At 66.2% G+C, this 55505-nt stretch carries 56 protein-coding genes (2 of these 56 cut by a window edge); 22 read left to right on the top strand and 34 right to left on the bottom strand.

What is annotated here, in order from left to right:
- The 3 genes in view from QHG62_RS14145 to QHG62_RS14135 are tightly spaced (each overlapping or abutting the next) and all read right to left on the bottom strand, a layout consistent with a single transcriptional unit that may run on beyond the window.
- Positions 1–509, bottom strand: partial view of a threonine/serine dehydratase gene (locus tag QHG62_RS14145; RefSeq protein ID WP_281151454.1) — the 5' portion only. Its footprint begins 454 nt before the window's first position; only the first 509 of its 963 coding nucleotides appear in the window; the start codon lies at positions 507–509; the stop codon falls past the left edge of the window.
- The gene (gene ispH, locus QHG62_RS14140; protein ID WP_281151453.1) at positions 506–1474 is read right to left on the bottom strand and encodes a 4-hydroxy-3-methylbut-2-enyl diphosphate reductase; all 969 of its coding nucleotides are present in this window, start codon (positions 1472–1474) and stop codon (positions 506–508) included. The genes QHG62_RS14145 and ispH overlap by 4 nt, the downstream gene beginning before the upstream one ends.
- A complete protein-coding gene (locus QHG62_RS14135) occupies positions 1471–1914 on the bottom strand; it encodes an FKBP-type peptidyl-prolyl cis-trans isomerase (RefSeq protein ID WP_258501960.1) in 444 nt (147 codons plus the stop codon). Before QHG62_RS14135 ends, ispH begins: the two co-directional genes overlap by 4 nt.
- 109 nt (positions 1915–2023) lie before the next feature.
- On the opposite strand from QHG62_RS14135, the gene radC reads away from it, so the two are divergent.
- Together radC and QHG62_RS14125 are read left to right on the top strand one after the other, a co-directional pair.
- Entirely contained in the window at positions 2024–2701 is a 678-nt protein-coding gene (gene radC, locus QHG62_RS14130) for a RadC family protein (protein ID WP_281151451.1), read from the top strand.
- The gene (locus tag QHG62_RS14125; RefSeq protein WP_258501962.1) at positions 2701–3360 is read left to right on the top strand and encodes a Smr/MutS family protein; all 660 of its coding nucleotides are present in this window, start codon (positions 2701–2703) and stop codon (positions 3358–3360) included. Before radC ends, QHG62_RS14125 begins: the two co-directional genes overlap by 1 nt.
- Before the next feature lie 19 nt (positions 3361–3379).
- Here QHG62_RS14125 and QHG62_RS14120 read toward each other — a convergent pair whose 3' ends face one another.
- Both QHG62_RS14120 and QHG62_RS14115 read right to left on the bottom strand, forming a co-directional pair.
- A complete protein-coding gene (locus QHG62_RS14120) occupies positions 3380–4603 on the bottom strand; it encodes an NAD(P)/FAD-dependent oxidoreductase (RefSeq protein ID WP_281151450.1) in 1224 nt (407 codons plus the stop codon).
- Between the two features lie 33 nt (positions 4604–4636).
- Positions 4637–5059: a group II truncated hemoglobin gene (locus QHG62_RS14115; RefSeq protein ID WP_281151449.1), complete on the bottom strand. Its 423-nt coding sequence runs from the start codon at positions 5057–5059 to the stop codon at positions 4637–4639.
- A 174-nt stretch (positions 5060–5233) separates the two neighbouring features.
- On the opposite strand from QHG62_RS14115, the gene QHG62_RS14110 reads away from it, so the two are divergent.
- The 5 genes from QHG62_RS14110 to QHG62_RS14090 all read left to right on the top strand — a co-directional run bounded on the left by QHG62_RS14110 (position 5234) and on the right by QHG62_RS14090 (position 9413).
- Complete coding sequence (locus QHG62_RS14110) at positions 5234–6061, top strand: ABC transporter substrate-binding protein (protein ID WP_281151448.1); 828 nt, start codon at positions 5234–5236, stop codon at positions 6059–6061.
- A 159-nt stretch (positions 6062–6220) separates the two neighbouring features.
- Positions 6221–6916 carry an amino acid ABC transporter permease gene (locus tag QHG62_RS14105; RefSeq protein ID WP_281151447.1) on the top strand — a complete coding sequence of 232 codons (696 nt, stop codon included), beginning with the start codon at positions 6221–6223 and terminating at the stop codon, positions 6914–6916.
- A 13-nt stretch (positions 6917–6929) separates the two neighbouring features.
- A complete protein-coding gene (locus QHG62_RS14100; protein ID WP_281151446.1) occupies positions 6930–7652 on the top strand; it encodes an amino acid ABC transporter permease in 723 nt (240 codons plus the stop codon).
- Positions 7649–8392 (top strand): amino acid ABC transporter ATP-binding protein, encoded by a 744-nt coding sequence (locus tag QHG62_RS14095; protein WP_281151445.1) that lies wholly within the window; start codon positions 7649–7651, stop codon positions 8390–8392. The genes QHG62_RS14100 and QHG62_RS14095 overlap by 4 nt, the downstream gene beginning before the upstream one ends.
- A gap of 16 nt (positions 8393–8408) precedes the next feature.
- Positions 8409–9413 (top strand): isopenicillin N synthase family dioxygenase, encoded by a 1005-nt coding sequence (locus tag QHG62_RS14090; RefSeq protein ID WP_281151444.1) that lies wholly within the window; start codon positions 8409–8411, stop codon positions 9411–9413.
- 8 nt (positions 9414–9421) lie between these two features.
- On the opposite strand, the gene QHG62_RS14085 is transcribed toward QHG62_RS14090, so the two are convergent.
- Together QHG62_RS14085 and QHG62_RS14080 are read right to left on the bottom strand one after the other, a co-directional pair.
- The gene (locus QHG62_RS14085; RefSeq protein ID WP_281151443.1) at positions 9422–10111 is read right to left on the bottom strand and encodes an HAD family hydrolase; all 690 of its coding nucleotides are present in this window, start codon (positions 10109–10111) and stop codon (positions 9422–9424) included.
- A 90-nt stretch (positions 10112–10201) separates the two neighbouring features.
- Entirely contained in the window at positions 10202–11542 is a 1341-nt protein-coding gene (locus tag QHG62_RS14080; RefSeq protein WP_281151442.1) for an MFS transporter, read from the bottom strand.
- Between the two features lie 178 nt (positions 11543–11720).
- On the opposite strand from QHG62_RS14080, the gene cyoA reads away from it, so the two are divergent.
- From cyoA to trhA, 8 genes are read left to right on the top strand one after another with little or no spacing between them, the layout of a single operon-like run.
- Positions 11721–12752, top strand: coding sequence for a ubiquinol oxidase subunit II (gene cyoA / locus QHG62_RS14075; RefSeq protein ID WP_281151441.1), 1032 nt, complete (start codon positions 11721–11723; stop codon positions 12750–12752).
- Positions 12749–14764: a cytochrome o ubiquinol oxidase subunit I gene (gene cyoB / locus QHG62_RS14070; protein WP_432445601.1), complete on the top strand. Its 2016-nt coding sequence runs from the start codon at positions 12749–12751 to the stop codon at positions 14762–14764. Before cyoA ends, cyoB begins: the two co-directional genes overlap by 4 nt.
- Positions 14757–15422, top strand: a complete 666-nt coding sequence (cyoC, locus tag QHG62_RS14065) for a cytochrome o ubiquinol oxidase subunit III (RefSeq protein ID WP_281151439.1) — start codon at positions 14757–14759, stop codon at positions 15420–15422. Before cyoB ends, cyoC begins: the two co-directional genes overlap by 8 nt.
- Positions 15419–15817 (top strand): cytochrome o ubiquinol oxidase subunit IV, encoded by a 399-nt coding sequence (cyoD, locus tag QHG62_RS14060; protein ID WP_281151438.1) that lies wholly within the window; start codon positions 15419–15421, stop codon positions 15815–15817. Before cyoC ends, cyoD begins: the two co-directional genes overlap by 4 nt.
- A 59-nt stretch (positions 15818–15876) precedes the next feature.
- Positions 15877–16680, top strand: a complete 804-nt coding sequence (locus QHG62_RS14055) for an SURF1 family protein (RefSeq protein WP_281151638.1) — start codon at positions 15877–15879, stop codon at positions 16678–16680.
- Positions 16637–18055, top strand: coding sequence for an ATP-binding protein (locus QHG62_RS14050; protein ID WP_281151437.1), 1419 nt, complete (start codon positions 16637–16639; stop codon positions 18053–18055). Before QHG62_RS14055 ends, QHG62_RS14050 begins: the two co-directional genes overlap by 44 nt.
- Positions 18052–18603 carry a response regulator transcription factor gene (locus tag QHG62_RS14045; protein ID WP_281151436.1) on the top strand — a complete coding sequence of 184 codons (552 nt, stop codon included), beginning with the start codon at positions 18052–18054 and terminating at the stop codon, positions 18601–18603. Before QHG62_RS14050 ends, QHG62_RS14045 begins: the two co-directional genes overlap by 4 nt.
- An 18-nt stretch (positions 18604–18621) precedes the next feature.
- The gene (gene trhA, locus QHG62_RS14040) at positions 18622–19284 is read left to right on the top strand and encodes a PAQR family membrane homeostasis protein TrhA (RefSeq protein ID WP_281151435.1); all 663 of its coding nucleotides are present in this window, start codon (positions 18622–18624) and stop codon (positions 19282–19284) included.
- Positions 19285–19562: 278 nt separating this feature from the next.
- Here trhA and QHG62_RS14035 read toward each other — a convergent pair whose 3' ends face one another.
- The 22 genes from QHG62_RS14035 to apbC all read right to left on the bottom strand — a co-directional run bounded on the left by QHG62_RS14035 (position 19563) and on the right by apbC (position 44516).
- On the bottom strand, positions 19563–19787 hold the full coding sequence (locus QHG62_RS14035; protein ID WP_281151434.1) for a SlyX family protein: 225 nt from the start codon (positions 19785–19787) through the stop codon (positions 19563–19565).
- A gap of 4 nt (positions 19788–19791) precedes the next feature.
- Positions 19792–21243, bottom strand: coding sequence for an AAA family ATPase (locus QHG62_RS14030; RefSeq protein ID WP_281151433.1), 1452 nt, complete (start codon positions 21241–21243; stop codon positions 19792–19794).
- A 99-nt stretch (positions 21244–21342) separates the two neighbouring features.
- Entirely contained in the window at positions 21343–23859 is a 2517-nt protein-coding gene (locus QHG62_RS14025) for an ABC transporter permease (protein ID WP_281151432.1), read from the bottom strand.
- 70 nt (positions 23860–23929) lie between these two features.
- Positions 23930–24802, bottom strand: a complete 873-nt coding sequence (locus tag QHG62_RS14020; RefSeq protein WP_281151430.1) for a formate dehydrogenase accessory sulfurtransferase FdhD — start codon at positions 24800–24802, stop codon at positions 23930–23932.
- On the bottom strand, positions 24799–25212 hold the full coding sequence (locus QHG62_RS14015; protein ID WP_281151428.1) for a hypothetical protein: 414 nt from the start codon (positions 25210–25212) through the stop codon (positions 24799–24801). The genes QHG62_RS14020 and QHG62_RS14015 overlap by 4 nt, the downstream gene beginning before the upstream one ends.
- On the bottom strand, positions 25209–26432 hold the full coding sequence (locus QHG62_RS14010) for a formate dehydrogenase subunit gamma (protein ID WP_281151427.1): 1224 nt from the start codon (positions 26430–26432) through the stop codon (positions 25209–25211). The genes QHG62_RS14015 and QHG62_RS14010 overlap by 4 nt, the downstream gene beginning before the upstream one ends.
- Positions 26433–26443: 11 nt before the next feature.
- The gene (locus QHG62_RS14005; RefSeq protein WP_281151426.1) at positions 26444–26698 is read right to left on the bottom strand and encodes a hypothetical protein; all 255 of its coding nucleotides are present in this window, start codon (positions 26696–26698) and stop codon (positions 26444–26446) included.
- Positions 26695–27318, bottom strand: coding sequence for a formate dehydrogenase FDH3 subunit beta (gene fdh3B / locus QHG62_RS14000; protein ID WP_281151424.1), 624 nt, complete (start codon positions 27316–27318; stop codon positions 26695–26697). The genes QHG62_RS14005 and fdh3B overlap by 4 nt, the downstream gene beginning before the upstream one ends.
- Positions 27319–27327: 9 nt before the next feature.
- On the bottom strand, positions 27328–30315 hold the full coding sequence (locus QHG62_RS13995; protein ID WP_281151422.1) for a formate dehydrogenase subunit alpha: 2988 nt from the start codon (positions 30313–30315) through the stop codon (positions 27328–27330).
- 14 nt (positions 30316–30329) lie between these two features.
- Positions 30330–30560, bottom strand: coding sequence for a formate dehydrogenase (locus QHG62_RS13990; protein WP_281151421.1), 231 nt, complete (start codon positions 30558–30560; stop codon positions 30330–30332).
- A 112-nt stretch (positions 30561–30672) separates the two neighbouring features.
- Positions 30673–31356 (bottom strand): TorD/DmsD family molecular chaperone, encoded by a 684-nt coding sequence (locus QHG62_RS13985; RefSeq protein ID WP_281151420.1) that lies wholly within the window; start codon positions 31354–31356, stop codon positions 30673–30675.
- Positions 31353–33503, bottom strand: coding sequence for a 4Fe-4S dicluster domain-containing protein (locus QHG62_RS13980; protein WP_281151418.1), 2151 nt, complete (start codon positions 33501–33503; stop codon positions 31353–31355). Before QHG62_RS13980 ends, QHG62_RS13985 begins: the two co-directional genes overlap by 4 nt.
- Positions 33427–34086 (bottom strand): DUF3306 domain-containing protein, encoded by a 660-nt coding sequence (locus QHG62_RS13975; RefSeq protein WP_281151417.1) that lies wholly within the window; start codon positions 34084–34086, stop codon positions 33427–33429. Before QHG62_RS13975 ends, QHG62_RS13980 begins: the two co-directional genes overlap by 77 nt.
- A complete protein-coding gene (locus QHG62_RS13970; protein ID WP_281151416.1) occupies positions 34079–34624 on the bottom strand; it encodes a DUF3305 domain-containing protein in 546 nt (181 codons plus the stop codon). The genes QHG62_RS13975 and QHG62_RS13970 overlap by 8 nt, the downstream gene beginning before the upstream one ends.
- Positions 34625–34699: 75 nt before the next feature.
- Positions 34700–35491, bottom strand: a complete 792-nt coding sequence (locus QHG62_RS13965) for an ABC transporter ATP-binding protein (protein WP_281151415.1) — start codon at positions 35489–35491, stop codon at positions 34700–34702.
- Entirely contained in the window at positions 35488–36237 is a 750-nt protein-coding gene (modA, locus tag QHG62_RS13960; RefSeq protein WP_281151414.1) for a molybdate ABC transporter substrate-binding protein, read from the bottom strand. Before modA ends, QHG62_RS13965 begins: the two co-directional genes overlap by 4 nt.
- A gap of 27 nt (positions 36238–36264) precedes the next feature.
- Complete coding sequence (gene modB / locus QHG62_RS13955; protein WP_281151413.1) at positions 36265–36948, bottom strand: molybdate ABC transporter permease subunit; 684 nt, start codon at positions 36946–36948, stop codon at positions 36265–36267.
- Between the two features lie 111 nt (positions 36949–37059).
- On the bottom strand, positions 37060–37407 hold the full coding sequence (locus QHG62_RS13950; RefSeq protein WP_157615313.1) for a winged helix-turn-helix domain-containing protein: 348 nt from the start codon (positions 37405–37407) through the stop codon (positions 37060–37062).
- Between the two features lie 75 nt (positions 37408–37482).
- The gene (gene fdhF / locus QHG62_RS13945) at positions 37483–40356 is read right to left on the bottom strand and encodes a formate dehydrogenase subunit alpha (RefSeq protein WP_281151412.1); all 2874 of its coding nucleotides are present in this window, start codon (positions 40354–40356) and stop codon (positions 37483–37485) included.
- An 84-nt stretch (positions 40357–40440) separates the two neighbouring features.
- Positions 40441–42186, bottom strand: coding sequence for an NAD(P)H-dependent oxidoreductase subunit E (locus tag QHG62_RS13940; protein ID WP_281151637.1), 1746 nt, complete (start codon positions 42184–42186; stop codon positions 40441–40443).
- Between the two features lie 243 nt (positions 42187–42429).
- Complete coding sequence (locus QHG62_RS13935; RefSeq protein WP_157615319.1) at positions 42430–43374, bottom strand: LysR substrate-binding domain-containing protein; 945 nt, start codon at positions 43372–43374, stop codon at positions 42430–42432.
- A 50-nt stretch (positions 43375–43424) separates the two neighbouring features.
- The gene (gene apbC, locus QHG62_RS13930; RefSeq protein WP_157615321.1) at positions 43425–44516 is read right to left on the bottom strand and encodes an iron-sulfur cluster carrier protein ApbC; all 1092 of its coding nucleotides are present in this window, start codon (positions 44514–44516) and stop codon (positions 43425–43427) included.
- A 135-nt stretch (positions 44517–44651) separates the two neighbouring features.
- Here apbC and QHG62_RS13925 point away from each other — a divergent pair, with 135 nt between their 5' ends.
- Positions 44652–45845 (top strand): patatin-like phospholipase family protein, encoded by a 1194-nt coding sequence (locus QHG62_RS13925; protein ID WP_281151411.1) that lies wholly within the window; start codon positions 44652–44654, stop codon positions 45843–45845.
- 42 nt (positions 45846–45887) lie between these two features.
- On the opposite strand, the gene QHG62_RS13920 is transcribed toward QHG62_RS13925, so the two are convergent.
- From QHG62_RS13920 to QHG62_RS13905, 4 genes are all read right to left on the bottom strand, one after another.
- Complete coding sequence (locus QHG62_RS13920) at positions 45888–46649, bottom strand: phytanoyl-CoA dioxygenase family protein (RefSeq protein ID WP_281151410.1); 762 nt, start codon at positions 46647–46649, stop codon at positions 45888–45890.
- Between the two features lie 96 nt (positions 46650–46745).
- Positions 46746–47432 (bottom strand): YceH family protein, encoded by a 687-nt coding sequence (locus QHG62_RS13915; protein WP_281151409.1) that lies wholly within the window; start codon positions 47430–47432, stop codon positions 46746–46748.
- Between the two features lie 43 nt (positions 47433–47475).
- Positions 47476–48210, bottom strand: a complete 735-nt coding sequence (locus QHG62_RS13910; RefSeq protein WP_281151408.1) for a phosphodiester glycosidase family protein — start codon at positions 48208–48210, stop codon at positions 47476–47478.
- Between the two features lie 25 nt (positions 48211–48235).
- Positions 48236–49267, bottom strand: coding sequence for an isocitrate/isopropylmalate dehydrogenase family protein (locus tag QHG62_RS13905; protein ID WP_126748415.1), 1032 nt, complete (start codon positions 49265–49267; stop codon positions 48236–48238).
- A 301-nt stretch (positions 49268–49568) separates the two neighbouring features.
- Here QHG62_RS13905 and metG point away from each other — a divergent pair, with 301 nt between their 5' ends.
- Genes metG through QHG62_RS13890 form a run of 3 tightly spaced genes read left to right on the top strand, consistent with a single transcriptional unit; the run spans position 49569 to position 53616 of the window.
- Positions 49569–51665 (top strand): methionine--tRNA ligase, encoded by a 2097-nt coding sequence (metG, locus tag QHG62_RS13900; protein ID WP_281151407.1) that lies wholly within the window; start codon positions 49569–49571, stop codon positions 51663–51665.
- 19 nt (positions 51666–51684) lie between these two features.
- The gene (locus QHG62_RS13895; protein ID WP_281151406.1) at positions 51685–51882 is read left to right on the top strand and encodes a hypothetical protein; all 198 of its coding nucleotides are present in this window, start codon (positions 51685–51687) and stop codon (positions 51880–51882) included.
- A gap of 57 nt (positions 51883–51939) precedes the next feature.
- Positions 51940–53616, top strand: a complete 1677-nt coding sequence (locus tag QHG62_RS13890; RefSeq protein WP_281151405.1) for a SulP family inorganic anion transporter — start codon at positions 51940–51942, stop codon at positions 53614–53616.
- 3 nt (positions 53617–53619) lie between these two features.
- Here QHG62_RS13890 and QHG62_RS13885 read toward each other — a convergent pair whose 3' ends face one another.
- A complete protein-coding gene (locus QHG62_RS13885) occupies positions 53620–54123 on the bottom strand; it encodes an outer membrane protein assembly factor BamE (RefSeq protein ID WP_281151404.1) in 504 nt (167 codons plus the stop codon).
- 39 nt (positions 54124–54162) lie between these two features.
- On the opposite strand from QHG62_RS13885, the gene QHG62_RS13880 reads away from it, so the two are divergent.
- The 3 genes from QHG62_RS13880 to nadB form a co-directional block, all read left to right on the top strand.
- Entirely contained in the window at positions 54163–54369 is a 207-nt protein-coding gene (locus tag QHG62_RS13880; protein WP_126748409.1) for a DUF3460 family protein, read from the top strand.
- A 70-nt stretch (positions 54370–54439) separates the two neighbouring features.
- The gene (locus QHG62_RS13875) at positions 54440–55276 is read left to right on the top strand and encodes a segregation and condensation protein A (RefSeq protein WP_281151403.1); all 837 of its coding nucleotides are present in this window, start codon (positions 54440–54442) and stop codon (positions 55274–55276) included.
- A 32-nt stretch (positions 55277–55308) separates the two neighbouring features.
- Positions 55309–55505: the beginning of an L-aspartate oxidase gene (gene nadB, locus QHG62_RS13870; protein ID WP_281151635.1), read on the top strand. Its footprint extends 1387 nt past the window's final position; the window shows 197 of its 1584 coding nt (coding positions 1–197); the start codon lies at positions 55309–55311; its stop codon lies beyond the right edge, outside the window.

The following is a 55505-nucleotide window of genomic DNA, read 5'->3' as shown; positions in this document are numbered from 1 at the left end:
ACGCCCAGCGTGCCCGCGCCCGCGACCACCTCCGGCTGGTCGTAGGCATGGGTGAGCAAGGCGCCGCTTTCCTTCTGGCGCACGAGGCAGGCGGCCAGCGCGTCTGGGTACAACTCGCCGACGACGACCACCTCGGCACCCAGCGCACGCAGCCGCGCGCGCTTGGCTTCGGGTGAGACGCCGGGCAGGAACACCTGGCAGCGCACGCCCAGCGCCTTGGCCGCCGCCGCGGTGGCAATGCCGGCATTGCCGCCCGAGGCCACGACCACGCCGCTCTCGGGAATGTCGTTGGCCAGCAGGCGGTTCATCATGCCGCGCGCCTTGAAACTGCCGCTCACCTGCATGTGTTCGAGCTTGAGCCACAGTTCCACGCCCGGCACCTCGATGCCGAAAGTGGAGGCCGGCAGCTTCCAGAGCGGGGTTTCGCGCAGGAAATGAGCGGCCCCCTCGCGCAGCCTGCGGGAGGCGCTCTCGGTTTCAAGGCGCCAGTTGGTCGTTTGATTGTTCAAGAGATGTGTCCCGGGGGAGGAATGTCGTCGAGCTTGAGGCCCTTGGGGAGCGGAAACTTGATGGTTTCCTCGATGCCGTCCATCTTGCGGACCGACACCGCGCCAAGCGCCCTCACGCGTTCGATCACCTCGCGCACCAGCACTTCGGGGGCCGAGGCGCCGGCCGTGAGGCCTACCCGGGTCTTGCCCTCGAACCATTCCGGCTTGAGCTCTTCGGCCGAATCGACCATGTAGCTTTCGGTGCCCAGGCGCTGTGCCAGTTCGCGCAGCCGGTTGCTGTTGGAGCTGGTGGGGCTGCCGACCACGATCACCAGGTCGACCTGGGGGCTCAGTATCTTCACCGCGTCCTGGCGGTTCTGGGTGGCGTAGCAGATGTCCTGCTGCTTGGGCTCGCGCACCATCGGAAAGCGCGCACGCACGGCGGCCGCGATTTCGGCGGCATCATCCACGCTGAGCGTGGTTTGCGTTACCACGGCAAGTTTTTCTGTCTGCGCAGGCGAGACCGTTGCCACGTCTTGCACGTCTTCCACCAGGTGAATGCCACTGGAGAGCTGGCCCATGGTGCCCTCGACCTCGGGGTGCCCCTTGTGGCCGATCATGATGAACTCGTAGCCTTCCTTGGCGAGCTTGGCCACCTCGACGTGCACCTTGGTCACCAGCGGGCAGGTGGCGTCGAAAACGTCGAAGCCGCGGTCGCGCGCCTCTTGCTGCACCGCCTTGCTCACGCCATGGGCGCTGAACACCAGCGTGGCACCGGGCGGCACGTCGGCCAGGTCTTCGATGAAGATCGCGCCCTTGGCCTTGAGTTCGTTCACCACATAGGTGTTGTGCACGATCTCGTGGCGCACGTAGATGGGCGCGCCAAACTTGGCCAGCGCGCGCTCGACGATTTCGATGGCGCGGTCCACCCCCGCGCAAAAGCCGCGCGGCTCGGCAAGAACGACTTCTTCGAGGCCCTTGTTCATAGAACTCCGATCAGCCGCACCTCGAAGGTCACGGGCTGCCCGGCCAAGGGGTGGTTGAAGTCGAATCGCACCGCGGTTTCGTTCGATTCGACCACCGCGCCGGCGTAGCTGCCCGAGCCGTCTGGCGTGGGGAATTGCACCACGTCGCCCACTGCATATTGCTCGTCGGGGTCGCCCATCTGGGCCAGCAGCTTCCTGGCCACCCATTGCTGCATTTCGGGGTTGCGCTCGCCAAAAGCCTCGCCGGCGGGCAGCTCGAAGGTGGCGTGCGTGCCCTCTTCCAGGCCCATGAGCCGCTGCTCCATGGCCGGCGAAAGCTCGCCGGTGCCCAGCGACAGGGTCGCGGGCTTGTCGGCGAAAGTGTTGATGATGTCGCCCGCCGGACCGGCCAGCCGGTAATGCAGGGTAAGGAACGAGCCGGAAGTCACGACGTGGGACATGGGTGCAGCGGAGGTAGGCAAAGACAAGGTGGGTGTCCCGATAAACTGGACTGCATTTTAAGGAGCCGGGGCTTCCACTCGCTCTTTCAAGGTTTCACCCAGGTTTTCGATGGCATTCAAGGATCTCCCCGCCCACGCCCGCCCGCGCGAAAAGCTCATCGCGCGAGGCGCCGCCGCGCTGGCCGACGCCGAGCTGCTGGCGTTGCTGCTGCGCACGGGCGTTGCCGGAAAAAACGTGCTCCAGCTCGCCCAGGAGCTGCTCGACCACTTCGGCGGCCTTTCGGGCCTGCTGCAGGCGGGCGCCGAGGACCTGAAGGTGATCAAGGGCATGGGCGGCGACGCCAAGCGCGCCGAGCTCATCGCGGTGCTCGAACTGGCACGCCGCGCCATGGCCGAGCGGCTGAAGGAGCGCGCGGTCTTCGATTCGCCCGGGGCCGTGAAGGAGTATCTGCAGATGCACATCGGCTCGCGCCCGTACGAGGTATTTGCGGTGCTGTTTCTCGATGCGCAGCACCGGCTGATCGTGCTCGAAGAACTGTTTCGCGGAACGCTCGCACAAACGAGCGTCTACCCGCGCGAGGTGGTCATGCGCGCACTGCACCACAACGCCGCGGCCGTGGTGCTTTCGCACAACCACCCGAGCGGCAGCATCGAGCCCTCGCGCGCCGACGAATCGCTGACGCAAACGCTCAGGGCGGCGCTTTCGCTGATCGACGTGCGCGTGCTCGACCACGTGATCGTCAGCGCCGGCCAGAGTTTTTCAATGGCCGAGAAAGGGTTGCTCTGATGGCTTCGCGCACACCCCCCATCAAGAACCTGGCCGACTTGAAGCAGGTGCAGCGCGCGCTGGCCGAAACCCGCGAACGCGAAGCGGCCGCCGCAGCCGCCAAGGCTGCCGCCGAGCGCAAGCGCGCCGCCGAAAAAGACTTGTTCACGCGCGCCATCGGTGCCACTGAGCCGCTTCGCCGCAAGGCGGCCGTGGTGCCGCTCGCGCCGGAACCGCCTGCGCCCATCCCGGTGCAGCACCAGCTCGACGAACAGCGCGTGCTGCGCGAATCGCTTTCCGACGAGTTCGACGTGACGACCTTGCTCGACGTCGACGACGCCATGAGCTTTCGCCGCCCGGGCATCGGCACCGACGTGACCGCGCGGCTGCGCAAGGGCGACTGGAGCATCCAGGCGCAAATCGACCTGCACGGGCTGCGCAGCGATGAAGCGCGCGAGGCGCTCGGCGGGTTCATTCGCAACGCCTACAAGCAGGGCCTGCGCTGCGTGCGCGTGGTGCACGGCAAGGGGCTGGGGTCGCCCGGCAAGCAGCCGGTGCTCAAGACCAAGGCGCAGCGCTGGCTCATCCAGAAGAACGAGGTGCTGGCCTTCGTGCAGGCCAAGCCCGCGGAGGGCGGCGCAGGCGCGCTGGTGGTGCTTTTGGCGCCAGCGCGGCGCTGAGGCTGAATTGCCCGGCGGCTTACGCCAGGTGATTCTTCAGCGGAATGGACGCATCCGCCACCGCCGCTACATCCGGACTGCGCCCCGCTTCGAGCAGCTTGCGGCACATCATGTGATCGACCGGCGCATTGATTGATTCGACGCACACCAGCTGTCCATCCACATAGTGGAACAGCGAGAACGCATCAAGCTTGGGCCCGGCGCGCAGCACGCTTGCCAGCCCCGGCGTGCCTTCGGCCGGCATCAGGCCGACCATCTGCAGCCGCAAGCCGCCCTGGTCCGACCAGAACCACGGCACCACGTCGTGCGGCCGCGCGGCGCCGGTCAGCGTGGCGACGGCCGTGCGCGCCTGGTCGTTCGCGTTCTGCACGGACTCGAGCCGCAACGGGCGGCCCGCACGCCGATCAGGGAAGCGCGTGCAATCGCCGACGGCGAGCACGTCGGCCGCGCTGGTCTGCATGTGGCTGTCGACCACAATGCCGTCCGCGCATTCGATGCCCGCAGCCTGCGCCAACGCGGTTTCAGGAACGGCGCCAATGCCGAGCAGCAGCAGGTCCACCGGCTGCTTCGCGCCGTTGACCTGAATGGACAGCAGCCGGTCGCCTTCGACCTCTAACGCACCGGTGCGCGCACCAAGCACGATCTCGATGCCCGCCGCGCGATGCGTCGCGAGCACATGCGCCGACAGCTCGGGCGACACGGCGCGGCCCAGAAGGCGCGGCGCGCTTTCGATCACCTGCACACGCTTGCCGAGGGCATTGGCGGTGGCCGCCACTTCGAGCCCGATGAAGCCGCCGCCCAGCACTGTGACCTGCTGCGCATCGGCCAGCCGCTCGCGCAGGCGATGCGCCTCGTCGGCGGCGCGCAGGGTTGCGACGTTTTCAAGGCCCGGCTTCAGGTCGGGCATCTGGCGTGCACGCGTGCCGGTGGCCAGCACCAGCCGCTCCCATGGCAGGACAGCGCCCGAACGCAGCGTGACCGTGTGCGCCTCGCGGTCGATGGCCACGGCCGCATCGCCCAGGTGCAGCGTGATGCCGGCTTCGCGGTACCAGTCGGCGGCCTTGTGTGGTTGCCTGGTTTCCTCGGCACTCTTCAGAAAAGCCTTGGAAAGCGGCGGCCGGTGGTATGGCTCGCAGGCCTCCTCGCAAACCAGGTGCACGCGCGCGCCCTGCCCGGCTTCCACCAGGCCCGCGCAAAGCTGGGCCGCGGCATGGCCGCCGCCGATGATGACGATTGAATTCATTGAAGAGAGTCTCTTTCGGAGTCGTTGTCTGTCTTATTGCTCGCCGCGGTTTCGCATCCAGTCAGCTGTCTGGAAGAACGAATCGCGCAACCTGGCGCGCAACCCCTCGGGCACACCCGTTTCACCCATCGCCTGGTCCATGCAGGCCAGCCACTGGTCGCGCTCCTTGATGCCGATGCTGTGCCCGCCAATGCTCTGCGGCAAATGGCGCGCGCGCAGCATCGGATGCCCGAAGCGGTCGGTGTAGTGCTGCGGGCCGCCGAGCCAGCCGCACAGGAACCAGAAGAGGCGCTGGCGCGCGTTGTCCAGGCTGGTGCCGTGCACCGCGCGCAGTTGCGCATAGACGGGCTCGAGCTCCATCAGGTCGTAGAACCGGTCGACCAGCGCCTGAACCTTGGGTTCGCCGCCGATCCATTCGAAGGGGGTGTCGACGGGGGGCTTTTCGTGAATCTGCATGGCGGGAGTATCCCTCCAGCAGCCTCCCCGGCCCGCACGCCGGCTGAATTCTCGCGATTCCAGTACCGGCATCAGGACCATTCGGGCACCCATATGTATATGTCGATTGAGGATTTAATAATCCACGGTTTTATTGATATGGTCCGGTCCTTGTTTTCCAAGAAGGAGAAGAACATGCGCTTGAACTTCATCGCCGCGGCCCTCGCCGCTTCCGCCCTCTTCACGGGCATTGCGGCCCAGGCGGACCAGCTTGCCGACATCAAGAAAAAAGGGGAGCTCGTGGTGGGCGTGCTCGGCACCGACGAGCCTGCGACCTTCATCGACCCGAAGACGCGCCAGATCGTCGGTTATGAAGTCGACCTGGTGAACGCAATTGCCAGGAAGATCGGCGTGAAGCCGGTGCTCAAGCAGATTGCCGTGGCCGCGCGCATTCCTGAACTGCAGCAGGGCCACGTCGACCTGGTGGCTGCGGGCCTCACGCACAACAAGGAGCGCGAGGCGCAGATCGACTTTTCTCTGACCACCTTCGTCACCGGCCAGAAGGCCATCGTGAAGAAGGACAGCGGCATTACCGACGTGCCGCAGTTGGCCGGCAAGAAGGTGCTGACCATTCGTGGCGGCACGCAGGAGCCGAACATCCGCAAGGCCGTGCCCACCGCTGAGGTGGTGACCTTCGACACCAGCCAGCAGGCCTTCCAGGCGCTGCAGCAGGGCAAGGGCGTGGGCTATGTGGACGACGAGGCCGCTCTGCTGCGCAGCTATGCCAAGCTCGGCCCGCAGAAGGCCAAATACGTGGTGCTCAAGCAGAACCTGAGCACCGAGGCGCTGGCCATCGGCATCAAGAAGGGCGAGAGCGGCCTGAAAGCGGTGGTGGACGAGACGCTGCGCGAGCTCGAGAAGTCCGGCGAGGCGCAGAAGATCTTCGTCAAGTGGTACGGGCCGAATACGGCATCGGGCTTCCAGACGCGGGACTTCAAGCTCGAGAGCGACAAGATCGACTGAGTCCGCGTTTCTCCTTCCCCTTCCGGGGGAAGGCAGGGATGGGGGCTGACAGCTTTCGCACAAGCGCGACGCATTCTGCGCCGTCGCGCCCCCATCCCAACCCTCCCCCAGCGGGGGAGGGAGCCAATCCCTCCCGCGGCGGTGATACTGTCGCCCCTCATGCCCCTGTTCGACTATTCGCTGCTGCTCACCGGCCAGTACCACGACATGCTGGTCGCGGGCCTGCTGCTCTCGCTGCAGCTGCTGGCGGCCTCTTTGCTGCTCGCCTTGCCCATCGCGCTGGTGGTGGCGCTGCTGCGCCTTTCGCCCGTCGCACCGCTGCGCTGGCTCGGCTTTGCGTACGTGGAGTCGATCCGCAACATTCCGCTGCTCGCGCACATGCTGTTCTGGTACTTCGGTGCGCCCGAGCTGCTGCCCGAGGGCATCAAGCAATGGCTGTATGCGGGCCACATCGAGGCCTACAGCGCCATCATTGCGCTGGCGCTCTACACGGCCGCCTTCATGGCGGAAGACATCCGCAGCGGCATCCGCGCGATTCCCACTGTGCAGTTCGAGGCCGGCCGCGCGCTGGGCTTCGGCTTCATGGGCACCATGCGCCGCGTGGTGCTGCCGCAGGCGCTGCGCGTGACGGTGCCGCCGCTCATCTCGCAGACGCTGAGCCTCTGGAAGAACACTTCGATCGCCACAGTGATCGGCGTGGCCGAGCTGATGTACCAGGCCGGGCAGGTCGAGAGCGCAACCTTCCGCAGCTTCGAGTCGTTCGCGTTTGCAAGCGCGGCGTACCTGACGGTGTCGCTCGCCATCACCGGGCTGGCCACTTGGTACCACCACCGCTTTCCGGTAAGAACCATCTAGAGCGGCCGGCCAGATGCTCGAGATCATCAACGACTACTGGGTGTACTTCCTCATCGGGCAGTACCCGAACGGGCCGCTCGGTGGGCTGGTGCTCACGCTGCTGCTCGCGTCCTGCGGGCTGGTGCTCGCGCTGCCGCTGGGCATTGTGCTCGGCCTGGCACGCGTGAGCCCTTGGCGCTGGCTGCGCTGGCCGGTGACGGGCTTCGTCTTCGTGGTGCGCGGCTTGCCGTTGCTGATGGTTATCTTCTGGGCCTACTTCTTCCTGCCCAGCGTCACGGGCGTGAAGACCGACCAGTTCATCACCATGCTGATCGCGCTCGTGATTTTCGATGCGGCCTACCTGGCCGAGATCGTGCGCGCCGGCATCCAGGGCCTGCCGCGCGGGCAGATGGAAACGGCGCGCGCGCTGGGCCTGGGCTACGGCAGGGCGATGCGGCTGGTGGTGCTGCCGCAGGCTCTGCGCAGCATGCTGCCCTCGCTGGTGAACCAGTTCGTCTCGACCATCAAGGAAACTTCGCTCGGCTACATCATCGGCCTGGCCGAGGTGTCGTTCATCGCGACGCAGATCAACACGCAGGTGTTCACCAAGCCGGCCCAGATCTACCTGATCCTGGGCGGGACCTATTTCATTCTCTGCTTCGGGCTTTCGCGCTTCGCCTACTGGCTGGAGCGCCGCCTCGCGCGGCGCGGCATGTCCGTGGCCGACCCCGCCACGGCTCCCAAGGTGTCCGCATGATCGAACTCCAGAACGTCAACAAGTGGTATGGCAGCTACCAAGCCCTGGTCGACATCAACGAAACCATCCACAAGGGCGAAGTGGTCGTCGTCTGCGGCCCCTCGGGGTCGGGCAAGTCGACGCTGATCCGCACTTTCAACCGGCTGGAGCCGATCCAGTCGGGCCGCATCCTCATCGAGGGCAAGGACATCCATGCGCCCGGCACCGATGTGAATGCGTTCCGCTCGCGCATCGGCTTCGTGTTCCAGCAGTTCAACCTGTTTCCGCATCTCACGGTGCTGCAGAACTGCACGATGGCGCCGATGCAACTTCGCGGGCTTACGCGCAAGGAAGCCGACGAGCGCGCGATGGCGCTGCTGCAGCGCGTAGGCCTGGCGCACAAGGCGAATGCTTGGCCCGGCGAACTCTCGGGCGGCCAGCAGCAGCGCGTGGCCATTGCACGTGCGCTCGCCATGCAGCCGCCGCTGATGCTGTTCGACGAGCCCACCAGCGCACTCGACCCCGAGATGGTGGGCGAAGTGCTGCTGGTGATGCGCGACCTCACGCGTGACGGCATGACCATGGTCTGCGTCACGCACGAGATGGGCTTTGCCCGCGAGGTGGCCGACCGCGTGCTGTTCATGGACGAAGGCAAGGTGCTCGAGCGCGCCACGCCCGACGACTTTTTCAACCGGCCGCAGCACCCCCGCGCGCAGCAGTTTCTTTCGGACATCCGCTCGCCCTTCGCGCGCGGCGCGTGACACGCTCCCTTCGACCATGACCGACTCACAAGAACTTCCGGTAATCGATGTCACCCCGCTCGTGTCCGGCACGCCCGAACGCAGCGGCGTGGCCGCGCAGATCGGCGCCGCGTGCCGTGCGCACGGCTTCTTCTATGTCACAGGCCATGGCGTCGACCCTGCATTGGTGCAGCAGCTCGAAGTGCTGAGCCACCGCTTTTTCGAGTTGCCCGAAGAAACCAAGATGCAATGGCGCATGGCCCTGGGCGGGCGCGCCTGGCGCGGCTTCTTTCCGCTGGGCGGTGAGCTGACCTCCGGCCGGCCCGACTGGAAGGAAGGCCTCTACCTGGGCACCGAGTTGCCCGCCACACACCCGCTGGTGTTGGCGAAAACGCCGGTGCACGGGCCGAACCTCTTTCCCGACGTGCCGGGATTTCGCGAAACCATCCTCGACTACATGGCGGCCGTCACGCAGCTGGGCCATCGGTTGATGGAAGGCATCGCGCTGAGCCTGGGCCTGCCGGCCACGTATTTCGCCGAGCGCTACACCGCTGACCCACTGATCCTGTTCCGCCTGTTCAACTACCCCTCGCAGCCCGTGCCCGAAGGCCTGGACGTGCAATGGGGCGTGGGCGAGCACACCGACTACGGCCTGCTCACCATCCTGCACCAGGACAACGTCGGCGGCCTCGCGGTGCATACGCCGGGCGGCTGGATCGATGCGCCGCCGATTCCCGGCTCGTTCGTCTGCAACATCGGCGACATGCTCGACCGCATGACGGGCGGGCTCTACAAATCGACCCCGCACCGGGTGAAGCGCAACACCTCGGGGCGCGACCGGCTTTCGTTTCCGCTGTTCTTCGATCCGAACTTCGAGGCCCGCGTGCAGCGCATCGAAGGGCTGCAGGGTGCCGAGGCGCGCGACGACAGTGCCGAGCGCTGGGACCGCGCCAACGTGCACGCCTTCAGCGGCCGCTATGGCGACTACCTGCTCGCGAAGGTGTCGAAGGTGTTCCCGCAGCTGCGCGACGAAGTGCTCTGACCCCCGGGTCAGGCAAGCTTCTGTGCCGGGGCGGGAAACCACAGCGGCACATGCGCCATGGCGTCGTGCAGCGAATCGAGCACATGAAACGCCTGCCCGATGATCGGCTCCGGCGGGTGCTTGAGGTCCGGCACGATGACGACCCTGAGGCCCGCAGCCAGCGCCGCCTTCGCGCCGTTCTCGCTGTCTTCGAAGGCCACGCACTCCGCCGGGTCTACACCCAGGCGCTCCGCCGCAAGCAGGTACAGCGCCGGGTCGGGCTTGGCGCGTGTCACCTCATCGCCGCCCGCGAAGGCCTCGAAGTGATGAAGCACGTCGAGGCTACCCAGGCAGGCCGCGATCTGGCCGCGCGTGGACGAAGAGGCAACCGCGCAGCGTGTGCCGCGTCCGCGCAAGGCGGTGAGCAACTCGGCCGCGCCGGGCTTGATGGGGAAGAGCGGCCGGATGTCGCCGTCGGCGCGCTGCAACTGCAGCGCGGCGGTCACTTGCGATGCCGCATGCTGGTAAGCGGCTGCGCCACCGAGCAGCGCAGCAAGGATCTGCTTCGACTCAGCCATGGCCAGCCCCACGCATTGCAGGTACTGGGCGTGCGAAAGCTCGATGTCGAGCGTGCGGGCTGCTTCGATCCAGGCGGCCATGATGGGCCGCTCCGAATCGATGAGCAGCCCGTCCATGTCGAAAATTGCGGCGGCGAACATGCGCCGAATCCTAAGCCAGCCGGCGCCGCGGCGTCTGAAACGGAAAAGGGGCCGACCGGCCCCTTCTTCGAACACCCGCTTCGGCGCTGATCAGTCCCGCACCAGCGCCCGGTTGAGGCCCAGCGCCGCCAGCGTGCCGACTGCACCGGACAGCAGATAGACGCTGACATACGCCAGCCCGAAATTCGCCGACAAGCCGAGCGCCACCAGCGGCGCAAAAGCCGCACCGATGAGCCAGGCCAAGTCAGCCGTGAGCGCGGCGCCGGTGTAGCGGTACTTGGGTTCGAAGTTCGAGGTCACCGCCCCGGCGGCCTGGCCGTAGGAGAGGCCAAGCAGCACGAAGCCCAGCAAGATGAAGATGTCCTGCCCGATGCGGCCACCGTCGAGCAGCGTGGGCGCGAAGCCGCTGAAAACAGCAATCATCGCCGCCAGCCCGCCCAGCGTAAACCGTCGCCCCACGCGGTCGGCAATGAGTCCCGAGGCCACGATGCCGCCGGCGCAGAATGCCGCGCCGATCATCTGCACCACCAGGAATTCGGTAATCGACTGGTCCGAGTACAGCGTGATCCACGACAGCGGGAACACCGTGATCAGGTGGAACAGCGCATAGCTGGCCAGCGCGGCGAACGCGCCGATGAGCAGGTTGGCGCCCTGCGAGCGGGTCAGCTCGACCACGCTGGTGGGCTGCAGTTCGCGCTCTTCGAGCAGGCGCGAATACTCTTCGGTGGCCACCAGCCGCAGGCGCGCGAAGAGCGCCACCACGTTGATTGCGAACGCGACGTAGAAGGTATAGCGCCAGCCCCAATCGAGAAAGTCCTTGAGCGCCAGGCTGCCATAGAGGTAGGCGAAAAGTGCGCTGGCTACAAAAAAACCGAGCGGTGCGCCCAGCTGGCCGAGCATGGCGTACCAGCCGCGGCGGTTCTGCGGCGCATTGAGCGCCAGCAGCGAAGGCAGCCCGTCCCACGAGCCGCCGAGCGCCAAGCCCTGTGCAAAGCGGAACACCGACAGCAGCACGATGGACGTGAACCCGATGCTCGCGTACCCCGGCAAGAAGGCGATGCCCGCGGTGGAGGTTCCCAGCAGGAACAGCGCAATGGTCAGCTTGGCCTCTCGCCCGAACCGCCTCTGGATGGCCATTGAAATGACGGTGCCGAACGGCCGCGCAATGAAGGCGAACGAAAAAACCACGAAGGCGTAGAGGGTTCCTTCGAGGCGCGCCTCGAATGGAAAGAAAACCGACGGAAATACCAGCACCGACGCGATGCCGTAGACGAAGAAATCGAAGTATTCCGATGCCCGCCCGATGATCACGCCGACGGCGATCTCGCCCGGCGCAATGTGGGAATGCCCGTCGCCCTGCCGGGCGTCGTTTTCGGACGTGTTCGGCGCCGGCGGTGCGCCTTGCGGAAGGATGCTGGACGTCGTCGTCATTGCGTTTTGTAATTCGGGTGTCACGTGCAGTGACAAAGGTAGACCATGAACAGGGAGGCTCCAAGCGTCTCACCGAATGGGGATTCCCGCCATAGGACAAAACGTCCAATAGCGGGGCGCGCCCTTTGGTCGTAGATTGTGGGGTCTTTGCGCAGCCCCTGCACTTCTTTCTTTCGGCATGCCCACCCTCAAATCTCTTCGGCGATGGTCCCTGTTGCTTCCCCTTGCCTTCCTGGCAGGCTGCAACACGGTGCTCATGAATCCTTCCGGCGACATCGCCAACCAGCAGGGGCGGCTCATCGTCGTCTCGACGGTGCTGATGCTGATCATCATCGTTCCGGTGATCGCGCTGACGCTCTTCTTTGCCTGGCGCTATCGGCAGTCGAACAAGGAGGCCGACTACAGCCCCGACTGGGACCACTCCACCCAGCTCGAACTCGCCATCTGGGGCGCGCCGCTCCTGATCATCATTGCGCTGGGCGCCATCACCTGGATCAGCACGCACACGCTCGACCCGTACCGGCCGCTCAGCCGTCTGGACGCAGAGCGCCCGATTCCCGCCGAAGCCAAGCCCCTGGTGGTCGAAGTGGTGGCGCTCGACTGGAAGTGGCTTTTCATCTACCCCGAAGAGGGTTTTGCCACGGTCAATGAAATGGCTGCGCCCGTCGACCGGCCGATCTCGTTCAAGATCACCGCCACCTCGGTGATGAACTCGTTCTTCATTCCCGCACTGGCCGGCCAGATCTACGCCATGCCGGGCATGGAAACCAAGCTGCACGCGGTCATCAACAAGCCGGGCGAGTTCGAAGGCTTTTCCGCCAACTACAGTGGCGCGGGCTTCTCTGGCATGCGCTTCAAGTTCCACGGCCTGAGCAACGAAGGCTTCCAGGAGTGGGTAAAGAGGGCCAAGGCCGGAAAAGACGGCGAGCTCACCCGCGAAACCTACCTGAAGCTCGAAGCCCCGAGCGAGCGCGACCCCGTGCGCCACTACACCAGCGTGGCCCCCGACCTGTACGACGCCATCCTGAACCGCTGCGTAGACCGCAACAAGATGTGCATGAAGCAAATGATGGCCATCGACGCGGACGGCGGACTGGGCAAGCCCGGCGCATTCAACGTTGCCACCAAGCAAGCCTGGCAGGCTGCTGACCCCCTCATCAATTCGCCCATGCGCAAGTACGTCACGGCGATGTGCACCACCGAAGAATGACGATGTTCGAGAACCTTGACCTGACGAAGCTCATCTTCGGCCGCCTCACCTGGGAGGCGATTCCCTACCATGAGCCGATTCTGCTTGCGACCTTTGCAGCCGTGGTGCTGGGCGGCCTTGCAGTCCTGGGCGCCGTGACCTACTTCAAGCTCTGGGGCACCATCTGGCGCGACTGGATCACCAGTATCGACCACAAGAAGATCGGCATCATGTACATCGTGCTCGGCCTCGTCATGTTGCTGCGCGGCTTTGCCGACGCACTCATGATGCGTGCCCAGCAGGCGGTGGCCTTCGGCGACAACGCCGGCTTCCTGCCGCCGCATCACTACGACCAGATCTTCACCGCGCACGGCGTGATCATGATCTTCTTCGTGGCCATGCCGCTGGTCACGGGCCTCATGAACTTCGTGGTGCCGCTGCAGATCGGCGCGCGCGACGTGGCCTTTCCGTTCCTGAACAACTTCAGCTTCTGGATGACCACCTTCGGCGCCGGCCTGGTGATGGCGTCGCTCTTCGTGGGCGAGTTCGCCAAGACCGGCTGGCTGGCGTATCCGCCGCTCTCGGGCATTCTCTTCAGCCCCGACGTGGGGGTCGACTACTACATATGGTCGCTGCAGATAGCGGGGGTAGGCACCCTGCTCTCGGGCGTCAACCTGCTGGCCACCATCGTGAAGATGCGCGCGCCCGGCATGACGATGATGAAGATGCCGGTGTTCACCTGGACCGCGCTGTGCACCAACGTGCTCATCGTGGCCGCCTTCCCGGTGCTCACCGCCGTGCTCGCGCTGCTGTCGCTCGACCGCTACGCCGGCACCAACTTCTTCACGAACGACCTCGGCGGCAACGCCATGATGTACGTGAACCTGATCTGGATCTGGGGCCACCCCGAGGTGTACATCCTGATCCTGCCGGCCTTCGGCATCTTCTCGGAAGTGGTGTCCACCTTCAGCGGCAAGCGCCTCTTCGGCTATGCCTCGATGGTGTACGCCACCATCGTGATCACCATCCTGTCGTACCTCGTCTGGCTGCACCACTTCTTCACCATGGGCTCCGGCGCCAGCGTGAATTCGTTCTTCGGCATCACGACGATGATCATCTCGATTCCCACGGGCGCGAAGATCTTCAACTGGCTCTTCACCATGTATCGCGGCCGCATCCGCTTCGAGCTGCCCATGATGTGGACCGTCGGCTTCATGGTCACCTTCGTGATCGGCGGCATGACGGGCGTGCTGCTCGCGGTGCCCCCTGCCGACTTCGTGCTGCACAACAGCCTGTTCCTCATTGCGCACTTCCACAACGTGATCATCGGCGGCGTGCTGTTCGGCATGCTGGCGGGCATTACCTACTGGTTTCCCAAGGCCTTCGGCTACAAGCTCGATCCGTTCTGGGGCAAGTGCTCGTTCTGGTTCTGGCTCGTGGGCTTCTGGGTCGCGTTCATGCCGCTGTATGTGCTGGGCCTGATGGGCGTCACGCGCCGCATGAGCCACTTCCAGGACATGTCGCTGCAGTTCTGGTTCCAGGTGGCCGCCTTCGGCGCGGTGCTGATCGCGCTGGGCATTGCGTCGTTCCTCATCCAGCTGGTGGTGAGCTTCGTGCGCCGCGAGTCGCTGCGCGACACCACGGGCGACCCATGGAACGGCCGCACGCTCGAATGGTCGACCTCGTCGCCGCCGCCGGCCTACAACTTCGCGTTCACGCCGCGCATCCATGACAACGACGCCTGGACCGACATGAAGCGCCGCGGCTACGCCCGCCCGCTCGAAGGCTTCACGCCCATCCACATGCCCAAGAACACCAGCGCCGGCTTCATCATCGCGGCCCTGGCGGCGGTCTGCGGTTTTGCGCTGATCTGGCAGATGTGGCTCGTGGCGGGCATCGGCTTTGTTGCCATGCTGGCCGCCGTGATCATCCATACCTTCAACTACAAGCGCGACTACTACATTCCCTCGGAAGACGTCGTCCGTACCGAAGCCGAACGCACGCGCCTCCTGGCAGCAGCAGCCCATGTCTGATACCACCGCCCTCCACTCCCCCGCGGCCGGCCACGCCCACAGCGACCAGACGGGCAAGCCGCCCGTGTTCGAGCTGTTCCACGTCGGCAACGACCACCACCCAGAGAACGGCACGCTGCTCGGGTTCTGGCTCTACCTGATGAGCGACTGTCTCATCTTCGCCTGCCTGTTCGCGGTGTACGGCGTGCTGGGCCGCAGCTATGCGGCCGGCCCCTCGGGCGCCGACCTGTTCGACCTGCCGCTGGTGGCCGTGAACACGTCGCTGCTGCTGCTCTCGTCCATCACCTACGGCTTCGCGATGCTCGAGATGCAGAAGAAGCGCATGGGCGGCACGCTGGCATGGCTGGCCATCACGGGCCTGCTGGGCGCCGGCTTCATCGGCCTGGAGCTCTACGAGTTTGCGCACCTCATCCATGAAGGCGCGGGTCCGCAGCGCAGCGCGTTCCTGTCGTCGTTCTTCGCGCTGGTCGGCACCCACGGCCTGCACGTGACCTTCGGTATCGTCTGGCTCATCGTGCTGATGATCCAGCTGCCCAAGCATGGATTCACCGCCGCCAACCGCCGCCGCCTGATGTGCCTCTCGATGTTCTGGCACTTCCTGGACGTGGTTTGGATCGGCGTCTTCACCTTCGTCTATCTGATGGGATCGATGGCATGAGCACCGCCCACACCAACACTGCAGCCGCGCACGGCCACGACGACCATCACGACGATGGCCCCGTGAGCCACAGCACCTTCAAGGGCTACATGACGGGCTTTGTGCTGGCCGTCATCCTCACCGCAATTCCGTTCTGGCTCGTGATGGGCAAGGTGCTTACCAGCACGCACACCACGTCGCTCGTCATCCTCGGCTTTGCCGCCGTGCAGATCGTGGTCCACATGATCTACTTCCTGCACATGGACGCCAAGTCCGAGAGCGGATGGAACATGCTGGCGCTCATCTTCACCATCGTGCTCGTGGTGATCACGCTGGCCGGCTCGCTTTGGGTCATGTACCACATGAACGCCAACATGATGCCGATGTCGGTGCACGACATGAAGAACATGCCTTGACGACGACCCTGCCGCCAGACCAGGGCGCCCGCAACACACCGGCCGGCCGCCAGCGCTCCATGGCCGCACGGGTGGTCTTCATGGTCTGTGCGGCGCTTGCCTTTGCGGGCTTTACCGCACTCGGCAACTGGCAGGTCGAGCGCAGGGCCTGGAAGCTCGATCTCATCGCCCGCGTCGAACAGCGCGTGCACGCCCCGGCCGCCGAAGCTCCGGCGCGAGACCGTTGGCCGCAGATCAACGCAGCCACCGACGAGTACCGGCACCTGCGCATTGCCGGCACTTTTCTTCACGACAAGGAAACGCTGGTTCAGGCCAGCACCCGGCTCGGCGCCGGCTTCTGGGTGATGACGCCGCTGCAAGCTGCCGACGGCACCACGGTGCTGGTCAATCGCGGCTTCGTGCCGCCCGACGCACGTGAGCGCACCGCGCGTGCGGCCACGGAGCCCAAGGGCGAAACCACCGTGACCGGCTTGCTGCGCATCACCGAGCCCAAGGGCGGCTTCCTGCGCAAGAACGATTCCGCCGCCGACCGCTGGTTCTCGCGCGACGTGGAGGCGATTGCCGCTGCGCGCGGATTGAACAATGTGGCGCCCTACTTCGTCGATGCCGAGGCCGTTCCTTCCAGCCCCGGCGCGGCACCGGCGTGGCCTGCGGGCGGCCTGACGGTCATCGCATTTCCCAACAGCCATCTCGTCTACGCCATCACCTGGTACGGCCTGGCACTGATGGTCGCGGGCGCGGCGTGGTTCGTCTGGCGCGACGACCGCCGCCGCCGCAAGCTCGCCGACTCAGCCGACAGCAGCGGCGACAATGCCTCCCATGCCGACGGACGAACCCGCCAAGACGGCCCCCGCCCCCACTGAGGCTTCTGCCGTGGCGGGAGAATTGCACGCGCCCCGCGCGGGCATCGCAAGCCTTGACAACGCCACCGGGCACAAGAACATGCAGCAGCTGATCCAGCTGCGATGGTTCGCCGTCGTCGGGCAGGTGATCACCATCCTGTTCGTGCACTACGGCTTCGGCATCCGGCTGCCGCTCGACCAGATGCTGCTGGTGCTGGCGTGCCTGGCCCTCTTCAACGTGGTGAGCCTGCTGCGCTCGCGCACCCTTCGCAAGGTGACCAACGGCGAGTTGTTTCTCGCGCTGCTGGTCGATGTGGCCACGCTTACTGCGCAGCTCTACCTCAGCGGCGGCGCCACCAATCCGTTCATCTTTCTGTACCTCTTGCAGGTCATCTTGGGTGCGGTGCTGCTCAAGGCGTGGTCAACCTGGACCATCGTGGTCGTTACCGGCCTGTGCTTTGCGGGCCTGGCGCTTTTCTCGCGCCCTCTTGCACTGCCCCTGGACCACGACCGCGGGCTCTGGAGCCCCTATGTGCAGGGCATGCTGATCTGCTTTGCGCTCAACGCCGCGCTGCTGGTGGTCTTCATCACGCGCATCAGCCGCAACCTGCGCGCACGCGACGCGCGGCTGGCCGACCTGCGCCAGCGCGCGTCGGAGGAAGAACACATCGTGCGCATGGGCCTGCTCGCATCGGGTGCCGCGCATGAGCTGGGCACGCCGCTTGCCACGCTGGCGGTGATCCTCGGCGACTGGCGCCGGCTGCCGCATTTCAGTTCCGACCCCGAGCTGCTGACCGAAGTGGCCGAGATGGAGCTGCAGATCCAGCGCTGCAAGAGCATCGTGAGCGGCATCCTGCTGTCGGCCGGCGAGGCGCGCGGCGAGTCGTCCGAAGAAACGACGGTGAGCACCTTTCTCGACGAGCTGGTCGAAGAATGGCGCACCACACGCCCTGTGGAAGAGTTCGACTACGAGAACCGTTTTGGCCGCGACCTGCCCATGGTTTCCGATTCGGCAGTCAAGCAGATGATCTGCAACGTGCTCGACAATGCACTCGAGGCCTCGCCGCACTGGCTGCGCTTCGAGGTGGCGCAAGACGCCGATGCGCTGACGCTCACGGTCACCGATGCAGGGCCGGGCTTTCCCGCCGCAATGCTGAAGCAGTTCGGCAAACCGTACCAGTCGAGCAAGGGCCGGCCGGGCGGCGGGCTCGGGCTGTTCCTGGTGGTGAACGTGGCCCGCACGCTGGGGGGCCGCGTTGCGGTGCGCAACCGGCCCGAAGGTGGCGCCATTGTGTCCATTACGCTGCCGCTCGCGGCCGTGGTGCTGGAGGAAGAGGACGACGACGAGGAAGCCATCGCCGACACCATTGCCATGACTGGAACCACAAGCCCATGACCGAAGAAGCCGCCGAAGCCGAGCGCCAGCTGCTGATCGTCGAAGACGACGCGGCCTTTGCGCGCACGCTCGGCCGTTCATTCGAGCGCCGCGGTTATGCGGTAACGCATGCAAGCAATGCCGAAGAGGTCGAAGCGCTGCTGCAAGGCCATTCGCCGGGCTATGCGGTGGTCGACCTGAAGCTGAATGGCGAAGCATCGGGCCTGGCCTGCGTGCAGATGCTGCACCGGCACAACCCCGAGATGCTGATCGTGGTGCTCACGGGCTTTGCAAGCATTGCCACTGCGGTCGAGGCGATCAAGCTGGGTGCCTGCCACTATCTTGCCAAGCCCTCCAACACCGACGACATCGAAGCGGCCTTCGGCCGGGCAACGGGCACGACCGAGGTAGAGTTGACCAACCGCTCGACCTCGATCAAGACTTTGGAGTGGGAGCGCATTCACGAAACCCTTGCCGAAACCGGCTTCAACATTTCAGAAACTGCGCGGCGGCTTGGAATGCACCGGCGCACGCTGGCGCGCAAGCTCGGCAAGCAGCAGGTCAAGTAGCAAAGCGAATCGACAAACATGAGTTCCGGCAAGCCGACATCCGCAGTGCGTGACCAGACCACGCTGGAAGAAATCTTCAACGCGCTGAGCCACGGCCTCGGCCTGCTGCTGGCGATCGCGTCGTTGCCGATCCTGGTCTACAGCGCCGCGCAGAAGGGGCAGGCCGCAAGCATCGTCGGTGCCTCCCTCTTTGCAGGAACGGCCATCGTGCTGTACCTGATTTCCACGCTGTACCACGCGCTACCTACCGGAAAGGCCAAGGCGTGGTTCAACCGGCTCGACCATGCGGCGATCTACCTGTTCATCGCGGGCAGCTACATGCCGTTTCTGTTCGGTGTGCTGCGTGGGCCGTGGGGCTGGACGCTGTTCGGAGCAATCTGCGCGGCGGCAGCGCTGGGCGTGGGTGCCAAGCTGTTCAACCGTCTGCAGCATCCGCTGTGGTCCACCGGCCTGTATGTGGCAATGGGCTGGATGGCGTTGATGGCGGCGGTGCCGCTGTACGAACGCATGTCGCCGGCAGGCCTGGGTTGGCTCGTGGCCGGTGGGCTTTTCTACACGGCCGGTGCGGTGGTTTTCTTGTTCGACAACAAGGTGCGGTTCGCGCACTTTGTATGGCACCTGTTCGTGCTGGCTGGCAGTTCTTGCCACTTCTTTGCTGTGCTCTGGCATTCGCACGGCTGATCTTGTTTGCTGGGAGGTCTGAGTAGCACTGGTGTTTGAAGCACTGTTGTTCGGGGCGCGTGCAAAGGCCACCGGGTACTCCCCTCCGCGAATGTCCCCCGTTCTGGGCGCTGTTGTTCAGGGCGCGTGCAAAGGCCACCGGGTACTCCCCTCCGCGAATGTCCCCCGCCTTCGGCTCCTCCTTTATCGGGGGACATTCGCGGAGAAAGGTACCCCGTCGGCGGGTGCGCCGCCCTGAACAAGCGGCGTCCCCAAAACAGCAAGCGCAAGCAGAGTTCTCAGTAGTGCGGCGGCAACTCGTCCCGCAAGCTGCGCGCTGCCCCCTCTTGTGCCGCGTTCTGGCTCTGCTGTTTCAACTGGGTCACCTGGAGAATCAGGCTGTCGATCTGCTGCTGTTGGCGGTAGATCGTCATGTTGAGTTGCTCCAGCAGGTCTTCCGCGTAACTCGACTTGATCTCGAGTTCGGTCAGCCGCTCTGCAATGTCGTCCGGTAGGTGTTCCATGGCTCTATTGGACAGGAACTGCCGCTGGAGCGTTGCTCTCGATTGGCGCGGTGCCTTCGTTCACCATGCGGCTCAGCATGAGCGCGGCCTGCAACGGGTACAGCGTGCGCTCATCTCCCTCTGCCTTGTTGCTCACGATGGTGCCGGTCGAAGGCCCCATGCTGGCCGTGCGCACCGCGTCGGGCCGATGAACCGGCACCATGAACGGCGAGTGCGTGGTGTAGATGACCTGGTTGCCGAAGTCGCGCTCGAAGTGCTCGAGCAAGTCGGCCTGCGAGCGTGCATGCAGGTGCAGGCCGGGCTCGTCCAGCAGCAGGATGGCATCGCCCGCGCGGCCGCCCTGGGTGTCCGCAAAGAAGGTGACGTAGAACGAGAAGAACCATTGGAAGCCACGGCTGCGCTCGTCAAGGTTCACTTCCACCTCGTAGGTGTCGTCGGGGTCGGACACCAGCGTGTCCATGTACGGGCCGTCGAGGTTGAAGCGCACCTTGAGTTCGCGGTCCTTCCACAACCTGCGGATCTCCGAAGTGACGACTGCCCCCGCGCGGTTGACAAGCTGATTGCGCGTGGCAAGGTCATTCTTGTCGAGCAGGTCTTGCAGTTGTTGCGCGTCGAGCCCCGCCACCTTGCAGAGCTTTTCGAAGCCCTGCTGCTCGGGCGCGGCCTGGCCCCAGCCCTTGCGCACCAGGTAGTCGGCGATGTTCTGGCGCCCGGGCAGCGCCGGATATTCGTCCACGTAGATGAAGCGAGGCAGCTTTTCGAGCACCCACTGCTTTGCTTTCGCGAGTGCCGGCGTGTCGTTGGCGATTGCGCTTGCCATGTCCTCGAGTTCGACCAGCATCTGTTCCTGCTTGTCGCTGAGTTCGGCATTCGCCACGGCCAGCGCCTTGCGCAAGGTTTGCAGCGCCTTCACCGCGCCTTCCGACCACCGGATGTAGTCGGGGCTCAGGATCATTGCGGCGTCGAAGGCGTCGGCCTCTTGCTCCAGCGTCGCCCTCGCTTCCTCTGCGACTTTCTCGGCTGCGGCCTTCACCGCCGGCACGATCTTGCGCACCTTGCCCTTGATGTCCGACACGTCGAGCGATAGCTCCGCCAAACCTTCGAGCCCCGTCCAGCGCGCCGTGCCGTAGCCGCGGCCCGCGGTGACGTGGCGCACGTTGGCCGCGCGCGGAAGCATCTCCGCCAGTTGAGCCCGCTCGCTCTCGTCGAGAGCCCAGCGTGTAGCGACGACCGGTGTATCGGGCTGGCACTCTTCAAGGCGACGATGCCGCGGAAAATCCTTGATCGGGCTGAGCTCGGTTATGCCTTCAGCGGGGTTCAGGCTGCGCAGCGCGCGCAGCAGGTTCGACTTGCCGCTGTCGTTGCGGCCGAGAATTGCCGTGAGCTGTGTGGAATCGATGGAGCCGCTGTCGTTGATCGAGCGAAAGTTGGTGATCTGGAATGACGCCAAGCGCATGTAGGGGGGTTCTCATCGAATGAATGCAGGGCCGGGGAATGTATTGCATTCCCAGGCCCTTCCCGCCCACGGCTAAAGAAAAAAATCTATCTCTATCAATTATTCGGCCGCGCGCCGCAGCGTGTCCACCACCGGCCGGCGCAACACGTCGCGCAACCCCCACCATCCCGCGGCCAGCGCCAGCACGGCACCCGCGAGCGCACCGACCACCGGCACCACGGGCGATGCGGTCCAGGTGAAGTCGAACACGTAGCGCGCCAGGCCCCAGCCGATGACCGAGGCCACGATGCTCGCCAGGAAGCCGGCGAGCAGGCCGACACCGGCCAGCTCGGCGCGCTGCACCTGGCGCAGCAGGCTGGCGCGCGCGCCCACCGCGCGCATCACCGCGAACTCGCGCGCGCGCTCTTCACGCGTGGCGGTGACCGCGGCAAACAGCACCACAAGGCCCGCCGCAAGCGTGAAGCCGAACAGGAACTCGACCGCGCGAATCACCTGGTCGAGCACGCGCTGCACCTGGTTGATGGTGGCGCTCATGTCCACGTTGGTCACGTTGGGGTAGCTGCGCACCAGCGCGTTGTCGAAGCCACGGGTTTCGGGTGCGCGGAAGGCGCCCATGTAGGTCACGGGCACATCGGGCAATGCGGCCACGGTGTACATCACGAAAAAGTTCGCATGCATCGAGCCCCAGTCGACCTTGCGCAGCGAGGTGATGCGCGCGTCGTTCTGCATGCCGCCGATGTCGAAGCGCAGCACGTCGCCCAGCTTGAGGCCGAGCGTTTCGGCCAGGCCTTCTTCCACGCTCACTTCGCCGGGCGCGTCGGGCTTCCACGCACCCGCGACGATGCTGTTGTGCGACGGCGCCTCCACGCTGTTGCTGAGGTTGAACTCGCGGTCCACAAGGCGCTTGGCGCGGTCTTCCACATAGTCGTCGGGCGACACCGGCTTGTCGTTGATGGCCACCAGCCGGCCGCGGATCATCGGGTACCAGTCGAACTTTTTCACGCCCGCATCGCGCAGCGATTTCTGGAACGCCGTGCTCTGGTCGGGCATGACGTTGATGACGAAGCGGTTCGGTGCATCGGGCGGCGTGGCCTTGCGCCAGCTCGCAACCAAATCGGTGCGCAGCAGCACCAGCAGCACCAGCGCAAGCAGGCCGACTGCCAGCGCGCTCACTTGGACCACGGCGTACGCCGGACGCGCCGAGATCTGGCGCGTGGCCAGCACCAGCCAGCGCGGCGCGGTGGTTTCATTGACGCTGCGGCGCAGCACTTTCACAGCGAGCCAACTCAGCAGTGCGAACACGGCCACGGCACCCGCAAAGCCGCCGACGGCGATCAGGCCCAGCTTCAGGTCGCTGCTGGCCGCAATCAGCAATGCGGCAAAGCCGGCCACGCCGATGCCCAGCACCGCGAGCGATGCGGGCTTGAGCCCGCCGACATCGCGCCGGATCACCCGCAGCGGCGGCACCTTGGCCAGCTGCAGAACCGGCGGCAGCCCAAACGCGAAAAGCAGCGTGAGCCCCATGCCCAGGCCGAAAGCCACGGGCCACAAGGTAGCTGCCGGCAGCGCCGTTTCGACCAGGCCCGCAAGCAGCACCACGAACACGTAGTGCACGGCAAAGCCGATGGCCACGCCGAGGCTGCTGGCCACGATGCCGACGACCGCGAACTCGAACGAATACGCCATGGCGATGGTGCGCTGGCTCTGGCCGAGCACGCGCAGCATGGCGCAGTCGTCCAGATGGTTGGCAGCAAAGCCGCGCGCGGCCAGCGCCACGGCCACGGCCGACAGGAGCGCCGCAAGCAGCGCGACGAGGCTCAGGAATTTTTCGGCACGGTCCAGCGTCTGGCGCATTTCGGGGCGGCCGCCTTCGAAGGAATCGAGCCGCACGCCGCGCATTTCGCCCTTCTTGATGGTGGCCTCCGCCCAGTCGGAAAAGCGCTTGACGTCGGCATCGGCGCCCGCCACTGCGTAGCGGTAGCCCACACGGCTCGCGGGCTGCACGAGGCCGGTGCGCGGCACGTCCGCCTGGTTGAGCATGACGCGCGGCGAAAAGCTCATGAAGCCCGCACCGCGGTCGGGCTCGAGCGTTATCACGCGCCCGATGCGCAGGCTGCTGTCGCCGAGAAGAAGCATGTCTCCCACCTTGAGCGCGAGCGAGTCGAGCAGCGATGCATCGACCCAGACCTCGCCCCCCGGAGGAATGTCGCGTGTGATGCTGCCAGGCGCATCCGGAGTATTCGCGGTTTGCAGGTTGCCGCGCAGCGGATAACCCGCGGTCACCGCCTTCAGCGCCACCAGCTTGCTGGCGCCGCCCTGGGCATCGTCGGCCCGCGCCATGGTGGGAAAGCCGTAGGTGCCTGTGCCCTGCAGGCCGAATGCGCGTGCCTGCGTGATGAAAGCCTCGGGCGTGGGGTTGTCGCTCACTACCACCGCATCGCCGCCGAGCAGTTGCCGCGCATCGCGCTGCAAGCCTCCCTGCAATCGGTCGGCAAAGAAGCCGACAGCGGTGAGTGCTGCGACGGCCAGCAGCACGGCAACGATCAAGAGGCGCAGTTCACCGGCGCGCAGATCGCGCCAGAGGGTGCGCCAGCCAAGGCGGAGGGAGGCATTCATGGGCGAGACGATAGCCGACGCGGGCGCGTCGACGCCTTTCAGGGGCTTACCGCGAGTAGGGGAACAGCCTTTAGGCCGGATTGCGGCGCGCGAGTTCCGGCTGCAACACGAGCCGATCGACACCCGCATAGCAGACGAAGTGCCGGTTGGTGGCGCGGCCGATGGCGCACAGGCCGACGCGCGTGGCCACCTCGTGGCCCATTTGCGTGATGCCGCTGCGCGAAACCACGATGGGCACACCCATTTGCGCCGACTTGATCACCATTTCGCTCGTGAGCCGGCCCGTCGTATAGAAGACGCGGTCGCCCGCCAGCGCGCCCGCCGGCTGCATGGCGCACCAGCCCGCTATGGTGTCGATGGCGTTATGGCGGCCCACGTCCTCGACGAAGCAGTGCATCGTGGCCTCGGTACCGCCCGGCTCGAGCGTGAACAGGGCACAGCCGTGCACGGAACCGGCCGACTTGTAGGTGCTCTCCTGGAGCCGGATGGCGTTGACCAGCGCGTAGAGCTGCGCCTGCGTCATGCGGGTGGGCGGCAGCCGGAGCTTGTCGATGTCGGCCATCAGGTCGCCGAACACGCTGCCCTGGCCGCAGCCGGTGGTCACCACCTTCTTTGCGGTGCGCTCTTCGATGCGGTCGATGCCGGCATGCGTTTTTACAGCGGCGGCGCCCACATCCCAATCCACCGTGACCGATTCGACGTCGCTCGCCGATTCGATGAGGCGCTGGTTCAGCAGGTAGCCCAGCACCAGCAGCTCGGGCTGGGCGCCGAGCGTCATCAGCGTGACCAGCTCGCGCCGGTCTACATACACTGTGAGATCGCGCTCGGCCGGAATGGACACGGTGCCATGGGCGCCATGCTCGTCGACGACCTCGACCTCGCGCGTGAGCGCGGCGCGGGCTTGAGTAAGACGTGGAAGCTGCAACGGCAAACGCGTCGTCACTGCGCCTTGGGCGTGGGATTGACGGTGGCGGCCGGCTGGTTGGTGCTGGGCGGCGATGCCGCCGTGGTGGCCGGCGAATGCGCACCCGAAGCCTCGAGGGGCTTGGCGTCTGCCGGGGGCGTGAATGCAAACGGACCCGGGTCGGCACAAGGCGGCGTTGCGACGGCAGTAGGCACCGGCTTGCCCGACGATGCCGCGCTCGTGCGGTATGCGGCGGCCACGCGGTCCTGCGCCAGGCAGAGCTTGTAGGCGTCGACCTTGCCGCTCCACGCGGTCTTGGCGGCGGCTTCGGCCGCCTTGATCTTGGCCTCGGGGGTGGCGGGGGGCGGCGGCAGCTTGGCCCATGCCATGGGCGCGGCCAGCGCGAGCACCAGTGCGGAAAGTTTCAACGGCACAGACAGCTTCTTCATGAGGACGTTCCTTCGGCGGGCCTTGGCGACCGCACTGCGACAGGTGCCGACGCATCGGCCGGGGCCGAGCGCTGTGCGGGGATCTTGCCCGCGGCAATGTCGTCGTACCAGAGTTCGTGGTGTTCCTTGGCCCAGGTCTCGTCGACGTAGCCGGTGCGCATGGCCTTGTAGGCGCCGGTCATGCCCAGGGTGCCGATGTAGATGTGGCCCATGATCATTGCCACCATCAGCAGCGTGGCAATGCCGTGGACCATGTGCGCCACCTGCATTTCGCCGCGGGTGTAGACAAAGCCCGGCAGCAGCTTGTCGAGGAAGAGCCCCGAGCCGATGACGAAGAGCCCCAGAAACAGCACGCCGCCCCAGAAGACCAGCTTCTCGCCCGCATTAAAGCGGTGCGAAGGCACTTCCTTGCCGCCGAAGAGGCCGCCGAAACGCGCAAGCCATTTCAGGTCCATGGCGCGCGGAATGTTGTCGCGGATGAAGGTGAACACCATGAACACCGTCGTCACCACGAAGAGCGGGCCGACAAAGTTATGGACGTTCTTGAGCGCGTAGGTAATCCAGCCGAACAGCGTCAAGCCCATCCACGGCAAGAGGAAGAATTTGCCGAAGGCCATCACGATGCCGGATATGGCGAGCGTGACGAATGCAATGGCGTTCGACCAGTGCGTGGCCCGCTCGAACGGCGTGAAGCGCTCGATCTTGCGGCCGGTTTCCTGGCCGTGCAGGCGAATGGGCCCGCGCGTGAAGTAGAAGATGGCCAGCGCCAGCAGCGTGACGAACAGCAGCGCCGCGCCATAGGGGATGATCCAGTCGTTGCGCACCTGGCGCCACGCTTCGCCGGCGTTGGTCAAGCGCGAGCCGGGGTACTGCACGAACGGCTGGATCAGGTTGCCGGCCTCGGGCGCCTCGCTTTTCGGCAGGCTGCTGTAGCCGGTAACGCCCTGCCCCACCTGGCGCCACATGGGCGCGTTGTTGCCGGGCTGCACCTTCATGCGCTCGCCGTTGGTCTGGTTCGGGTAGTTGGGGTCGGCACTCGCTTCGGGCTTGACCTCGAAGATGTTCTGGCTGCGGATGCCGCCTGCGGCGGGCGCCGGTGCGGCGGTAGCAGCAGGTGCCGGAGGTGCGGCCGTCGTTCCCGGCGCGGCCGGCGGCTGCGCCTGCGCAAACGCCGAACCCAGCGCGGCGGAAAGAACGAGAGCGGTCAGCGCTTGCTTCATGGGCTCTCCGTTCAGTTCTCTTTGTTGTATTCGTTCTGCCCGTTTTGCGCGCGGGTCTTGAGCTGCTGCTGCCAGGCGGTCTTGTCGCCGACCTTCCAGTCGGGCGCGGTGAACACCGTGCCGGCGTTCTCCTTGGTGCCGGTGCCGCTCCAGGGAACGGCGTCATGCTTCACGCCCTGCGCATTGGTCTGCGGCTTTTCGCCGCAGGCCGCCAGGCAGGTTGCGGCCAGCGCAACGCCCAGGATGGCGAGGCCCTGCCGCTTCACTTCTGCACCCCGTTCACCGGCGGCGTGCCGGCCTGCTGGGAGCCGTAGGCGGTGCCCCAGCCCCACACTTCGGCGCCCTTGCCGCGCTGGACGACTCGGGTGCGGAAGATGTCGGCCACCACGTCGCCGTCGCCGGCCAACAGAGCCTTGGTCGAGCACATCTCGGCGCAGGCCGGAAGCTTGCCTTCGGCCAGGCGGTTGCGGCCGTACTTTTCAAATTCGGCTTCGGAGCCATTGGCCTCGGGGCCGCCGGCGCAGAAGGTGCACTTGTCCATCTTGCCGCGCACGCCGAAGGTGCCTTGGGAGGGGAACTGCGGTGCGCCGAACGGGCAGGCGTACGAGCAATAACCGCAGCCGATGCACACGTCCTTGTCGTGCAGCACCACGCCTTCTTCGGTGCGGTAGAAGCATTGCACCGGGCACACGGCCATGCAGGGTGCGTCGGAGCAATGCATGCAGGCCACCGAGATCGACTTTTCGCCCGGCACCCCGTCGTTCAGCGTGACCACGCGGCGGCGGTTCACGCCCCACGGCACTTCGTTTTCGTTCTTGCAGGCAGTGACGCAGCCGTTGCATTCGATGCAGCGTTCCGAGTCACACACAAATTTCATTCGCGCCATGGTGCTTCCTTATGCCTTTTCCACATTGCAGACCGTGGTCTTGGTCTCTTGCATCATGGTCACGCTGTCGTAACCGTAAGTCGTGCCGGTGTTGATGGCTTCGCCGCGTACCACCGGCGCAGCGCCGGCCGGGTAATAGCCGAGCATGTCGGCGCCCTGCCAGCGGCCCGAGAAGTGGAACGGCATGAAGACCGTGTCGGGCCCCACGCGCTCGGTGACCAGGGCCTGCACATTGAGCTTTGCGCCGGTGGGCGTGTGCACCCAGGCGCGCTCGCCGTTGCGAATGCCCTTTTCTGCCGCGACCTTCGGGTTGATCTCGATGAACATCTCCTGCTGCAGTTCGGCAAGCCAGGGGTTCGAACGGGTTTCCTCGCCGCCGCCCTCGTACTCGACCAGGCGGCCGGAGGTCATGATGTACGGGAATTTCTCGTGCACCTTGTCCGCGATGTTCTTCTGCTGCACGGTCTTGTAGAGCGTGGGCAGGCGCCAGAAGGCCATCTTGTCGTCGTGCGTCGGGTACTTGGCCATGAGGTCGGGCCGGTTGCCGTACAGCGGTTCGCGGTGCTGCGGAATCGCATCCGGAAAGTTCCAGACCACTGCACGCGCCTTGGCGTTGCCGAACGGATGGCAGCCGTGGTTCTTCATGAACACGCGGATCATGCCGCCCGAGCTGTCGGTCTTCCAGTTCTTGCCTTCGGCCTTCGGCTTCTCGGCCTCGGTGAGCTCGTCCCACCAGCCCAGCTTCTTGAGCAGCACGTGGTCGAGCTCGGGGTAGCCGGTGGTGATGTCGGCGCCCACCGAATGGGAGCCGTCTTCGGCCAGCAGGTTCTTGCCGTCGCGCTCCACACCAAAGTTTGCACGGAAGTTGCCGCCGCCTTCCATCACGTGCTTGGACGTGTCGTAGAGGTTGGGCGAACCCGGGTGCTTGAGTTCAGGCGTGCCGTAGCAGGGCCACGGCAGGCCGAAGTAGTCGCCCGTGAGGTCGTAGCCGTTGACCTTGTCCTTCACGCCGGCCTTCACCTTGAGCGTGCGCACGTCGAACGCGCCCATGTTGCGCATGTGCGCCTGCAGGCGCTCGGGGCTCTGCCCGGTGTAGCCGACAGCCCAGCAGGTCTTGTTGATTTCGCGCAGGATGTCGTCGGGCAGGGGCTCGTCCATGCCCTTGACCTTCTGCATCTTGTAGTTCTTGCTCAGTTCCTTGCCAAAGCCCAGGCGGTCGGCGAACTGCTGCATGATCATGTGGTCGCTGCGGCTCTCCCACAGCGGCTCGATCACCTTCTCGCGCCACTGGATCGAGCGGTTCGACGCCGTGACGGAACCGCTGGTCTCGAACTGCGTGCATGCGGGCAGCAGGTAGACGGCGCGGTTGGGGTTCAGGTCTTCCGGCCGGCCGGGCATGGCGGCCATGGCCGCCGTTGCCGACGGGTACGGGTCGACCACCACCAGCAGGTCGAGCTTGTCCATGGCGCGCTTCATCTCGAGACCGCGGGTCTGCGAGTTGGGCGCGTGGCCCCAATAGAACACGCCGCGCAGGTTCGAGTCCTGGTCGATCAACTCGTTCTTCTCGAGCACGCCGTCGATCCAGCGCGACACAGTGATGCCGGGCTTGGTCATCATTGCGGGCGATGCGAAGCGGCCCTTGATCCAGTCGTAGTCGACGCCCCAGGTGGCGGCAAAGTGCCTCCACGAGCCTTCGACGATGCCGTAGTAGCCGGGCAGCGAATCGGGGTTGGGGCCCACGTCGGTGGCGCCCTGCACGTTGTCGTGGCCGCGGAAGATGTTGGTGCCGCCGCCCGACTTGCCCACGTTGCCGAGCGCCAGCTGCAGGATGCACGACGCGCGCACGATCGCATTGCCGATGGTGTGCTGCGTCTGGCCCATGCACCACACCACGGTGCCGGGGCGGTTTTCATTCAGCCAGGTGGCAACCTTGAGCACCTGCGCCTCTTTCACGCCGCAGGCTTCCTCGACCTTGTCCGGCGTCCACTTGGCCAGCACTTCCTCGCGCACTTTTTCCATGCCGAAGACGCGGTCGTTGATGTACTTCTTGTCTTCCCAGCCGTTCTTGAAGATGTGGTGCAGGATGCCGAAGAGAAAGGCGATGTCCGAGCCCGAGCGGATGCGCACGTACTCGTCGGCCTTGGCCGCCGTGCGCGTGAAGCGGGGGTCGACCACGATCATCTTGCAGCCGTGCTCCTTGGCGTGGAGCATGTGCAGCATGCTGACCGGGTGGGCCTCGGCCGCGTTGGAGCCGATGTACATGGCCACCTTGGCGCCGCGCATGTCGTTGTACGAATTGGTCATGGCGCCGTAGCCCCATGTGTTCGCAACGCCGGCAACGGTGGTCGAATGGCAGATGCGCGCCTGGTGGTCGCAGTTGTTGCTGCCCCAGAAGCTCACGAACTTGCGCAGCAGGTAAGACTGTTCGTTGCTGTGCTTGGACGAACCGATCCAGTAGACCGAATCGGGGCCGCTGGCCTGGCGCAGGTCTTTCAGCCTGGCGGTGATCTCGGTGAGTGCGGTGTCCCAGCTGATGCGCTCGTACTTGCCGTTGACCAGCTTCATCGGATAGCGCAGGCGGTACTCGCCATGGCCGTGCTCACGCAGCGCAGCACCCTTGGCGCAGTGCGCGCCCAGGTTGATCGGCGAATCGAACACCGGTTCCTGGCGCACCCATACGCCGTTTTCCACCACGGCGTCGGAGGCGCAGCCTACCGAGCAGTGGGAGCACACGGTGCGCTTGATTTCAACCTTGCCGGCGCCCACCGCGGTGGGCCGGGCATCGCCTGCCGCCTCGGCCTTGCGCATGAGCGTGAGCTGGCCTGCGGCCAGCCCGACGCCTACGCCAAGCCCGGAACGGCGCAAGAAGGCGCGCCGGTCCATCGTGGGCAGTGCGCCCGAAAGGCCGCGCCGCAGGCTGTGAATGAACGCAGAAGACTCGCGTTCCCCTTGCCGCGACGTGCTGGTCGCGGCGGTCGTTTTCTTGGTCAGCAACATCGTGGGTATCCGCTTCAGGCCGAAGCGGTCTTGTAGTAGTGCTTGACGTGTTCGCTGAGCGAATAGCCGCCGCCTTTTTCAGGCGCGGGCTTCAGCTCGGGAGCGGCAGCTTCGACGGCTGCGGGGGCCTCGGCCACCTTGGGGAGCACCGCGACTGCGGCGGCCGCGGCGCCTGCCGTGGCAGCGCCAAAAAAGAAACCTCGACGCGAGGCCGGCTTGATGCCGGCTGCTTGGCTGTCCTGCATGTGATCTCCAGGAGTGGCTGTGGGCAAATCAGATGTGAACTGATGGTTGTACATCTGGATACTAGTCTAGACCCTAATTTCTAACAATCGTATTTCTACGGAGCGCAGGAGCTCAGTCGAGCATGTCGAAACCCTGCACTTCGACTTCGGCAAAGGCGCGGGTAAAGCTGGCGAGCGAAGCATAGAAATGCGCCTTGGGATGCTGCGCGACCACGTCGCACAGGGTTGGCAGCCATGACTGCAGGTGCGCCGCAAAAAATGCCTGCTGCTGCGCCAGGTTGGACACCGCCGCGTCGTCGCCCGCAATCAGGTAGCGCATCACTTCGAACAGGCACGCGACGTGGTCTTCGCTTTCGGACACGGCCTCGTCCCGCGCAAGCCCAAGCCGCGCCAGGTCGGTGCGCAGTTGCGCCAGCGGCTTGTCGTTGAGAAAGCCGCTCAGGTAGTGCGAGCCGAACAGGTAGACCTCGGGCTTGCCCATGCCGCCGAAGAGCGCGTCGTATTCGGCATGCACCGCGGCGGCATCGGTGCCGCGCGCCGTGCCGACCAACTGGCGCCAGGGCTCCTCGAGAAAAGCGCCGGCGGCCGGCGCCTCGGTGGGCGCGACGCTGAAGGCGCCGAGCAGTTCGGCATCGGGCGCCGCATACCAGAGCCGCGCAAGCAGGCCATAGACCTCGGCACGCGCAATCTCCTCGTCAAGCGCGGAGGAAATTGGAGAACCTTCGTGCTTCGCACTGCGGTGCGAGCTCGTTTGGGGCGGCCCGGCACTTCGCTCATGGGGGGGAAACTGGCTCATAGCTGCGTGATCTTCATTTCGTTCTGCGCGCTGTACAGGTCGATGACCCGGCAGTCGCTGCACATCTTGAGCCGCTCGAGCGCCTCGCCCTGGAACATGGCGTGGCCCGCCAGTTTGCCGAGCATCGCTTCGATGGCTTTCTGCGTGCCGAAGGGTTTGCTGCAGCGGATGCAGGCCCAGGGCTTGGCCTCGTTGAGCACCACGGGCTGCTTGCGCTCGGGCGCGGCCAAGAGGCGCGGCACGAGCGCAATCGCGTTCTCGGGGCAGGTGGTTTCGCACAGGCCGCACTGCACGCAGTTCTTTTCGATGAAGCGCAGCTGCGGTGCGTTCTGGTTGTCTTGCAGCGCGCTGGCAGGGCAGGCGCTTACGCAGGCCAGGCAGAGCGTGCAGGTGTCCTTGTTGACGGTGATCGCGCCAAAGGGAGAACCGGCGGGCAGCGGAATCTCAAGCGCCGGGGCGAGCGACGCAGCCGCATCGCTCGACGGCGCCGAAAGCACAGGCGCCTCGGCCATCAGGTGGTCGAGCGTCATCTCCAGCGTGCCGCGCTTTTCCCCGCCAACGGCAAAGCGTGCTGCGGTCCCCGGCACGCGCTGTCGCGTGGCGCGCAGGCCGGCCAGGGCCGCGTCCAGCGCGGCCGGCGTGGCGGCCTCGATGAGGTGGAAATGCGTTCCGGTGTAGCCCAGGCCCGTGAGCAGCGCCTGCGCAACGGCCATCTGCCTTTTCAGCGCATCGATGTATTGCGGCGCTTCTTCGCCGGTGGAAAGCACCGCCACCTGTGCGGCACCGAAGGCTACGGCGCTGAGCCAGAGATCGATGCCGGTGCTTGCGACATGCATCAGCGCCACGGGCAGCACATGCGCAGGCACCCCGGCCAAGCCGTCGCGCTTGCCGCGGCCCAGCTGCGCGGCGCGGCCCAGCTGCTCGACGAGTGCCTGCCCACCCTCTTCGTTGTGCAGCAGCACCGCGGCATCGCGGCCGCCGGCCCCGGTGTAGGTGGACAACAGCGCGCGAAGCTTTCGGCCCTGGTCGGGCGTGCGCGGATAGGTGTAGCCCAGGGCGCCGGTCGGGCACACGGTGGTGCAGGCGCCGCATCCCACGCAAAGCTGCGGATTGACGACGATGCGCTGGCGTTCCTTGTCGCTTGAAATGGCATGCGCCGAGCACACTTCGACGCACGCGTTGCAGCCCACCACCTCATTGCGGCTGTGGGCGCAGAGCTTCTGCTTGTAGTCGAAGAACTTGGGCTTCTCGAACTCGCCCACCATTTCGCGCAGGCGCAGCAGGGTCGAGAGGCCTTCGGCATGCGCGAGGCCGCCCGCCAGGTGGAAATATCCTTGCGGCGGCGCATGCCAGTCGATCAATGCATTTGCGCCCAGGTCGAGCACCAGGTCGAAATCCGCATCGAGCGCCTCGGGCGCGCGGCTGAAGTTGATGGCACCGGCCACGGCACAGGCTTTTTCGCAGTCGCGGTGCGAGCCGCATTTCGCCATGTCAATCTGGTAGTCGAGCCCGATCGCCTGGTCGGGGCAAGCACCGAGGCAGGCGTTGCAGCGCGTGCACAGGTCGAGGTCGATGGGGTTGTCCCGCGTCCAGCGCAGCGAGAACTTGCCCAGCCAGCCTGTGAGCGAGCCGATGCGCCCTGCCATCACGGGCCAGCGGCGCTCCTGTCCGCCGCCGGCGGCGCCCGGGCCGGTGGAAAAGATGGAGACCTGCAGCGAATCCGCCACCAGGGCCGCGGCCTTCTCGGCCTGGTCGAGCGGGCCGACGACGAGCAGGCGGCCCTGGCTCACGTAGCTCACGGTGGAAACCGGCTCGGGTTCGGGCAGGTGGGCCAGCGCCAGCAAGGCGGTAATCTTGGGGCTGGCGTTCTTCGCGTCGCGGCTCCAGCCGCCGGTTTCGCGGATGTTCACGAAGCGGATCGGCGAGGTCGCGCCTTCGGTCTGCGCGGCCAGCTCAGTAAACAGCTTGCGCTCTTGCGTGCAGGCAACCACCACGTCGTCGCCCGAACGGATGGCGCGCTGGAAAGCGGGCGCCTCGCGGCGGCACAGGGTGGAGTGAAGGGGCAGCGACTCAGCCAGCGCCGCGCCGAGCGTCTTCGGCTCGAGCGGCATCGTCTGGTTGCAGTCGCAGATCAGCGTTGTGGTCATCGGTCTTCTGGCTTGCGGGCTGCACATCGGCAACCTGCTGGCTGGGGAGGGTGTCTCCCGGGTGCTCTGACTGTGCCACGTTGGTGGGCGCAGCGTCTTGCGGGGTTTCCGCTGATTTTCCGGCAGCTTCCTGCGCGTTCTTTTCTTCTTGCTCCTCGTCGTCGAACAGTTTCAGGAACTTGGCGCTGGCCATCTGCCGCAGCACGTTGTCCGGAATGGGCGTCGACTCCGAGTAGTCGTCTATATAGGTGTCCATGCCGTCCATCACATTGAACTGCGGGTCGGCAAAGAGCTTCCTGAAGGCGGTGTTTTTTACCTCGGGCGCCACGTTTTTGCCGACGAAGGGCCGGAAGTCGGACTCGGGCGTGAGCGCCTGGGCGTCGGCCAGCGTGGGCTGGGGGATTTCGGGCGGGTTTTCGGCCGGAAGGCCGGCCGCCGCGTCGGCCGCGGCGGGCACGGGCACGGCGGTTCCGGCAACCGCATCCGCCGGCTTTTCGGCCTCTTGCGCAACAGCGGGAGCTGGCACCTCTTCGCGGGCCTCCTTCTTGCGCCGCGACCACCGGTCGAAGAAATTCTCAGGCATCGCCCGCTCCGCGTCCGCGCTTTTTCTCGGTCGACACACTGGCCGCATTGCCGAAGCGGTCGACCAACGGGCGGAAACTTTCGGGCCGCTTGCGGCGCTTGGGCTCTATCACGTAGTGCGCCTGCACAAAGTCGCGCATCCACTCGATCACCTCTTCGGGCGCGGGTACCTGCTCCACGGTTTCCTGCGCGTCGAGCCAGCGGCCGGCCTCGTTGTAGCTGAGGCTCACCACCACCGGCCGGGCCAATGGCTCGTCGGCAACGGTGGGCTCTTCTTCCATGCGCCACAGCACAAACCAGCAGGGCGCGGGCGTGGTGGCGTTCAGGTGGTAACCCTCGACGTCGTCGCGGAACAGTTCGGTCTTGAAGCCCGGGTGCAGCCAGCGCTGCGCGCTCTCGCTTGCTTCGAGCAGGCGCGGCTCGGTGCCGAATCCCGGCTGGTCGGGCCCGACGCTTTCAAGAATCCAGCGCCAGGATTGCCAACGGTTGTCGATGCGCTCGCGGCGCATCACGACGGCAACGTCAATCGAAGGATTCATGCGGCAATCGTAGCGCCGCTGCACGGCGCATCCGGTTTGAGGGTCATCCGCGCTGGCCCACCGGCCCTGCCCTGCTCAAACGCCCGGCGCGCCCTGCATCAGCAGGCCGCGCAGCTTGCGGTGCAGGGGCGTGGCCTCGGCAGCCGGCACGCCGCCCGCTTCGCGCAGCGCAATGTCGCGGCTTTCGGCATTGTGCAGGTCGATCTCGCGCACCACGCGCCCGTTGTCGTAAACGAAGGCCACGTCGGCCAGCGCCAGCACGTCTTCGATGTCGTGCGTGATCATCAGCACCGGAATGCCCCATTGGCGGCGCACCTGGGCCAACTCGCTCCGCAGTTCGCTGCGCAGCATGGGGTTGAGCGCGGCAAAGGGCTCGTCGAGCAGCAGCACCTGCGGCTGGCAGGCCAGCGCGCGGGCCAGCGCCACGCGCTGCTGCTGCCCGCCCGAAAGCTTCTGCGGACGGCTGTCGGCCAGCGCCGCCAGGCCAAAGCCTTCGAGCAGCGACTGCACCATTTCAGCCTCACGCGGCGGCAGCTTGCGCCGGTGCCATGCGGTCAGGCCGAAGGCTACGTTCTCGCGCACCGACAGGTGCGGAAACAGCGCGTAGTTCTGGAACAGGTAGCCGATGCGCCGCTCCGGCGTGGGCACCTCGATGCCGCGCGCGGAGTCGTAGAGCGTGCGGCCGTCGAGCCGCACATGGCCTTCGGAAGCCCGCAGCAGGCCTGCAATGGCTTGCAAGGTGAGCGTCTTGCCCGCGCCCGAGGGACCGTAGAGCGCGGCAAACGGCACGTCGGTCGCAAAGCGCGCCGCCAGGTCGAAGCGGCGCGCGCCGTCGGTGACCGTGAGTTTCAGGTCGACGTCGATCATGGCCTGGTGAACCCGTAGCGCGCGAAGACTTCGCGCGCGGCATCGCTGGAAAGAAAGGCGATGAAGTCCGCGCCCAAGGCCTTCTGCCTGCTGTCGGCCACCACGGCGGCCGGATAAGTCACGGGCGCGTGGCCGGCGGGAGCGAATGCAACCTTGATCTTGCCGCCCATCAGGGCTGCGTCGGTGCGGTAGACAAAACCCGCCTCGACCTCGCCGCGGGCCACGTAGTCGAGCACCTGGCGCACGCTGTCGGCCTGCACGAACTTGGGCTCGAGCACGCTCCAGAGCCCCGCGCCTTCGAGCACCTGCCGCGTGTAGCGGCCGACCGGCACGGTGGCGGTCTTGCCGACCGCGATCTTGCGGACACCCGCGCCGGCGAGGTCCTGCAGCGACTTCACGCCGGCCGCATCCCTGAGCGGCTCGACCAACACCAGGCTGTTGCCCGCGAAGTTCCGGCGCGTGTCCGTGTCGATGAGCTTCTGCGCGGCAGCGCGGTCCATGGTTTCCTGATCGGCGCTTGCGAACACGTCGACCGGCGCGCCCTGCCCGATCTGCTGCAGCAGCACACCCGAAGCCGCAAAGTTGAAACGCACCGCGGCACCCGGCCTCGCGGCTTCGAACTTCAGCCCGAGCTCCTTGAACGCATCCGTCAGGCTGGCGGCGGCGGAAACGGTGATCTGCTGCGCCGCAGCGCCCAACGGCAACGCCATGGCCAGGAGAAAGGTAAGGAGGCGGAGCGGGCGCATGTGGTTTCCGGGTTGGGAAGGGGCTGCTCAGCGCAGCGAAAAGAAGCGGTTCGACAGCACCAGCACCGTGACCGACAGCAGCGAGGTCACCGCCACCAGCAGCAATGCAAGGTCGTCGTTGCCGGCCTGCGCGGCGTCGTAGATGGCCATCGAGAGCGTCTGGGTCTGCTTGGGAATGGAACCCGCCACCATGAGCGAGGCGCCGAATTCACCCATGGCCCGTGCAAATGCGAGCAGCGTGCCGGCCAGGATGCCCGGCCAGGCCAGCGGTAGCGTGACCCGCACGAACACCGAGAACGGCGACTGGCGCAGCGTGCTGGCAGCGGCTTCGAGCGAGCGGTCCACGCCCGCAAATGCGGCGCTGGCCGACTTCAACACCAGCGGCAGCGCCACCACGGCAGACGCGACGACGGCACCGTGCCAGCTGAAGATGATGCTGTAGTCCAGGTGCTCGCGCAGCCAGCCGCCCAGCGGGCTGCGCCGCCCTGCCGCCACCAAAATGGCGTAGCCGATGACCGTGGGCGGCAGCACCAGCGGCAGCATGCACACGGCTTCGAGCACCGAGCGGCCCGGAAAACGCTTGCGCGCGAACACCCAGCCGAGCCCCACGCCGGCGAGGAGCGCCAGCAGGGTCGCGACCGAGGCCACCTTGAGCGACAGCACCAGCGGAAACCAGTCGGTCGAGGCGATGAGGGCGTTCGTCGTATTCATGAAGATACAACGTAATTGTTGCACGAACGCCCCTCCCCCTCGACGAGGCCTCTACTGAGGGTATGGGAAGACGACGCCGATATCCTTCCGGATACAGCGCCGGAGAGCGAATCAGGGCGCGAGCAGGCGCGTCAGTGCGCGGACGTCCGCCGCCGTGGCCAGGCGGGCGGCATTCTCGATGGCCCGGTAGTGCTTGACGATTTCTTCACCGACGGGCGTAAGCGCGGTGCCGCCGCCGCGCGAGCCGCCGGCCGCGGTGTTCACGGCTGGGGAACTGAGGGCGTTGTTCATCTCGTCGATGAGCATCCAAGCTCGCCGGTACGACATGCCCAGCTTTCGCGCCGCGGCCGAGATCGAGCCCGTCTCCGCCACGGCTTCCAGCACGTCGATCTTGCCGGGGCCGAAGGCGATGCTGTCGTCCCTGTAGATGCGAAGGCGGAACTGGACTCTGGTTTTCATGCCGGTGGTGGTGAGCGGTGCGAGGGCGGTGGAATGCAAAGGTTAAACCATGCCCACGCTCCGCCCCCGAGCGCTTCAATCCACCGTCGCCAGCACACCTGAACCGGTCCCGTACCCGGCCGCCGCCATCGGCTGGCCGCCGCGCGAAATGCGCACTGCGCAGTACTTGAATTCCGGAATCTTGCCCATCGGGTCGAGCGCGGCGTTGGTCATCAGGTTGGCGGCCGCCTCGTAGTAGGCAAAGGGTACGAACACCGCGCCGCTCGGCGTGCCGTCGTCGCGCCGCACGTGGATGGCCACTTCGCCGCGCCGCGACTGCACCGTGATCACGTCGCCGGCCTGGAGCCCCAGCTTCAGCAGGTCGGCCTGGTTCATCGAGGCGGTCGCCATGGGCTCCAGTGCGTCGAGCACCGTGGCGCGGCGCGTCATGCTGCCGGTGTGCCAGTGCTCCAGCTGCCGGCCCGTGATGAGCACGAACGGGTATTCGGCATCGGGCCGCTCGTTGGCCGGAATGATGTCGGCCGGCACCAGCTTCACGCGGCCGTCGGCGGTCGGGAAGTCGTCGATGAACACGGTCGGCTGGCCCGGGTCTTCCTCGCTCAGGCAGGGGTAGGTCACGCTCGAATCGCGCTGCAGCCGCTCCCAGCTGATGCCGCTGATCACCGCATGCATGGCCTGGCGCATTTCCTCGTAGACCGCGGCCACGCCGGACTCTTCGCCCTGGTAGTTCCATTGCAGGCCCATGCCCTGGGCAATCTGCTGGATGATCCAGAGATCGGACCGCGCATCGCCCGGCGGGTTGAGCGCGCGCTTGCCCAACTGCACCATGCGGTCGGTGTTGCTCACTGTGCCGGTCTTCTCGGGCCAGGCGCTCGCGGGCAGCACCACGTCGGCGAGCCACGCGGTCTCGGTCATGAAGATGTCTTGCACCACCAGGTGCTCCAGGCTCGCGAGCGCATGGCGTGCATGGTTCAGGTCGGGGTCGCTCATGGCCGGGTTCTCGCCCATGATGTACATGCCGCGCACCTTGTGCGGATCGGTGTCGGGCGCGAGCGCCTTGTGCATGATCTCGACCACGGTGTAGCCCGGCGTTGCGTCCAGCGGCGTGCCCCAGAAGTTCTCGAACCACGCATGCACCGCCGGGTTGTCGACGCGCTGGTAGTTGGGGAACATCATCGGGATCAGGCCCGCGTCGCTCGCGCCCTGCACGTTGTTCTGGCCACGCAGCGGATGCAGGCCCGAGCCCGGCTTGCCGATTTGCCCGGTCACGGTGGCCAGCGCAATGAGGCAGCGCGCGTTGTCGGTGCCGTGCACGTGCTGGCTCACGCCCATGCCCCAGAGAATCATCGAGCCCTTGGCGGTGGCAAAGGCGCGCGCCACTTCGCGCAGCGTTTCGGCCGGCACGCCGCAGATGGGTGCCATCGCCTCGGGGCTGTAGCCCTTCACGTTCTCGCGCAGCGCCTCGTAGTTGCTGGCGCGCGTGCGCACAAACTCCTGGTCGACCAGGCCTTCGTCGATCACGGCATGGATGAGCGCGTTGAGCATGGCTACATCGGTGTCGGCCTTGAACTGCAGCGTGCGCCAGGCATGGCGGCTGATGTCGGTGCGGCGCGGGTCGGCCAGCACGATCTTCGCGCCGCGCTGCGCGGCGTTCTTCATCCAGGTGGCGGCCACCGGATGATTGGCCGTGGGGTTGGAGCCGATGACGAAGATCAGCCCCGCATGCTCCACGTCGTTGACCTGGTTGCTCACCGCACCCGAGCCCACGCCTTCGAGCAGCGCGGCCACGCTCGATGCGTGGCACAGGCGCGTGCAGTGGTCGATGTTGTTGCTGCCAAAGCCGGTGCGCACGAGCTTCTGGAACAGGTAGGCCTCTTCGTTGCTGCCCTTGGCCGAGCCAAAGCCCGCGAGCGACTTGGCACCGTAGGTGTCGCGCAGGCCCGAGAGCTTGCCGGTGGTGAGCGCGAGCGCTTCTTCCCAGGTGGCCTCGCGGAAATACTCGCTCCAGTCGTCCGGACGCGGCGTATCGCCGAAGTCCTTCGGCGCACCGGCCTTGCGGATCAGCGGCTTGGTCAGGCGCTGCGGATGGTGCGCGTAGTCGAAGCCGAAGCGGCCCTTCACGCACAGGCGGTTGTGGTTGGCCGGTCCGTCGCGGCCGTCGACGCTGACGATCTTCTCGTCCTTCACGTTGTAGGTCACCAGGCAGCCCACGCCGCAGAACGGGCACACCGAGTCGACCTTGCGATCGACCTCCTGCGAGCCGATGTGGCTCTTGGGCATGAGCGCGCCCGTGGGGCAGGCCTGAACGCATTCGCCGCAGGCCACGCAGGTGCTGTCGCCCATCGGGTCGTCCAGGTCGAACACGATCTTGCTGTCCGCGCCGCGCATCGCGTAACCGATGACGTCGTTGACCTGTTCTTCGCGACAGGCGCGCACGCAGCGGTTGCACTGGATGCAGGCGTCCAGGTTGACGGCCATGGCCGGGTGCGAAATGTCGGTCTTGGGCTGCTCGCGGCGCAGCGCCTTGAGTTCGGGCCGCACCGCAATGTCGAGCTTTTTTGCCCAGGCGCTGAGCTCGCCGTGCTGCTGGGTGGCGTCGTCGCCAATCCATTTGTAGCCCTGGTCGGGCATGTCGGACAGCAGCATCTCGACCACCATCTTCTGGCTTTTGAGTGCGCGCTCGCTGGTGGCCTTCACTTCCATGCCGGCCGTCACGTTGCGGCAGCAGCTGGGTGCCAGCGTTCGCTCGCCCCTCACCTCGACCACGCAGGCGCGGCAATTGCCGTCGGGGCGGTAGCCGTCCTTGAAGCACAGGTGGGGAATCTCCACGCCGTGGCGCTCGGCCGCCTTGTAGATGGTTTCGCCGTCGAAGGCCTGGATCGGTTGCCCGTCGAGGGTGAATTCGATGGTTTGCGGCATGAGCTCCGCGAGCTTGGACGGGGCGTTCATGTCAGACCGCCCGCCGGGCCGCCCCAAGGGCGGTCTGCGCCCCCACGGGGGGCAGTGAATACACGCAGTGATGAACGTGGGGGCTCATGCGATTTCCTCCGGGAAATATTGCTGGATGCAGCGAATCGGGTTGGGGGCCGCCTGTCCGAGTCCGCAAATTGAAGCGTCGCCCATGACCTGCGCCAGGTCTTCGAGCGTGGTGTTGTCCCACGTGGGGGCCTGCATCAGCGCCGCGGCCTTGGCGGTGCCGACGCGGCATGGCGTGCACTGGCCGCAGCTTTCGTGCTCGAAGAATCGCATCACGTTCAGCGCGGCATCGCGTGCGCGGTCATGCTGGCTCAGCACCATCACGGCGGCCGATCCGATGAAGCAGCCGTAGGGCTGCAGCGTGTCGAAGTCGAGCGGAATGTCGTTCATTCGCGCCGGCAGAATGCCGCCCGACGCGCCGCCCGGCAGGTAGGCATACAGCGAGTGGCCGTCGAGCATGCCGCCGCAGTATTCGTCGATGAGCTCCTGCACGGTGATGCCCGCCGGGGCGAGCTTGACGCCCGGGTGCTTCACCCGGCCGCTCACGCTGAAGCTGCGCAGCCCCTTGCGGCCGTTGCGACCGAAGCCGCTGAACCAGGCCGCGCCTTTCTCGACGATGTCGCGCACCCAGTAGAGGGTTTCGAAGTTGTGCTCCAGCGTCGGACGGCCGAAGAGGCCCACCTGCGCGATGTACGGCGGGCGCATGCGCGGTTCGCCGCGCTTCCCTTCGATGCTTTCGATCATGGCCGACTCTTCGCCGCAGATATAAGCACCCGCGCCGCGCCGAAGCTCGATGCGCGGCAGTGCGCACGGCGGGTCGGCCTGAAGCCGGGCCAGCTCTCTTTCGAGCAATGCGCGGCAGTCGTGGTATTCGTCGCGCAGGTAGATGTAGCACTGCTCGATGCCGACGATCTGCGCCGCCACCACCAGGCCTTCGAGAAAGCGGTGCGGATCGCGCTCGAGGTACGTGCGGTCCTTGAAGGTGCCGGGTTCGCCCTCGTCGATGTTCACCGCCATGAGCCGGGGCGCGGGCTGGTCGCGCACGATGCGCCACTTGCGCCCGGCCGGAAAGCCCGCGCCGCCCAGGCCGCGCAGGCCCGAGTCTTCCATCGTCTTGATGATGGCCTCGGCGTCCTGCTTTCCGTTGACCAGTGCCGACGCAAGGGCGTAACCACCGTTCGCGCGGTAGGTGGCGTAGTCGGTGAACGCCGGCATGCGCTCGATGGCGCCGGGCGGCGGCGAGACGCTTTTCAGCGCGAACTCAGCCGCGTCGAAATACGCGACCGTGGCTTCATCGGGGTCGGACTTCAAGGCCTGCAGCACCTTGGCAGTCGTCGCGAGCGGCACGGCCTGGCGGTCGACGACCACCGCGGGGGCCTGCTCGCAGCGCCCGACGCAGGGCGCCGCAATCACGCGCACATCGTCGCCGTCGACGCCCAGCAGTTCGGGTAGCCGCGCCAGCAGATCCTTGGCGCCCGCCAGTTCGCAGGCCAGGCCGTCGCACACGCGCACGGTAAGGCCCGGTGCCGTTTCGTCGCCGCGCACCACCTCGAAGTGGTGATAGAAGGTCGCGACCTCGTACACCTCGGCCATGGGAATGTTCATCTCCCGCGCCAGCGCCACCAGGTGGCGGTCATGCAGGCAGCGAAAAGCGTCGTTCAGCTTGTGCAGGTGCTCGATGAGCAGGTCGCGCCGGTGGCCCTCTGCGGGTCGGGCACCGATGAGCGTGCGCACTTCGAGCAGCGCCGCTTCGTCTGGCTGCCGGCCCTTGAGCTTGCTCTTGCGGCGGATGCGCTCGCGCATTTCGTCGGCGGTCGCAAGCGGCACGATGGTGTGCGTCGGGGCCGCCTTGGCTGTCGCGCGGGTCGTGGCTGGGTGGTTGTTCACTGCCTGGGCCTTTTCTCGATGTCTCGGAACTGCCCCCAATGCTTGAGGGCTGACCGAGTGTGTGGGGCGGCCCAGGGCCCGTCAAATTCGATCGGAGCATCGATCGATTCAATAACTAAATGGTGCGCGGGGCTCCTGGCGCCCGCGCCGGCTGGCCGGTTACTCGCCGAGCGCGCCGCTGTGCAGCCGCACCTGCTCGCGCCAGGCCGGCGTTTGCAGGAAAACCAGGGCGGCATCGAGCGCCCGCGAGGGGCGCACGCCGGTCTGGGTCATGAATCCGAGCGGCGTTTTCACCTCCGGCCCCACGAGCGGCAGGGCCTCCAGCTCGCGGTAGCTGCGCACGGCCGCGACCATGGCGCCGGGCAGCACGCTGCTCACGGTGCCCGCGAGCACGGCCAAGGCAAGGGTAAGTACCGAGTTGGTCTCGATGGCCGGCGCCACGGCCGTGTCGGCTTCGCGCAACGCCTGGTCGATGATGGAGCGGTTGTGCATGTCGGGCGTAAGCAGGCACAGCGGCAGCTTGCCGGCATCGGCCCACGACATCGGCTGGCCGATGCGCAGCCGGTCGGCCGAGGGCCGCTCGGCGCGTCGCAAGAGGTAGTAGTGCTCCACGCTCTGCGGCCAGGCCGTGAGCTTGATGCCCGGCAGGTGCATGCGTTCGGTGTAGCCGAGCGCGAGATCGACCGAAAGGCTCTCGAGCCCCGTTTCCAGCTCTTGCGAACTCATCGACAGCACGGCCGGCACGATGCCCGGGTGCAGCTCATGCAGCATGGCCGCAAAGCGCGACAGCATCGGAATGGCAGTAGGCACCGCCGCCATGCGCAGCCGCCCGCGGGGCTGGCCCTCTTCGCTGCGCAACTCTTGCAGCAGCACCTCGTTGTCGCGCAGCATGCGCTGCGCGGTGGCCAGCACCCGCTCGCCTTCGTGCGTGAGGCCCACGTACACGCGACCCCGCTTCACGATGACCACGCCGAACTCGCTTTCAAGCGAGCGCAGCGCGTTGGAGAGCGCCGGCTGCGTGATGTGGCAGGCTTGCGCCGCGCGCCCGAAATGCTTGTGCTCGCTCAGCGCCACCAGGTAGCGCATCGAAGCCAGCAGATTCACTTCGCCTGCTCCGGCACGCGTTCAATGAGGCTGGGCGGGCGCACCATGCGTCAGGTGTTCTTGCTGATCGAGATGGTCGGGAACTTCGAGGAGAAGTCCTTGGCCTTCTCGGCAATGCCCACGGCCACTTGCCGGGCCACGGCCTTGTAGATGCCAGCCACTTCGCCGTCCGGGTCGGCCACCACGGTGGGCTTGCCGCTGTCGGCCTGCAGGCGGATGTTGATGTCCAGCGGCAACGCGCCGAGGTATTCCATCTCGTACTGCGCGGCCATCTTCTTGCCGCCTTCGGAGCCGAAGATGTGCTCGACATGGCCGCAGTTGGAGCAGATGTGCACCGCCATGTTTTCCACGATGCCCAGGATCGGCACGCCGACCTTCTCGAACATCTTGATGCCCTTCTTGGCATCGAGCAGTGCGATGTCCTGCGGCGTGGTGACGATCACCGCGCCGGTCATGGGCACGCGCTGGCTCAGCGTGAGCTGGATGTCGCCGGTGCCGGGCGGCATGTCGACGATCAGGTAGTCGAGGTCTTTCCAGTTGGTCTGGCGCAGCAGCTGCTCCAGCGCCTGGGTGGCCATGGGGCCGCGCCAGATCATGGCCTCGTCCTGGTCCACCAGGAAACCGATCGACATGACCTGCACGCCGTGGTTCTCCAGCGGCTCCATGGTCTTGCCGTCTTCGCTCTCGGGGCGGCCTTCGATGCCCAGCATCATCGGCTGGCTGGGGCCGTAGATGTCGGCGTCGAGCAGGCCCACGGCGGCGCCTTCGGCCGCCAGCGCCAGCGCCAGGTTGGCAGCCGTGGTGCTCTTGCCCACGCCGCCCTTGCCGGACGCCACCGCAATGATGTTCTTGACGTTGGGCATCAGCTGCACGCCGCGCTGCACCGCATGGCTGATGACCTTGGTGACGATGTTGACGGACACGTTGCTCACGCCCGGCACCGTCTTGGCCGCCGCCACCAGCGCCTTGCGCAGCGCTGCGTGCTGGCTCTTGGCCGGATAGCCGAGCTCGAGGTCGAACGACACGTCGCCGTCTGATATCTGCAGGTTCTTGAGCGAGCGCGTCGCCACGAAGTCCTTGCCGGTGTTCGGGTCCTGGACGGCCTTGAGCGCGTCCATGAGCCCTTCTGGGGTGAGTGCCATTGATCTAACTCCTGAATGGCGGGTAGTCTAGTGGCTCGCCCGGCGCCTCCGCGCACTTCGTGCGGCTTCGCCTTCCTGCACCAGGGGACAACGCGGAGTGCAAGCCCCTTTTCAACAGACGACAGCAACAAGAAGATGCCCGAGACACCCCCCGCCACCGGTCTCCTGCTCACCGGAGGCGGCGCCCGGGCTGCCTACCAGGTCGGCGTGCTCGAAGCCATTTCCGAAATTCGGCGAACCGCCGGTTTCGCAGGCCAGCCCAATCCCTTCCCCGTGATCACCGGCACTTCGGCCGGCGCCATCAACGCCGCCGCGCTGGCTTGCGGCGCCGACGATTTCGACGGAGTGGTCGCGCACATTGCGCAGGTCTGGCGCGGTTTTCATGCCGGGCAGGTCTACCGGGCCGATTCGCTCTCGGTGCTCGGCAGCGGCACGCGCTGGCGCATGCTGCTCGGGCTGGGGCGATTTGCCGCCAACTGGATGCGCATCAAGCCTCGCTCCCTGCTCGACAACGCGCCGCTGGCCGACCTGCTGGCCCGCATGGTGCCGCTGGACCGGCTGCCGCAACTCATGCAGCAAGGCCACCTGCGCGCGCTGGCCGTGACGGCGTCGAGCTACAGCTCGGGCGAGCACGTCACCTTCTTCGAAGCCGCCGCGCCGATGGAACCGTGGGTGCGCTCGCAACGGCTTTCCGTGCGTGACCGCATCAGCCATGCGCACCTGCTGGCCTCGTCGGCCATTCCCTTCGTGTTTCCGGCCACGGCGCTGCCGATGCAGGGGCATACCGAATATTTCGGCGACGGCTCGATGCGGCAGTCGGCACCCATTGCCGCTGCAATTCACCTGGGCGCCCAGCGCATCCTGGTGATTGGCGCGGGCCGCATGCACGAGCCGCGCGACACCGACGCGCCCAATACCTACAGCGGCTATCCCACCATGGCGCAGATCGCGGGCCATGCGCTGTCGAGCATCTTTCTGGATGCACTGGCGGTGGACATCGAACGGCTGCGGCGCATCAACCACACGCTCGGCCTCATCCCCGAAGAAGCGCGCAAGTCGAGCTCGCTGCGCCCGCTCGATCTGCTGGTGATTTCTCCGTCGGAGCGGCTCGACGTGATTGCGGCGCGCCATGTCGACGCGCTGCCCGGCGCGGTGCGCCACCTGCTCGGTGGCTCCAAGGTTGCGGCCGACGTGAAGGGCGGCGCGCTTGCGAGCTACCTGCTGTTCGAGTCGGCCTACACGCGCGAGCTGATGGCGCTCGGGCGGGCCGATGCGATGCGGCAGCAGGATGAAGTGCTGCGGTTCTTTGGGTGGAATGCCGCCGCCTGAGGCAGGTCAGTCGCGTCATCGCCATCCTCAAAAAAAAGCCGGCTAGCCGTTCACCGCCCGCACGATCGCTTCTTCCACAGGGCAACGCACCTTCGGCGGAGCTTCGAGGTCAAACGGTTGCGCGGGCAGCAGCGGCGGCTGGGCCATGAAACGCGGCCGCGTGCCGCGGTGCGGCTGGGCCGAATGCACCAGGAACGGATGGCACAGGTACACGGTGCCCGCCGCCCCCGTCGCCAGCACCTCGGGCCGCCCGGCGGACTCGGCAAAACCGTTGCGCGCCAGTTCACCGAGCGACAGGCCTTCCTCGCCCGCGGGCATCAGCATTCGGGCGATGTCGGCATGCGAACCGGCGCGAATGCGCGTGGGCGCGTCGTCCTCGCCCACATCCGAAAACAGGAAGAGCATCAGCAGCGCCCGCCCCTTGGAGCGAAGGTTCGCGCGCCATGACATGAAGTCCGGGTTCTCCAACCCGAAGCTCACGTCGATGTGCCAGCCGGCATCGCCCGGATCTTCGGCCGAGGGAAAGCGCACGGGAAAGGTGCCCATGCTGCGGCACGGCTGCCACCGGCCGGGGCCGACGAGCAGGTTGAAGGCCTCGTGCAGGAGCGGTGTATTGGCGGCCTCGACGAAAGGCTGCTGCGGGTACATGCCAAGCCTGATGACGGGCTTGGTCCATGTGGACGGATCGTTGGCGTCGCACCCAGTGTCTCGCCAAAGGATGGCGCGCGCCTCGGCCGCGAGCTCGCGCGAGAAGGCGTTGTCGACCCGCAGGAAGCCGTCGCGAATGAACGCTTCGGAGCGCATGTCGTTTACCGGAAAAATCGAATGTTCAGGCATATCGGTGGATCGATCGAGGCCGAAAAACAAAAGATATCCGCGAGGCGCCACGCCATTCGCCGGCTAGCCCGCCTCGGAAATCCCGAGCTCCGAGCACACCCGCCTCACCAGCGCCTTCAGCGACGCAAGCTCGGCCTCGAGCCGCGCCACATTGGCCTTGAGCGCTGCGAGCTCGCCGAGCGACGCATCGTGCGGCGCGTAGGCACCATCGGCCGAAGCGCCGCCAGGTCCGGCGACCTCTTCCGCCGGCGCACCGCTCAGCAGATGCGCCCAGCGGCTTTCGCGCGCACCGGGCAGGCGCGCGAGCTTGACGACCAGCGCGCCGGCCGGCCGTTCAGCGAGTTCGTCGAGAAAGCCCTCGACCGAAGAGATGTCGGCAAAGTTGTGCATGCGGTCGCATGCAATGCGCAGCTCGCCGGCCGTTTGCGGGCCGCGCAGCATCAGCACGGTGAGCAGAATGACCGACTGCGACGGAATGCGCAGCACGCGGTCGATGTTGTGCTCGTAGCGGAAGGCGCGGCCACCGCTGGTTTCCGCCACCAGGCTGTAGCCCTTCAGGCTGTCGATGGCGGCCTGCACCTGCGCCTCGCTCAGGTCGAGCACAGGGTTGCGGCTGGTCTTCTGGTTGCAGCCCGAAACCAGCGAATTGAGCGTGAGCGGATAGCTGTCGGGCACGGTGCGTTGCTTTTCGGCCAGCACGCCGAGCACGCGGGTTTCGACAAGCGAAAGAATGGGTAGGGCCTGGGTCATGACTCGGAAATTCTGAATGAAAACGTTGGCGGCAAAGGCCGGCTCAGGGTGCGGTCACGCCGAATATCGGACCCAGCTCCCGCGTGAGATCGCTGCGCCGCAGCGCAAGCGAATACAGGGCCGACACGGTGCCGTCGAGGTAGAGCGCATCGCGGCAATGCAGCACGTCGCGAAAGTAGAGCGCGAACTCGTAGAAGTTCACCGGCTGCTCGCTGATCACGAAAATTGCGGTATGGCCCGACACACCCACGCCGTTGCGGATCTTGCGCGAGTCCGAATGTGGAATGAAGGCCGGATGCACCACGCCGTGGCGCAGCAGCAGCGGGCCCGATTGGGTCGCCAGCCGAACACCGCTCTTCGAAAGCGCCGGATACTCCGACGATTCGACCACGCGCGGCCCGGCATCGGACACCAGGAAAACGCCGTTCGGCTTGAGAAAGAAGTTGCCCGCGCCCCCCGACAGGTTGAGCGGCGAAATCTCGCGTCCCTCCTGCACCAGCAGGCCGACGGGCGAAAAGTCGGCGTGGTACATGCCGGCATTCATCGCGAACAGCAGTTGCCGGTTGCGCCCCGCAAGCCAGGCTTCGAGGCGCTCGAGGCTCTTGAACTCGATGCCGGTGTCGTCGCGCAGGAACAGCTCGAGCCGTTCCTTGCGCAGGTCGACCCTGACGACGGTGTAGCGCGGCGGATCTTCCGCGGCGGCTGCAGTGGCGGCCATGCCGGCGGCGCTGGCCACGCCGGCCGCGCAGAGCGCCAGCAGGAGCAGCAGCTTTCTCATGAAGTAATGGGAAGCCGCCTCCGCTTCAGCCGTTCTGGATGCGGCTGACCAGCGCCTTGGTGAACGCCGCCGTGTTGGCGGTGCCGCCGAGGTCGCCGGTGCGCACCTTGTCGATGTTGAGCGTGTCGTCGATGGCCTTGCGCAGGCGCGTGGCCAGGTCGGGCAGCTTGACGTGCTCGAGCATCAGCGCGGCGGCCAGCAGCAGCGCGGTCGGATTGGCAATGCCCTTGCCTGCGATGTCGGGCGCGGAGCCGTGCACGGCCTCGAAGATCGCAGCATCGGCGCCGATATTGGCGCCCGGTGCCATGCCCAGGCCGCCGACCAGACCGGCGACCAGGTCGGAGAGGATGTCGCCGAACAGGTTGGTGGTCACCAGCATGTCGAACTGCCACGGGTTGAGCACCAGCTTCATTGCGCACGCGTCGACGATGATCGAGTCGAGCTCGAACTTGCCCTTGTACTTTCTCTCGTACAGGTCGAGGCCCGTCTCCAGGAACAGGCCGGTCAGCACCTTCATGATGTTGGCCTTGTGGACCAGCGTGACCTTCTTGCGGCCCGTGGCAATGGCGGTCTCGAAGGCGTACTCGAGCAGGCGAAGGCAGCCCTGGCGCGTATTGATGCCGGTGGCCATGCCCACGGCGTGCGGGTCTCCGTCGATGCGCACATAGTGCTCGTGGCCGATGTAGAGGCCCTCGAGGTTTTCGCGCACGACCATCAGGTCGATCTTGTCGAAACGGCCGCCCGGAACAATGGTGCGGGCGGGGCGCAGGTTGGCATACAGCTGGAATTCTTCGCGCAGGCGCACGTTCGACGAGCGGTAGCCGCCGCCCGACGGGGTTTCGAGCGGGCCCTTGAGGGCCAGGCGGGTGCGGCGGATGCTGTCCAGCGTGGCCTGGGGCAGCGGATCGCCCGAGGCCTTGACGCCGCCGAGGCCGGCAATCTGGCGGTCCCACTCGAACGGGGCCTTCAGCGCATCGAAAGCGGCCAACGTGGCGTCGACGATTTCGGGGCCGATGCCATCGCCGGGGATCAGGGTTGCGGGAATGGGGGTGGTCATCGGAAAAACTCGCTTTCTGTGTATCTATCTTGTATATCTCTTCGCCATATCAGGGGGAGCGTTGGCGAAATGCGCGGCATGGAGCATACGTCGCGCCGGAGACACCCCGCCGGCTTTCGGGTCACTCGGCACGCACCGGCAAAGCGGTAGACCCGGTCACCAGGTAATTCCGGCAAGCGCGGACGGTGGGATCGGGGGCATTCGGCAGGGTGCGGAGCAGCCACCTAAAATGCCCGGTTCCCGGAAGCGGCCCCTGGCCGCACCCAGCAAGTTCTCGCCACTCCCGAAAGCGCCCTCCCCGATGTCCGCCCCGCGCAAGCTCTTCGTTACCACCGCCCTGCCGTATGCCAACGGCAAGTTCCATATCGGCCACATGATGGAATACATCCAGGCCGACATCTGGGTGCGGAACCAGCGAATGAATGGCGCCGAGGTCAACTTCGTCTGCGCCGACGATGCGCACGGCGCAGCCATCACCATTGCGGCCGACAAGGCCGGCGTGACGCCGCAGGCCTTCGTGGCCGAGATCGCGGCGGGCCGCAAGCCCTACCTCGACGGCTACTACATCTCGTTCGACAACTGGCACTCGACCGACGCGCCCGAGAACCACCAGCTTGCGCAGGACATCTACCGCGACCTGCGCGCCAATGGTTTCATCAGCACCAAGAGCGTCGAGCAGTTCTACGACCCGGCCAAGGGCATGTTCCTGGCCGACCGCTTCATCAAGGGCGAGTGCCCGAACTGCCACGCCAAGGACCAGTACGGCGACAACTGCGAGGTGTGCGGCGCCGTGTACGCGCCCACCGAGCTGATCAACCCCTACTCGGCCCTGTCGGGCGCCAAGCCGGAGCTGCGCAGCTCGGACCACTTCTTCTTCAAGCTCTCGGACCCGCGCTGCGAGGCCTACCTGAAGGACTGGACGGCGGCCCCCGGCCATGTGCAGCCCGAGGTGCAGAACAAGATCCGCGAGTGGCTCTACAAGGACGACGAGGGCAAGGGCGGCCTCGGCGACTGGGACATCAGCCGCGACGCGCCCTACTTCGGCATCGAGATTCCCGATACGCCGGGCAAGTACTTCTACGTGTGGCTCGACGCGCCCGTGGGCTACCTGGCCTCGCTGAAGAACCTGCTCGACAAGCGCTGCATCGAGCTGGGCGGCGACGGCATCTCGTACACCGAGTACATGGCCGACCCCGACCTGGAGCAGGTGCACTTCATCGGCAAGGACATCATCACCTTCCACACCCTCTTCTGGCCCGCGATGCTGCATTTCAGCGGCCGCAAGGCGCCCGACGCGGTGTACGTGCACGGCCACCTGACGGTGAGCGGCGAAAAGATGAGCAAGAGCCGCGGCACCGGCATCGACCCGCTCAAGTACCTCTCGATCGGCCTCGACCCCGAATGGCTGCGCTACTACATCGCGGCCAAGCTCAACGGCCGCAACGAAGACATCGACTTCAACCCCGAAGACTTCGTGGCGCGCGTCAACAGCGACCTGGTCGGCAAGTACATCAACATCGCGAGCCGCGCGGCCGGCTTCATCGGCAAGCGCTTCGGCGGCAAGCTGGGCGAAATTTCGGCCGACGGCGACGCGCTGCTGTTTGCGCTGCGCGACGCGGCGCCGCAGCTGCATTCGCTGTACGACGGCCGCGATTACGCCCGCGCACTGCGCGAGGTGATGGCGCTGGCCGACAAGGTGAACGAATACGTCGACCAGAACAAGCCCTGGGAGCTGGCCAAGAAAGAAGGCCAGGAGGCGCGCCTGCACGACGTGTGCACCGTGTGCATCGAGGCCTTCCGCCTGCTCACGCTGTACCTGAAGCCGGTGCTGCCGGCGCTCGCCGTCAACGTCGAGGCCTTCCTCCAGATTGAGCCGCTGAGCTGGGCTGATGCCGCGCAGGCGCTGCCCGTCGGCCATGCCATCGGCGAATACAAGCACCTGATGCAGCGCGCCGACGCGAAGATGGTCGACAAGCTGTTCGATGCGCCCGAGGCGGTAGCGGCGGCGGCCGTTGAAGCCACCACTGGTGCGCTGCCCGGCGGCGAGGCCATTGCGCCCACCATCACCATCGACGACTTCGCGAAGATCGACCTGCGCATTGCGAAAATCGTGGCCTGCGAGAAGGTCGAAGGCTCGACCAAGCTGCTGCGTCTGACGCTCGACGCGGGCGAAGAAAAGACGCGCAACGTGTTCAGCGGCATCGCCTCGGCCTACCAGCCCGAGCAGCTCGTGGGCAAGCTCACGGTGCTGGTCGCCAACCTGGCACCGCGCAAGATGAAGTTCGGCATCAGCGAAGGCATGGTGCTGGCCGCCAGCCATGCCGACGAAAAGGCCAACCCGGGCATCCACGTGCTCGAACCCTGGCCCGGCGCCACGCCCGGCATGCGGGTTCGCTGATTTTCAAAGGGACCGCACCATGCTGAAGCGCACCATCCTTCTGTTGTCATTCGCGGCCATGCTGAACGGCTGCGCGGTGGTGACCGTGGCAGGTACCGCCGTGAGCGTGGGGGCCAGCGCGGTGGGCCTGGCGGCGGACGCCGCCATCGGCACTGCGCGCATCACCGGCAAGGCCGTGGGCGCGGCGGCCGACGCGGTGATTCCAGACAGCGACTGACCGACGGCTTGGCAGTGGGCCGGCCACGCCGGCGCGGGGGTACACAATGGGTGCCCCATGCAGTCACCGCTGAACATCACCCGCTTTCGCCCGCGTCTGCTGGATGCCATGGCAGGCTACGACCGGGGGCGCTTCTTCAAGGACCTGGGCGCCGGGGCCACCGTCGGCATCGTGGCGCTGCCGCTGGCCATGGCCTTTGCCATCGCCTCCGGGCTCAAGCCCGAAGCGGGCATCTGGACGGCGATCATCGCGGGCTTCCTGATCTCGCTCCTGGGCGGCTCGGCGGTGCAGATCGGCGGGCCGGCCGGCGCCTTCATCGTGATCGTCTACGGCATCGTCGAGCGCTACGGCCTTGCCAACCTGCTGATATCGACCGCCTGCGCCGGCGTGCTGCTGTTCGCGGCGGGGCTGTTCGGGCTCGGCCGGCTGGTGCGCTTCGTGCCGCTGTCGATCGTGGTCGGCTTCACCAACGGCATCGCGGTGCTCATTCTGCTGTCGCAGCTCAAGGACTTGCTCGGCCTCACGGTCGAGAAGATGCCGGCGGACGTGTTCTCGCAGCTGCACGCCATGGCGCTGCAGATCGGCACCTTCAACCCTTACGCCTTCGCGCTGGGGCTGGCCTGCGTGGTCGGCTTGATGGTCTGGCCGCTGCTGCTGCAAGGTGAGTCGAAGGTGGGCCATGCGGTGCAGCGGCTCGCGGGGCGCATTGCGCGAACGCGCGCGGTGCAGGTGGGCGCGCGCATGCCGGGGCCCATCGTCGCGCTGGTCACGCTCACGCTGGTGTCATGGGGTTTCCACCTGCCGGTGGAAACCATCGGCACGCGCTTCGGTGGCATTCCCGAAGGCTTGCCGACTTTTGCGCTGCCCGATTTCTCGTGGGAAACGGTCAAGCAGCTGGTCACGCCCACGCTGACCATCGCGCTGCTGGGTGCCATCGAGTCGCTGCTGTGCGCCCGCGTGGCCGACCAGATCAGCGGACAGCCGCGCCACGACCCGAACCAGGAACTGATGGCGCAAGGCATTGCCAACCTGGTGACGCCGTTCTTCGGCGGCATGCCCGCCACCGGCACCATCGCGCGCACCGTGACCAACATCCGCTCGGGCGGCAATTCGCCTATCGCCGGCATCGTGCATGCGGTCACGCTGATGGTGGTCGTGCTGCTGGCGGCGCCGCTGGCGCGCCATGTGCCGCTCGCGGTGCTGGCGGGCATTCTGGTGTTCGTGGGCCTGAACATGGGCGAATGGCGCGAGTTCACGCCCGGCCAGCTGCGGCACTTCAGCCGGCATTACCGGCTGCTGATGCTCGGCACCTTCTTTCTCACCGTCGTTTTCGACCTGACGGTGGCGGTGCAGGTGGGCATCGTGCTGGCCTGCGCGCTATTCATCCGGCGCATGAGCGGGCTTTTCAGCGTCGAGCTGGTCACCCTGCAGCCGCCGGTGCTCACCTACCGGCTGTATGGTGCGCTGTTCTTCGGGGCTGCGGCCAAGCTGGACGAAGCCGTGAATGCGGCCGAGAGCGCGCCGCGCGGCATGACGGTGGTGCTCGACGCCACGCACCTCATCTACCTGGACGCGACCGGCGTCGACGCGCTGCGGCAGCTGCACCGCGCGGTGCTGTCGCGGGACGGGCTGCTGAGGCTGGAATCGCTGCAGCCGCAGCCGCTCGAGGTGATCGTGCGCTCGGGCTTTGCCGATGAGCTGACGAGCGGCCGGCTGCACGACGCCGAAGGCTAGTTCTCAGTTTGCCTCGGTGCCCCGGTCGGGCGAGGAGCCGCTGCGCACCACGCGCTGGTCGTCGTTGAGCGTGGCGGTAAACACCATCGGCGAATTGGGCGGCTGCACCCAGCGCCATTCCCATTCGGTTTCGCGCTTGAGCGCATAGGGCGTGACCTTGGCGGGCTTGCCGAGCAGCTTGCGCAGGTCTTCCATCATCATGCCGGGCTGCACCTTGGCAAAATTCTCGGGCGTGAGCACCTGGCGCAGCGCGCTCATCTTGCGGTCGGCGCCGATGGTGATCATGTAGTTTTTCTGGCCCTGCGGCTGGCGGTTGTACTCGAGCACGCGGCCGTTCGGCACGTCCCAGATGTTCTCGGGCTCGCCGAACCGGGCCCGCACATCGGCCTCGGTCGAGACGCCCTCCTCCAGTTCGCCGATGCGCTGCGGGTCACATCCCGCAAGCCCCATGACCACCGCCAGCAAGGCCGCTGCCGTGCCGATCCGCCACTGTTGTCGTCGCTTCATGCCATCCCCGGTAAAATTCGCGCTACAAAGGTCCAGTCTATGTCCATCTTCCGCCGCCCCCACTACACCTCCGAGATCACCAGCTTCATCGAGGAGATGAAAGAAAAGAAGCCGACGCTGGAAGCCGAACAGCGCGCCGGCCGGGCCCTGCTGTGGGACAAACACCTCGACCGCAGCCTGCTCGAGGAATACAGCGAAGCCCGCGTGCCGCAGCAGCCGTACGTCTACCAGACCCAAAGCAAGTAATGGTGCCCAGCCGGCATCCGTCGTTCGTCCCCGTCGCGCATGCAGCTATTGAAATGATAGCAAGCACCCGATGAAGGACAACGAGGACAACGACACGCTCGTGGCCAGCATGCCCGAAGTGGTCGACCAGGTCGCGCTCGCGAGGCTCTATGGCGAGCCGTTGTTCGCGATGCCGAAGGACCTGTACATCCCGCCCGAGGCGCTGCAGGTTTTTCTGGAGGCCTTCGAAGGCCCGCTGGACTTGCTGCTCTACCTCATCAGGAAGCAGAACTTCAACATCCTCGACATCCCGATGGCGGGGCTCACGCGGCAGTACCTGAGCTACGTCGACGAGATTCGCCAGACCAACCTCGAACTCGCGGCCGAGTACCTGCTGATGGCCGCGATGCTGATCGAGATCAAGTCGCGCATGCTGCTGCCGCCCAAGAAGGTGGCTGATGGCGAAGAGGCCGAAGACCCCCGCGCAGAGCTTGTGCGCCGCCTGCTCGAATACGAGCAGACCAAGCTGCAGGCCGCCGCCATCAGCGCCATGCCGACCTACGGGCGCGACTTCTGGAAGGGGCAGGTCTACATCGAGCAGTCGCTCAAGCCCCGCTTCCCCGACGTGAACGTGGTCGAACTGCGCGATGCGTGGGCCGACATCATGAAGCGCGCCAAGCTCGTGCAGCACCACAAGATCTCGCGCGAAGAACTCAACGTGCGCGAGCACATGAGCATCGTGCTGCGGCACTTGCAGGGGCAGCGCTTCGTGGAATTCGAAAAGCTGTTCGACGTGTCGCGCGGTGCGCCTGTGCTGATCGTGACCTTCATTGCGATGCTCGAGCTCGCGAAGGAAACGCTGATCGACATCACGCAGGCCGAGGCCTTTGCGCCCATTTACGTCCGGCTGGCGTACTCGCCGGCCTGACCTTGCCGGCTCTTGCCCCTGTGAATTCCGCCGTGCGCGACTTCGACGTCCTCATCGTCGGCAGCGGGCTTGCAGGCCTCTCGGCGGCGCTGCACCTGGCGCCGACGCACCGGGTGGCGGTGCTGACCAAGCGTGCGCTCAACGACGGTTCGAGCGCCTGGGCGCAGGGCGGCATTGCCGCCGTGCTGGCCGCGGGCGACAGCTTCGATGCGCATGTGGAAGACACGCT

Origin of the sequence: Variovorax paradoxus, from assembly GCF_029919115.1 — a bacterium.
Classification (GTDB): Bacteria; Pseudomonadota; Gammaproteobacteria; order Burkholderiales; family Burkholderiaceae_C; genus Variovorax; species Variovorax paradoxus_O.
The sequence above is the reverse complement of the archived record's forward strand: the minus strand, read 5'-3'. Positions and strand labels throughout refer to the sequence as shown.

Coding starts and splice junctions, on each gene's coding strand:
- QHG62_RS13890 (WP_281151405.1), top strand. CDS start 51,940: ATGCAGTCACCGCTGAACATCACCCGCTTTCGCCCGCGTCTGCTGGAT.
- QHG62_RS14010 (WP_281151427.1), bottom strand. CDS start 26,432: ATGAAGCAAGCGCTGACCGCTCTCGTTCTTTCCGCCGCGCTGGGTTCG.
- QHG62_RS13925 (WP_281151411.1), top strand. CDS start 44,652: ATGCCCGAGACACCCCCCGCCACCGGTCTCCTGCTCACCGGAGGCGGC.
- QHG62_RS13965 (WP_281151415.1), bottom strand. CDS start 35,491: ATGATCGACGTCGACCTGAAACTCACGGTCACCGACGGCGCGCGCCGC.
- QHG62_RS13915 (WP_281151409.1), bottom strand. CDS start 47,432: ATGACCCAGGCCCTACCCATTCTTTCGCTTGTCGAAACCCGCGTGCTC.
- QHG62_RS14090 (WP_281151444.1), top strand. CDS start 8,409: ATGACCGACTCACAAGAACTTCCGGTAATCGATGTCACCCCGCTCGTG.
- cyoA (WP_281151441.1), top strand. CDS start 11,721: ATGCCCACCCTCAAATCTCTTCGGCGATGGTCCCTGTTGCTTCCCCTT.
- QHG62_RS14100 (WP_281151446.1), top strand. CDS start 6,930: ATGCTCGAGATCATCAACGACTACTGGGTGTACTTCCTCATCGGGCAG.
- fdh3B (WP_281151424.1), bottom strand. CDS start 27,318: ATGGCGCGAATGAAATTTGTGTGTGACTCGGAACGCTGCATCGAATGC.
- QHG62_RS14050 (WP_281151437.1), top strand. CDS start 16,637: ATGCCGACGGACGAACCCGCCAAGACGGCCCCCGCCCCCACTGAGGCT.
- QHG62_RS13920 (WP_281151410.1), bottom strand. CDS start 46,649: ATGCGCTCCGAAGCGTTCATTCGCGACGGCTTCCTGCGGGTCGACAAC.
- QHG62_RS13895 (WP_281151406.1), top strand. CDS start 51,685: ATGCTGAAGCGCACCATCCTTCTGTTGTCATTCGCGGCCATGCTGAAC.
- radC (WP_281151451.1), top strand. CDS start 2,024: ATGGCATTCAAGGATCTCCCCGCCCACGCCCGCCCGCGCGAAAAGCTC.
- QHG62_RS14105 (WP_281151447.1), top strand. CDS start 6,221: ATGCCCCTGTTCGACTATTCGCTGCTGCTCACCGGCCAGTACCACGAC.
- QHG62_RS13990 (WP_281151421.1), bottom strand. CDS start 30,560: ATGCAGGACAGCCAAGCAGCCGGCATCAAGCCGGCCTCGCGTCGAGGT.
- QHG62_RS14035 (WP_281151434.1), bottom strand. CDS start 19,787: ATGGAACACCTACCGGACGACATTGCAGAGCGGCTGACCGAACTCGAG.
- QHG62_RS13905 (WP_126748415.1), bottom strand. CDS start 49,267: ATGACCACCCCCATTCCCGCAACCCTGATCCCCGGCGATGGCATCGGC.
- QHG62_RS14030 (WP_281151433.1), bottom strand. CDS start 21,243: ATGCGCTTGGCGTCATTCCAGATCACCAACTTTCGCTCGATCAACGAC.
- QHG62_RS14110 (WP_281151448.1), top strand. CDS start 5,234: ATGCGCTTGAACTTCATCGCCGCGGCCCTCGCCGCTTCCGCCCTCTTC.
- QHG62_RS13985 (WP_281151420.1), bottom strand. CDS start 31,356: ATGAGCCAGTTTCCCCCCCATGAGCGAAGTGCCGGGCCGCCCCAAACG.
- QHG62_RS13910 (WP_281151408.1), bottom strand. CDS start 48,210: ATGAGAAAGCTGCTGCTCCTGCTGGCGCTCTGCGCGGCCGGCGTGGCC.
- QHG62_RS14080 (WP_281151442.1), bottom strand. CDS start 11,542: ATGACGACGACGTCCAGCATCCTTCCGCAAGGCGCACCGCCGGCGCCG.
- QHG62_RS13940 (WP_281151637.1), bottom strand. CDS start 42,186: ATGCGCGAGCGCATCCGCCGCAAGAGCAAGCTCAAGGGCCGGCAGCCA.
- trhA (WP_281151435.1), top strand. CDS start 18,622: ATGAGTTCCGGCAAGCCGACATCCGCAGTGCGTGACCAGACCACGCTG.
- cyoD (WP_281151438.1), top strand. CDS start 15,419: ATGAGCACCGCCCACACCAACACTGCAGCCGCGCACGGCCACGACGAC.
- apbC (WP_157615321.1), bottom strand. CDS start 44,516: ATGGCACTCACCCCAGAAGGGCTCATGGACGCGCTCAAGGCCGTCCAG.
- cyoB (WP_432445601.1), top strand. CDS start 12,749: ATGACGATGTTCGAGAACCTTGACCTGACGAAGCTCATCTTCGGCCGC.
- cyoC (WP_281151439.1), top strand. CDS start 14,757: ATGTCTGATACCACCGCCCTCCACTCCCCCGCGGCCGGCCACGCCCAC.
- QHG62_RS13980 (WP_281151418.1), bottom strand. CDS start 33,503: ATGACCACAACGCTGATCTGCGACTGCAACCAGACGATGCCGCTCGAG.
- modB (WP_281151413.1), bottom strand. CDS start 36,948: ATGAATACGACGAACGCCCTCATCGCCTCGACCGACTGGTTTCCGCTG.
- QHG62_RS14085 (WP_281151443.1), bottom strand. CDS start 10,111: ATGTTCGCCGCCGCAATTTTCGACATGGACGGGCTGCTCATCGATTCG.
- QHG62_RS13975 (WP_281151417.1), bottom strand. CDS start 34,086: ATGCCTGAGAATTTCTTCGACCGGTGGTCGCGGCGCAAGAAGGAGGCC.
- QHG62_RS14095 (WP_281151445.1), top strand. CDS start 7,649: ATGATCGAACTCCAGAACGTCAACAAGTGGTATGGCAGCTACCAAGCC.
- QHG62_RS14125 (WP_258501962.1), top strand. CDS start 2,701: ATGGCTTCGCGCACACCCCCCATCAAGAACCTGGCCGACTTGAAGCAG.
- QHG62_RS14120 (WP_281151450.1), bottom strand. CDS start 4,603: ATGAATTCAATCGTCATCATCGGCGGCGGCCATGCCGCGGCCCAGCTT.
- QHG62_RS13875 (WP_281151403.1), top strand. CDS start 54,440: ATGAAGGACAACGAGGACAACGACACGCTCGTGGCCAGCATGCCCGAA.
- QHG62_RS14015 (WP_281151428.1), bottom strand. CDS start 25,212: ATGAAGAAGCTGTCTGTGCCGTTGAAACTTTCCGCACTGGTGCTCGCG.
- QHG62_RS13885 (WP_281151404.1), bottom strand. CDS start 54,123: ATGAAGCGACGACAACAGTGGCGGATCGGCACGGCAGCGGCCTTGCTG.
- QHG62_RS14055 (WP_281151638.1), top strand. CDS start 15,877: ATGGCCGCACGGGTGGTCTTCATGGTCTGTGCGGCGCTTGCCTTTGCG.
- QHG62_RS13880 (WP_126748409.1), top strand. CDS start 54,163: ATGTCCATCTTCCGCCGCCCCCACTACACCTCCGAGATCACCAGCTTC.
- QHG62_RS14115 (WP_281151449.1), bottom strand. CDS start 5,059: ATGCAGATTCACGAAAAGCCCCCCGTCGACACCCCCTTCGAATGGATC.
- QHG62_RS13970 (WP_281151416.1), bottom strand. CDS start 34,624: ATGAATCCTTCGATTGACGTTGCCGTCGTGATGCGCCGCGAGCGCATC.
- ispH (WP_281151453.1), bottom strand. CDS start 1,474: ATGAACAAGGGCCTCGAAGAAGTCGTTCTTGCCGAGCCGCGCGGCTTT.
- QHG62_RS13995 (WP_281151422.1), bottom strand. CDS start 30,315: ATGTTGCTGACCAAGAAAACGACCGCCGCGACCAGCACGTCGCGGCAA.
- fdhF (WP_281151412.1), bottom strand. CDS start 40,356: ATGAACGCCCCGTCCAAGCTCGCGGAGCTCATGCCGCAAACCATCGAA.
- metG (WP_281151407.1), top strand. CDS start 49,569: ATGTCCGCCCCGCGCAAGCTCTTCGTTACCACCGCCCTGCCGTATGCC.
- QHG62_RS14135 (WP_258501960.1), bottom strand. CDS start 1,914: ATGTCCCACGTCGTGACTTCCGGCTCGTTCCTTACCCTGCATTACCGG.
- QHG62_RS13950 (WP_157615313.1), bottom strand. CDS start 37,407: ATGAAAACCAGAGTCCAGTTCCGCCTTCGCATCTACAGGGACGACAGC.
- QHG62_RS14045 (WP_281151436.1), top strand. CDS start 18,052: ATGACCGAAGAAGCCGCCGAAGCCGAGCGCCAGCTGCTGATCGTCGAA.
- QHG62_RS14025 (WP_281151432.1), bottom strand. CDS start 23,859: ATGAATGCCTCCCTCCGCCTTGGCTGGCGCACCCTCTGGCGCGATCTG.
- modA (WP_281151414.1), bottom strand. CDS start 36,237: ATGCGCCCGCTCCGCCTCCTTACCTTTCTCCTGGCCATGGCGTTGCCG.